The following is a 57370-nucleotide window of genomic DNA, read 5'->3' as shown; positions in this document are numbered from 1 at the left end:
AACAAGGGTGACACATAGAGTTGCTAGTGTCTACAACTCGAGCGAACGAATGGTCTAGAGTAAGGAAATCCAAACGCACTTGGCAAATAAAGATAAATTATAAAATTATCCCTACATTTTGAATGTTTATTCATCATTGAAAGTGTAAATTAAAAGTGATATTGTTACTCAATTTTTAAAAAATATCTATGGTATCTAATTAATTATAGATGCTCTAAATGTTACAGATAAATTCAACTATAAACCTACTTAATTCACCTCAATAACTCAATTAATATTGGCATAATATCTATTTATATCGTTCTAAATCGAGTCATCATTCAAGCTTAATTGCAATAAATTTAGAATTAACAATATTGCAGAAATCCTTAACCTAAATTTGTACCAAGCTTAACTCAACCTTTGCTTACGCTGTATGCCTTAGTAAGAAGATTGTGTAGTAACTATGGTAAACTACTGTATTTACATAGGGTTTTAGAGGTATTAATACCATTAACTCAGAGCTACAAGTCAAATTGGAAGTTCTTACAAGTTGCTGTTGACTGTATTAAGGAGCGGAGATTCATGAAACTGCAACTGATTTAATTACATATACTCTGAGCCAAATTAACTGGAGGGTAGACTCATGAGACACACAGGTGCTACTTGCATAGTCCAAAACAGGTGTCTACGCCTACAGCATGACATTTGCATATTTTCTGTGGAGTTTTTTTATTAAACTTGAGGAGTACAAATGCTTGAGGCTATCGCTGTTGCTTGGTTGTTACTGTTTGTTGGCGATTTTCTATCTACATTTTTTTACCACGTACCCGAGCACGTTTTTGGTAGCCTTCATTTAAAAACGCACCACTCCTGGAAGAAAGACTTCCGCCACTACGCTATTTTGACTTTTAATCCCCAAGTTCTTTTAGATGGTATCTTGGGAGCTTTGCCTTATGTACTTATAGCAGTAGTCCTGTGGTCTTTTTCTCCTATTGGCGTGATTTCTGGATTACTGCTTGGTCAATTACATGTATGGTGGAGACATATAAGTGTACTGGGTTGGCAAACTTCAAAGCCTGTAAATATTTTATGCCAAATTCTATTTATTACTACTCCTGAAAGACACTGGTTACATCATCACAAAACTAATTTGGGTTTCGGTGATATTTTTACTTTCTTTGAACAACCTGCACAAATGTGGTTACGCTGGCTACGGCTACTCAGACTTCGTTTTCGCTACTCTCGGATCTAACTAAAACTAGCACCTACCTAAATACTTTTTAAAACCACCAAAAGAAGCTGCGATCGCAGCTTCTTTTGATGCACTAAAGGCGATTATTTTACTCTCATAAATACGCTAACTTTTATACTCAAAAAAGCTGATTCCCAATTTATCAGGAGTAGTAACAACAGACATGAATTTAACATAGACTTTAATCTATGGTTTTATATAATTAATAAATTTTTACTTATAGTTTTTTTAGAACCTATCAAACATTAAGCGAGTTATAAGAACAGAAAAATGCCTCTGGTAAAGAGTTTAAAGATATTTGCTACCGTTCGACTTCGCTGTTATATCGCTAAGGTTTTTGGGAAAACTAGCCTTAATTAGTAAACTGTTATATCCCTAGATTTTTATGAAAATTCCTCTCTTATCGGGAGATGGTAGCTCTAGCTTGCTTATGCAAAGGAGTATGGATAGCGACATTGAAGGTGGCAGGAGTTTGCAATACACTGTATTTTTCTCGATGAGAAACTACGCCAACGAACCAACACTGATTGTGAGAAATTTGCAACCTGCTCTAGATGAGGTGTTTCATGCCCGCACTTAGCCTCAGAAAGATGCTCAACAAAAAAGAGTTGCCATCTCTTATTCATAACTTAGTTTACCAGTTCAACATCGCGATTGATATTGAACTGGTAGACGGCACGAAACTAATTAGCATTGGAGAGCAAACTGTAGAAAACCGTTATCCAATCGAGGTCTCAGGAGAAATCATCGGTTGGGTTGTTGGAGAAGAACAGGCAACTATACTTGCAAATTTGCTTTCATTTTTGGCAAAGGAGGAAGCTGAAAAAAAAGTACTCGCCAAAGAATTGTTAGAGCGATATCAGGAAATTGATTTGTTTGACGATATCTCGACTCAACTGACAACAAGTTTAGATACGCGACAGATTGCCCAACTTGTGCTTCAAGAATTGAGTCAATTAATTGAATCATCTGCGGGAATGATTCTGCTCCTGAATCGAGATGCAACTGCGTTTGAAATCATTGCCGAATTTGGAGTGTTTTTTGACCACAGTCAGCCAGAACCCGGTAAGGGAATTATCGGCAGCATTGTGCAATCCAACCGGGCCGAACTCGTTAATGATGTGCAAGCCGATCCGCGATTAGAGGGACAAAAACACGTTAGTGCAATGATTTGTGTACCGTTACGAGCCAAAGAGCGGGTACTGGGAGCGATCGCTATTGGAACGTCCAAAACTGACTCATACAAGGCTGAACACTTGAAACTGGTGAGTATTTTTGCCTCTCAAACAGCGATCGCTATTGACAAAGCTGTGCTTTACGAGCAAAGTACTCAAGCAGCTCTCCAGGCAAAAGCCCAAACACAGAAGCTTCAGCAAGCTCTCCATGAGTTGCAATTGGCCCAAACTAAGTTGATCCAAAGCGAAAAAATGTCCAGTTTAGGGCAACTCATTGCCGGAGTTGCCCACGAAATCAACAACCCGGTTAACTTTATTTACGGCAATTTAAAGTATGTTGCCGAATACACCCAAGACTTGTTACACCTGTTGGAAAAGTATCAGAAATTTCTACCTGTTGCTCCTCCAGAATTGGAATCAGAGTTAGACAATATAGACCTGGAATTTATCATGCAGGATTTTCCCAAACTGCTAGATTCGATGAAATTAGGCACAGGGTCGTATCGTCGAAATTGTCCAATCCTTGAAAAACTTCTCCCGCCATGATGAAGCTGAAATGAAAGCCGTGAACATCCACGATGGCATCGATGGAACGCTAATGATTCTTCATCATCGTTTGAAAGCAGATGTTCATCGTCCGGCAATTGAAATTGTTAAAGACTATGCAACACTTCCTCTGATTGAATGCTATCCCGGACAATTGAATCAGGTGTTTATGAACATCCTGGCAAATGCCATTGATGCTTTAGAAGAAAGCATGGAAAATCGGAGAATCAAAAATAATTCTCAATCCCCAACCCCGAATCCCCAAATCACTATTCGTACCATAGCCATTGACCACCAGTGGGTTGTAATTCGCATTGCCGACAACGGCCCAGGCATGAAGGAGGAGGTAATTCGCCGCATTTACGATCCCTTCTTCACCACGAAAGATGTTGGGAAGGGAACGGGGTTAGGCATGGCAATCAGCTACCAAATTGTTGTAGACAAACATGGGGGAATGCTTAAGTGTCGTTCTCAACCGAGTGAAGGCACAGAATTCTGGATTCAGATTCCAATAAATTGTGCATTGGCAGACGCTATTGAAGAACAAAATAGCACATCTGGCTTGTCAACTCCCACAACGGAATCATCCCCTACTCCCGATACCGACGGTTTTATTCGATCAACAGCTCCAATCCTCAAGCCGACGGATCTGCTGATCCGCCATACTCAACTGATCCAGCGACTTTCACAGCACAGTCCAGATGTGGAAAGTGCATCACCCGATCAACTTTACCAAATGTTTCAACACCACCCAATTTCGTTAAAGCTTTACGCCACTTTGTTGTCTTGGTTCTGTTGTTCTAACCCTACCCAAATACGCCACTAAAGAAACCTCAATCATGTTTAACCAACTTGATGAATACAATAGTCAGCTATTTGAACAATGTCCTGTTGGGCTGGTACTTTGCCGAACAGATGGGACGTTAATTAGCATCAACCCCGCCTATGCTGCCATTTTGGGGCGAACTGTTTCAGAAACCCTGAATCTCACCTACTGGCAGATTACCCCAGAAAAATATGCTGCTACAGAGCAATCTTGCCTAGAAGACTTGGAACGAACTGGTCGCTATGGCCCTTATGAGAAGGAGTACATCCATAAAGACGGGCATCTGGTTCCGGTGAGGATTTCTGGACAGATGATTGAGAAAGATGGAGAGCAACTGATCTGGTGTAGTGTAGAGGACATCAGCTACCTTCGACGCGTCCAGCAGGAACGCCAAGATACCGAACAAATACTGAAACAGAGTGAAGCCCGATACCGTTCCTTGGTAACAGCTAATACACAAATTGTCTGGGTAAGCACACCACAAGGAATTTGTTTTGAACTGGCAAGCTGGATAGCCTATACAGGTCAAAGTCTAGCTGAAGCGGAAAATGGGGGCTGGATTGATGCCGTTCATCCTGACGATCGCGCCTATACCGGAGAAGTCTGGAGTGCTGCCGTGGCAAACCTGAGTATGTATCAAATTGAATACCGAATTCGTGGCAAGGATGGCAACTATCGCTACTTTTGGGTCTGGGGCGCGCCCGTTATAGAAGAAGATGGCAGCGTCCGGGAGTGGATTGGCACCTGCACCGATATTCACGATCGCAAACTAGCAGAAGCCGAGAAGCAATATCTCGAACAACGGTATCGCTCTTTAGTGACTACCACTTCACAAATGGTCTGGACGGCATCTCCGGAAGGAATGGTGAACTCTGAAATAGCTGGTTGGGAGGCATATACAGGTCAAAGTGCAGCCGAAATGATGGGCTGGGGCTGGTTGGATGTCATGCATCCCGATGACCGTGCCTACAGTGCTGAAGTTTGGAGTGCTGCTGTGGCAAACCAGACTATTTATCAACTGGAATATCGGATTCGTGCCAAAGACGGCACTTATCGCTACTTTTTTTGCAATGCAGCTCCTGTTTTGGAAGCAAATGGCAGCATCCGGGAGTGGATTGGCACCTGCACCGATATTCACGATCGCAAGCTAGCAGAACAAACTCTGCAACAGAGCGAACAACGGTTTCGCTCTTTGGTGACTGCCAGTTCGCAAATTGTCTGGGTGACTACCCCTGAAGGACTGGGGGTGAGCAGTGAAATGTCTACCTGGTTAGCGTACACAGGTCAGAGTGCAGATGAAATCCAGGGTTTGGGCTGGCTCGATCCGATTTACCCCGATGACCGTACCTGCACCGCCCTAGCCTGGAGTGCTGCTGTGGCAAATCAGAGTCTCTTTCAAACCGAATATCGGCTGCGTGGTAAGGATGGCACACACCGCTACTTCTTTGTCTGTGGCACCCCCATCCTAGAAGTTGATGGCAGCATCCGAGAATGGATTGGCACCTGCACCGATATCCACGATCGCAAACTGGCAGAAGCCGAAAATCAGCGTCTTAAAGAACGATATCGCTCCTTAGTAACTGCTACTTCACAGATTGTCTGGGGAGCTACCCCAGAAGGACTGGGAATCAGCAAGGAAATGCTCACCTGGATTGAGTATACGGGGCAGAGCCAAGCTGAAGTTGAAGGTTGGGGCTGGCTCGATCCGATTCACCCAGATGACCGTGCCAGCTCCACAGAAGCTTGGAATGCTGCTGTGGCAAACCGAGGTATCTATCAAACCGAATATCGGCTGCGTGGCAAAGATGGCACATACCGCTACTTCTCTGTCTGTGGTGCCCCCGTACTAGAAGAAGACGGCAGCATTCGGGAATGGATTGGCGCTTGCAGCGATATTCACGATCGCAAGCTGGCAGAAGCTGAAAATCAACGTTTATTGGATATGTTGAATCATTCCAGCGATGCCATCATTGTCCGCGACATGAGCGAGAAAATCTCTTACTGGAATCAGGGTGCCGAAAGACTCTACGGTTGGACGCGTGAGGAAGTGAAAGACCAATACATTCACACATTTCTAAAATCAACTTTTCCAAAACCTTTAGAAGAAATCCTATCAGAGTTTCTACGGGAGGGTACTTGGGAGGGAGAACTGGAACACATAACGCGCGATGGCAGACCGATCACCGTTCAGAGCCGTTGGACTTTGCAACGAGATTTATCTGGTCAACCCTGCGCTATGCTAGAAATCAATACCGATATTAGTGCCCGCAAACAAGCAGAAATCGCTCTGCGGCAACTAAATCAACAACTGGAAGCTAGAGTTGTAGAGCGGACAGCTGCTTTGCAAAATACCCTAGCAGAAGCGCAGGGATTAAATGCCATTTTGGATAACTTAGCAGATGGTTTGTTAGTGGTAGACACCGCAGGACAAATCACCCACTTCAATCCTGCTTTTTTAGCTATGCATGGATTAACAGCTACCGCCCTCAACGGTCACTACCGAGAATTGCCGATATCTGGTTTAGCAGACCTAATTGCACGAACTCAATCCCATCCTGGTGAGGTGTTCTCTGCCGAAGTTGCACTGACCAAAGAACGCATTGGTCAGGCAGTGGCAACCGCCATTTTCAAAAAGACGGCAAATTCGGAACCCGCTGCCTGCTTCGGTTCAGCACTGCTAATTCGAGATGTGACGGCAGAAAAGGAAATCGACCAGATGAAGACCGATTTCATCTCAACAGTTTCCCATGAGCTGCGAACGCCACTGACTTCTGTCCTCGGTTTTGCGTCGATCATTCAAGAAAAGCTGGAAACCGATGTGTTCCCAATGATTTCTACCGAAGACCGCAAGCTTCAGAAAACGATTAAGCGGGTGGCTGACAATCTCAACATTATTGTGTCGGAAGCAGAACGGCTCACGTCTTTGATTAACGATGTCCTGGACATCGCCAAGATGGAAGCGGGTAAAGTGGAATGGCAGATGCAGCCGATCGATCCCAGCGAATTACTGGATTGGGCAACCAATTCTACTGCCGGGTTATTTGAAACCAATGGCTTGCAGTTGGTCAGCGAGATTGAACCTGGACTGCCTCAGATAGTAGGCGATCGCAACCGTCTGCTGCAAGTTTTAATTAACTTGATTTCTAATGCCGTTAAGTTTACCGAATCTGGTTGTGTCATCTGCCGCGTTAAACAAGGAAACGACGGTGTTTGCATCAGCGTCATCGACACAGGCATTGGAATTGCACCTGAAGACCAACCGAAAGTATTCGAGAAATTCCGCCAAGTTGGCGACACTCTTACCGACAAACCCAAAGGCACTGGGTTAGGACTGCCCATCTGTAAACAAATTGTCGATCATCACGGTGGTAGGATCTGGGTTGACAGTGAACCAGGTAAAGGCAGTATATTCTCGTTCATCATTCCCACCTACGCCTGCGATCGACAAACCACTGCTAATCTGAATTTGGATACGCTTGTCAAACAACTCAAAGAACACGTCATCGCTAAAAACCCTGTGCTGAACCAAAACCGTAAAACCATTTTGGTTGTAGATGATGACGCTAACATTCGGGAACTGCTGCGTCAACAACTGGAAAACGAAGACTACAATGTTCGAGAAGCGAAAGACGGCATGGATGCAATTCATCAAATCAAAATAGCCCGTCCCGATCTGATTCTTTTGGATGTGATGATGCCCCAAATCAACGGCTTCGATGTGGCAGCCGTTCTCAAAAACGATCCTCAAACCGCAGACATTCCGATCATTATTTTGTCAATTATTGAAAACAAAGAACGAGGCTACCACATTGGCATCGATCGCTATCTCACCAAGCCCATTGATACAGAAAAACTCCTTAGCGAAATTGGCTCACTGCTTTACCAAGGCACTTCTAGTAAAAAGGTATTGGTTGTAGATAAAAATGCCTCAGCCTTAAAAACTTTATCTGATGTATTACAAGCTCAGGGATACAGCGTCATTGAAGCCTCCAATCCGCAAGAATGCATCAATAAAGCCCTGTCAGCCAAACCTGACATGATCATCATCGATTCTATCTTCTCTCAAGAAGCCGATTTGGTGAAAACCCTACGCTTTGAGAAGGAGTTAGAAAATGTATTTTTTATTATGCTGTCAGAACAGTAATTGCTAGGGAGTGAGGACTGGGGACTGTGCAAAAAGTAAGGGAGCAGGGAGATAGGGGGACAAGGGGGTAAACAAAACTCCTAACTCTTGTAGAGACGCGATTAATCGCGTCTCTACTGTTAACTCTTAACTCAGTACTCAACACGGGCTAAACGCCCCACTGACGCTAACAGCACTCAGCACTCCTAATGCCCAATTCCCAATTCCCAATTCCCAATTCCTAATCCCTATGAACCAGAAAATTCTAATTGTTGACGATGAACCCAATATCTTAATTTTGATGGAACAAGCCCTAGAAGCATTAGAAGACGAGGGTGTTGAACTTCTAACTGCTAGAAATGGCGAAGAAGCTCTCGAAACTATTAAAACTGAAAAACCAAATCTAGTTTTTCTTGATGTGATGATGCCTAAAATGAATGGTCTGCAAGTCTGCCATATTGTAAAACACGACCTGCAAATGACTGACATCTACATTATAATCTTGACAGCTAAGGGACAGGAATTTGATAAACAAAAAGGAATTGAGGTTGGTGCAGACTTATATCTAACTAAACCATTCCGCCCCAAAGAAGTACTTGAAAAATCAATGCAGGTATTGGGTTTGTAAGGAAAGTTATGAATAATTTTCATCTGCGATCGCTTCCAATTTAACGTCGGCGATCGCAGGATTCGGTGTGATAATTCATACTAAAGAGCGTAGCTTGCTTCTGCAACTAGGCTTTTTAATCACCAGCTTTTTTTAGATTGAATTAAATACTTTTTAAAATTACCAAAGTTAGCTGCGATCGCATCTGCTTTTGATCCGCTATTTTGAAGCTATCCGCACCTTTGATAAGTGAAAAAACTATTGAGACGAAGGTTAGCCAAGGGTCTTCAACAGAGAACACTTACTCTTCATTCACAAATTTGGCGACTACGAACAACACTACCATCTAGGCTAGTAGTAGTTGTATAAATAATAGCTCCGCTGATGTTGGCATTTTTAACACCAGTCAAATTGGCATCAGTGATGTTAGCACTGTTGAGAGAAGCTCCGCTCAAATCAGCGTCGGTCAGATTAGCACCAGTCAAATCGGCAACATTCAAACCCACATTACTGAGACAAGCTCCACTCAGGTTGGCTCCACTCAAAACGGCGGTGAACATTTCGGAACCACTAAAATTAGCCCCAACCAAGTTAGCTTCGTTGAAGATACACTCAGTCAAATCGGAACCACTCAAGTTGGCATAACTCAAGTCGGCACCTTCAAAGGTAGCGGAAATCATCATACTCTTACTGAAGTTAACTCCACTGAGATTAGCATCGGTGAAATCAGTGCCAGTAAAATCACCCTCACTCAAGTCGGCACCACTAAGATTAATACCAATCAACTCGCTATAGCTCAAATCAGTGTCCCTAAAGTCTCGCTCTCCAGCAGCATACCTTTCCAGCAATTCTTCAACTTCCATAACTTACCTCTTGCATCAACTAACACGTATAAAGATAACCCACTCAATCTGTGGCAAATCCTCTTTGACCCTACCAACCCTTCCATAGCAACGAAGCTCTTAGTTTTTAGTTTGGTATTTGTTGGTAATGACAAATCTTCAAGGTAGGCGTACAGGTTAACAGAGCCGACATAAGGAAAGAAAACCTTTCTCCTGCACCTGCTGATTCAGAAGGTAATTCTGGGAAAGCTTAATTTGTGAGAGCGGGAGGCTTTTGCCAGAAGGAACTAGAATTAGGAAACACCTAGCTGGGTTCTTCTGACTTTTGAAATTAGGAGTGCATGTGTGCCAAAATCCCCTAAATATTTGCTGATTGGATCGACCGAGAATTACAGCGGTAAATCTGCAACTGTTCTGGGTTTGTCTCATCAGCTACAGCAAAAAGGTCTGGATATTAGCTACGGTAAACCACTTGGTACGTCTTTCAATTCGTCCGGTGGAACCGTAATTGAGGAAGATGTCCAGTTCATCGCTCTTAGCCTCAATTTGCCGGAAAACCGCGTTGCACCTACAATGCTGGCTTTGGATGAACCGAATGTGCAAAAGCGCTTGCGGGGGGAAGACAAAACCGATTATCAGCAGTCCCTAATACAGCAGTATTTACATAAGTCTCAAGGAGATTTAGTGTTACTGGAGGGGCCTGGTAATTTGTCCGAAGGCAATTTGTTTGATTTGTCTTTGCTGCAAATGGCTGAAGTATTGGATGCTGGTGTGCTGTTAGTAAGCCGCTATAAATCCTTGCTTTCGGTTGAGGCGCTGTTGGCTGCAAAACAGCGTCTGGGCGATCGCTTGATTGGAGTTGCGATCAATGATATCCCTATCACCCAACTAGAAGCGGTTGAAACCCTCATCCTACCATTTTTGGAACAGCAGGGTATTCCAGTGCTAGCAATGCTGCCGAATAGCGATTTGCTTCGCAGTGTGAGTGTTGGCGAACTAGTCAAGCAGTTAAAGGCTGACGTTCTCTGTCGCAACGATCGCATGGATTTGTTGGTGGAAAGTTTAGCAATTGGAGCAATGAATGTCAATTCCGCTGTAAAATATTTCCGCAAACGCCGGAATATGGCAGTGGTGACAGGAGGCGATCGGGTGGAAATTCAGCAAGCGGCTTTAGAAACTTCTACCCAATGTTTAATTCTTACCGGGCAACTACCACCCCCACCGTTCATTCTCAGTCGCGCTGAAGAACTAGAAATCCCCATTTTGTCTGTTGACTTAGATACCCTAACTACTGTAGGAATTGTCGATCGCACTTTTGGTCAAGTCCGTGTCCACGAGCCGATTAAGGTTCAGTATATTCGCCAGTTGATGTCCCAGCATTTTGACATTGACCGCTTGTTATCCAAACTAGGTTTAACTCCCGCAGCGGCATTGTCTTAGATTTATGAGTGTATTGAAGGAGGCAAAAGGCAGGAGACAGAAGGAGTAAATCATCCGGGATTCGATCCCGGATTGATTTGAAGCTACTGAAGTAAGAATTCAGTGGGGTCTTATTAGTGATGGCTATAGAAGTCACTGGAACTAGGAGAAAATGGATTTAACGGCAATCGATCCCTTGAAATTACCCTCGCTTCCATTGGAGAAAAAAGCCGATCTCCCTGACTGTCCAGCCATCTATTTTGCGATTTCTGGTTCTGGGGAAATTCTCTACATAGGCAGAACTGCTGATCTTGCACGTCGTTGGATATCACATCATAGATTTCAAGAACTCATTGATTTGGGAAATGTCAAGTTAGCTTGGCTACAATGCGTAGATCCTTCCATTCTGAAAACTCTTGAGGCCAAGTTGATTTATGCACTCAAGCCAAAGCTAAACGAACAACTGCCATCAAGCAATACACTTTTTTCTTATCTTCACAAAGCCAACCAAAGTACAAGCCCGATAAAAATACAAGGTAGCAAATTAGCGCACGCAATATTAGCGGCTCTGGTTGACGCACCCTGTAGTGGGTATGATTTAGCAAAAAAATTTGATGGCTCTGTAGGTTTTTTCTGGTCAGCAAGCCACCAGCAGATTTATCGGGAATTGGCGAAGCTAGAAGATCGTGGATGGATTAGTTACGAATCGATTCTTCAAGCCGGACGGCCAGATAAAAGGCTCTACAGCGTTACAGACTTGGGAGAACAGCACCTCAAAGCGTGGATTGCTCAGTCTTGTGAACCCACACCGATTAAAGATGATTTGCTAGTTAAAATTTTTGCTGGTCATATTGTTCCTAAGCAAATTATCTTGGCAGAGCTAGAAAATCACCAAAAAGCCCATCAAAAAAAGTTGTCTACGTACAATGAATTAGAACAGCGTTACTTTCAAAATCCGCAAGAACTGCCAGAATCAGGCAAATTTCAGTATTTAACTCTTTTAAATGGTATTAGTTACGAAACACATTGGCTAGCTTGGTGTAAGCAAGTAATGGAGTTACTGAATCAAAGAATCGAAAATTAGTAGCAATGTTTAACTCAAGTTTTCCTCGTATCTACACGCTGTTTGGTAGAATATCTGGGTCGTTTAATCTGATTTTCTCCATCTTTGAGCCAATCAACAGACCTTATTAACCTCGATACATTAGCGCAAGAACTCGCGACAATCCAGCAAACGGGTTCTAAAAGAATTGCCTTGCTGGGTTCTCGTCACGTCCCGATTACGCATCAGAATCTTATTGAAATGATGACTTATGCCCTAGTTTTATCGGGTAATCGAATCATCACTTCTGGTGCTACAGGTACAAATTCAGCTGCTATCAAGGGAGCAACGCGGGCTGATGCAAATTTGTTGACGGTGATTCTACCCCAAAGCCTGGAACGCCAGCCTTTGGAATCGCGCCAGCAGCTAGAACAGGTAATGCATCTAGTCGAAAATCCCAGTAATGATAATCTGTCTCTAGCAGAAGCTAGTTACTTGTGTAACAAGGAGATTGTCTCCCGTTGCCAGCAACTAATCTGCTTTGCTTTTCACGACAGTGGCACCCTGTTGCAAACCTGTCAAGATGCAGAAGAACAAAGAAAAGTGGTGACGCTTTTCTACTTTGATTAGTCATTTGTCATTTGTCTTTCGTCTTCTCTTACAAAGTTCCGATGCCTACGGCGGGCTGCGCCAACAGAGGAAACCTCCGCTCAGACTTTGCGCTTTGTCCTTTGTATTAGACTAATGACCGATGACTGATGACTAATAAACAATAACTAATAAGTAATGATAATTTTTTTGTACTCGATCGCTGCTGCTGCATTTCTCATTTATGTGCCATTTTTGCTAGTAGCTTATGCCCGTGCGCGTATTGGGCCTGAAATGCTTTCTACTCCTCGCGCCCTGTTTGATAAATTGCCACCTTATGCCCAACGAGCTACTTGGGCACATCAAAACACCTTTGAAGCCTTTATGGTGTTTGCGGCAGCCGCATTGATGGCTTATGTAACTGGTGTAAATTCTTTTACAGCCCAAGTAGCGGCGATCGCCTTTGTGGTGGCTCGTTTCCTATACTCAATTTTTTATATTTTGAATATACCCCTTTTGCGATCGCTCATGTTTGCCATTGGCATCTCTAGCTCTGCCACTCTCATCTTTTTGAGCATCATCCAAGCTACTAGTTAATTGGGGCATGGAGACTGGGGACTGGGGAAGAGTTTTTCCAACCCAAAATCGTTCGACTAAGCGACTTGCCTTGAGTTTCGACTGCGCGGTAATCGAGCGACTTGTACTGAGCGTAGTCGAAGTAAGTCGAGATTCAACTACCGCGGAGCCGAAAGGAGCCGAAGTCCAAAATCTAAAATCCAAAATGTTTTATGGCTTCTACTTTTTCTTTTGACATTGTGAGCGACTTTGACCGACAAGAGTTGGTTAACGCTGTCGATCAAGTTATCCGAGACATCAAAGGTCGTTACGACCTCAAAGACACTGAAACTACTGTCGAGTTAGTTGAAGAAAGCATTAACGTTAGTACTGACAGCGAGTTTACCTTAGATTCTGTACACACCATTCTGCGAGAAAAAGCCGCCAAGCGTAACCTCTCCCAAAAAATCTTTGATTTTGGCAAGGTTGAATCAGCCAGTGGTAATCGTGTCCGTCAAGAAATCAAACTCAAAAAAGGCATAAGTCAGGAAATTGCCAAACAAATTTCCAAATTGATTCGGGACGAATTTAAAAAGGTACAAGCTTCAATTCAAGGTGATGCTGTGCGGGTTTCTGCCAAATCTAAAGATGACTTGCAAGCTGTCATGCAGCGGCTAAAACAAGAAGACTACCCAGTTGCTTTACAATTTACAAATTATCGTTAAAAAATTCGTAATTCGTAGTTAAAAATTCAATTACGAATTACGAATTACGTTAGCGCCGGCGGCAAGCGAAAGCGTTGCGGTAGGGAGTACTCGAGCGTCCGCAGGAGCGTCATTACGAATTATTTTCAGTCCGTCCGCCAATACTTCTTTGAAATGCCGGACGTTCAGATAACTGCTTCATATAGTTCAACACTGCTGGATAGGGGCTGAGGTCTAGTTTCAGGATCATGGGAATGTAATTCAAAATAGACCCCACTGCTACATCAGCAACAGTGAACTCATTGCCAAGTAAAAAAGGCTGCTTACTGAAAATTTCATTTAAGGGAGTCAACAAGCGGGGCATTTCCCGCTCCCGATTTGCTTCTACAAAAATCCCTGGGCTAAGGGTAGCATTGGCAAACAACACCCATTGGGAAAATAGAGCATTTTCCTCTGGTGAAAGTGGAGTTGTACTATACTTATCGGCAAGATACAACAAAATTGCCCCAGATTCCCAAAGCTGAAAATCTCCATCAACAATTGCTGGAACTTTACCAAATGGGTTAATTGCTAAATATGCAGGCTGGAGGTGTTCACCCGCCTGCATATCAAGCTTGACGAATTCGTAGGGAATTCCTAATTCCTCTAAATACCAGTGGACAATTGACGCTCGACTACGAACGCCACCGTAAAGTTTTAGCATAATTACTTAAAGCACTTTGTGAGTGTGAGAATGCTGTTTAATATTGTCTTCTTTGGTTACAATTCTGGCTGCGTTTAACACCCGTTTCCGCTCAATTGAATATTTAAATTCAGTGTAGTTTGTACCCAAGGGAATCAGAGATTTTGCAGATTCACGACGCTTATAGGTACGAGCTGCTGCAAATGCCCGTGGTACAAATTCTTCTCCAAACTGAGCCGACTCTGGAAAGCCATCTGGTAGCAGTGGTGAATCGCCATCCAGCACAGATCCCAAAGTTGTGGCATGAGCCAGCTTATAGGAGGTAGGAATGCCCTTTAAAAGCGCTTCCAAAGCCGCAGAGGGAATCGGTTCTATAACTTCGATTTGATAAACTTCTCCATCTTCTTTGACGAAGCAGGTTGCCAAGCCGACCACAATGTAATCATCGGTTGCTAAATCAGGGGCATTGGGATAGGAAATTGCAGTTGTCATCAGAAAATTTCTCAAAATTTAAAAATTGAATTTAGGGAATGGGGTATGGGGCATTAGGAGTGCTGAGTGCTGAGTGCTGAGTGAAGAGTTAGGAGTTAAGAGTTAGGAGTTAAGAGTTAGGAGTTTTGTTTACCCCCCTATCCCCCTGTCCCCCTATCCCCCTGTCCCCCTATCTTCCTCATCTCCCTGCTCCCCTGCTTCCTCATTCCCTCTTTAACGAACGGCTTGTTGGCATTCTACCAATTTGCTGCTCTCACTACTTGACTAGTCTTTAAGATTAACGTCTGCTATTTCTGGAATTCATCTTCGGGATCGAGTATCTATGAATAGGTTTGAGGAGCAATTGTTTATTTAAAGAGTAGATTTCTACTGGTGTGAGTAGTTTAAATCTCAGTCTTAAGATGGCTTTCAAGTAACCATAAGTACCTTGAAAATAAAAATAGTGGTAAAACCACCAGCCTTAAAAAACTCAATTTTTATTTAAAAAAGCAGGGATTTCAAGCAGGGAAAGATGAATATTCACTCATTTTTAGCTGACGATGACCATGTTTTAAATAGTACAAATAAACTTCAAGAGCGGAGGAAAAGCGATCGCAGCGAATATATTTTTGGGGATAGCGACTTGCGCTCTTGTGCTTTGAGGTTGGCTCAACAAGGAGATTATACCGAAGCGATCGCATTTTTAACCCAACTAATCTGCCGCCATCCTGATAATGCCGTTGATTACAACAACCGGGGGCTAATTTATTTCCAAAGTGGCGAAAGGGAAAAAGCGCTTTCCGACTACAATACCGCCCTGAAACTGAATCCTTATTTGGCTAGTGCTTATAATAACCGCGCAAATTACTACGCGGCTTGTGGAGAATTAGCATTAGCAATTGCCGACTACGATCGAGCGATTGATTTGAAACCTCACCATGTCCGGGCGTGGATTAACCGAGGCATTACCTGGCGTGATTTGGGGCAATATCAAGAGGCAATTGATAATTTTGAGGTAGCACTGCTTTTCGGTCAACTAGAAGGTCATATCTGGGCTGAACGCGGCAGGACTTACCATCTTTGGGGCGACTGGAATTGTGCGATCGCTGATTATCGTCGCGCTCTTACTCAACTAACCTCTCTCGACAATGATAAGGATATTACTGATTGTCGCTTGCGTTTACAACTCGAAAATTGGTTAAACGAGTTACTATCTCAATCAGCGTCCTAATTGGTAGATTAGTTCTTCTGGGGGATTTAAAATTCAAAATAATTGATTAATTTTGAACTATAGTTTAGTGACGCTGTATCGCTAATAACTAATAGATGATAACTACATAGCTATTCAAAAATTAGCTATTAACCATTATTTATTAGCAATAATATAAATTAACACCCGGTTTATACGTAGCCTAAATCACAATAAACCTAAATAATCCCAAATTCGCCATTTGTCTTAGGGTGACGAGTCTGTTTGCTCATCTTCTCGGCGATCTTGATTCATCAACACGATCTGACGCTGGCTGGGATCGAATCGGTATCCTTGTCGTTGTCTAATAATTTTAGCTTCTTGGGGATCAAAGTTACGGCTAAATTCCGCCTGTAAACCATTGACATGTCCTTCCATCAGCTTGACTTCAGTACTCATTTCTCGCAATTTTTCTTGCTGTAACCAATGATAAGGCAAGAGTTGTGTTAAGGCGGATGCTGCAACGGCTGTAATCACAAGATTGACCGCTATTTTGGCTGTGCTTTCTAGTGCCATCACTTTGTAAGAACGTTGCCGAAGATGCCGCTTTGGTCGAGAAATGACTCGGCGTTTTTGTATAGGTTGTAACGGTGGTTTGGAGGGTTGAATCGCGTTCATGATGCTAAAAGATAACCTCGCTTAGTGAAGGGAAACACTATCAAGAGTGCTGAGTTATGAGTTATGAGTGAGATTTCCAACTCAGCAACGCCAGTTGCTACAACGGAGGGAACCTCCGCAACGCACTGGCTCCTCAGCACTTAGCACTCAGATATCAGCACTCCTGAATGCTTGATTTAGCTGTCATATTACTTCATTTTTTTGAAATAGCTACAAGTGTCGCACTAGTTAAAAAATAACCTGGCTTACGTAAGTGCAAGGTTTCTAGGTACTTATGACATAAAGCCATAAAATCTGGAAATTGCACCCCGTACTGCCAGGATTATTAGCTTTTCAACTGTGTCACATCGGAGCCTTATTTGTAAAGTTCCGTGGCTAATCGCCAAGCTAGAACTCCTGGGATCAAGGCTACAACTAGAGCGATGTAGACTTGAGTATCTGAGATGGAAGACACTTGAGCAATGTACAGAGTATCTAAGATAGGCATGGCTGAAAACCTCCTAACCTGAATTGATTTTGAACAGTTCGTTTACTACTTTTCCTTGTTTTGCCAGAATTGTGGAATATCTTGTTACAAGATGCAACAAAAGCAGTTATTGGTCAGTAGTTCTTATTTATTCTCCATTAAAAAAATTTATAAAAATTATGAATTTATATCTGGGTCTCGACTTCGGCACATCTGGCGGACGCGGTGTGGTGATTGACGAGGAAGCCTGTTGTATTCAGGCAGAGGTGCGATATCCCTTCTACGACTCACCAAGTACCGTTACGCCAAAAATTTGGCAGGAGGCTTTGTTTGCGTTGGTGGAACAAATACCTGAGCAATTGCGGCGAGAAATTAAAGCGATCGCAATTAATGGTACTTCCTCTACCGTCTTGCTGGTCGATGCTGCTGGCAACCCTGTAGATGCACCATTGCTATATAACGATGCGCGGGGATCGTTGGTGCTAGAGCATTTGAGGAGTATTGCACCTCCCAATCATACTGTATTGAGTGCCACCTCTAGCCTCGCTAAACTTTTGTGGATGAGGCAACAACCCTCTTTTAGTGAAGCTAGATATTTCCTGCATCAAGCAGATTGGCTAGCGTTTCTGCTGCATGGACAGTTAGGTATTAGCGATTACCATAATGCTTTAAAGCTGGGTTATGACGTAGAAGAGTTGAAATACCCAGAATGGCAAGAATTGCTAGAAATACCGATTCAGCTACCCAAAGTTTTAACTCCTGGGACTCCGATTGCCGAATTGCGTTCTGAAATTGCAGACAAGTTTAGTTTAAGTCGTAATTGTCTGGTGTGTGCTGGTACAACCGATAGTATTGCCGCTTTTCTTGCCAGTGGGGCAAAATTACCTGGTGAAGCCGTGACTTCCCTTGGTTCAACGTTGGTACTAAAGTTGTTAAGTTCTAACCGGCAAGAAGATGCCAGATATGGAATTTACAGCCATCGGCTGGGTAATTTGTGGCTGACTGGGGGTGCTTCTAATACTGGGGGTGCAGTACTAAAGAAATTTTTCACAAACCTTGAGTTAGAAAGCCTTAGTCGGGAGATTGATGCTTCAATTGCCAGCGAGTTAGATTATTATCCGTTGTTGAAGGTAGGCGATCGCTTTCCGATTAACGATCCCAATCTACCCCCACGCTTGTCACCACGCCCAGATAATCCAGTAGAATTTTTGCATGGGTTGTTAGAAAGCATTGCCCGCATAGAAAGCCGAGGGTATGAATTATTACAGCAAATGGGAGCAGACAAATTGAGCCGTGTTTATACTGCTGGTGGTGGTGCGGCGAATGATACTTGGACTGCAATTAGGGCACGTCATTTGCAGGTTCCTGTAATAGCGTCAGTATACACAGAAGCTGCTTACGGGACAGCACTGTTGGCGATGGGGAATGGAAGAAGCGTTGAAAAAGAGTAATTGTGTACCTATATTTTTGTAGATATCTTCTAAATCAGTATCTATCCCAGTGACAATCGACATATCTCGGCCGATACTGGGATGATTAGATACCGGACTATAGATTCCAGGTTCATTATCTGGGCAGCTATTCGGGGATGGGTGCTTCGCAGCAAGCGAAATGTCATCGATCCCCTTTACTCATTACTGGTATAAATTTTGAGGGAGTCAGGAGAAAATCTAAAGGTTCTTGAAGAAGGTTTGATCGGCGCGATCGAGATTATCATCTAGAGAAAAGGTAAGGCTGCGGACTTGAGACCCTCTTGGCAAAAGTGCTTTTTGCACTCTTGGGGAAAAGGTTTTGGTTAAAGGGGAAAGGGACTTTTGCAGAACCTTTTCCCCTTACCCTTTCCCCTTTTCCCGACAAATGCCAAGAAGTCTTCGGATTCGATCGCTTTTAATATTTACTTTGCCCCATACCCCTCGCTCACTAAGCGTAGTCGTACCCCTACTCTTAAAGCTTGCTAGCAAGAGCGTCTCCAAGAGTTGTGCTGCTTTTGTGCCTCTTGTCCCCAATGCCTAAACTATTTTTCTCTACGTACCAGCATTTGATAAGTTAGTACATAATCTGAAACAATAACAGTAAAAGCAGAGAGGGGATTAAGTTGAGTCACAATCCAGATGCCATAGCCCCCCACGGTGGACAGTTGGTTAACCGTATCGCTACACCAGAACAAAGAGCAGAGTTTCTCTCAAAAGCTGACTTTTTGCCACGAGTGCAACTTGACGATCGCGCCGTTTCCGATTTAGAAATGATTGCGATCGGTGCTTTTAGTCCGCTGACGGGTTTTATGAACCAAGAAGACTACGATCGCACTGTCACAGAAATGCGATTAGCTAACGGTCTTGTGTGGTCAATCCCGATTACACTATCGGTAAGCGAAGAAGTAGCTTCCCCGTTGCCAGAAGGCGGCTTAATCCGTCTGGATAACTCCAGTGGCGAATTTATCGGAGTTTTGCAACTTACGCAAAAATATCACTACGACAAAATCCGCGAAGCCATAAAAGTCTACCGTACTAATGATGTCAATCATCCCGGCGTACAGGTACTCTATAACCAAGGTAGTGTACATCTGGCGGGTGATATTTGGTTGTTGCAACGCGAACCTCATCCCCAGTTTCCCACTTATCAAATCGATCCAGCAGCCTCACGGCAACTATTTCAAGACAAGGGTTGGAAAACCATTGTCGGCTTTCAAACTCGCAACCCCATCCACCGCGCCCATGAATACATCCAAAAGTGCGCCTTAGAAACTGTTGATGGTCTATTTTTGCACCCATTAGTCGGGGCGACAAAAGAAGATGATATCGCCGCTGATGTCCGGATGCGCTGCTATGAAATTTTGCTGGAACACTACTACCCCTTAGACAGGGTAACTTTGGCAATTAATCCCGCCGCAATGCGCTACGCTGGGCCTCGTGAGGCGATTTTCCATGCTTTAGTCCGCAAAAACTACGGCTGTACTCACTTTATCGTCGGACGGGATCATGCTGGTGTTGGTGACTATTATGGCACTTACGACGCTCAGTATATCTTTGATGAATTTGCGCCAAGTGAATTAGGCATTGTGCCCATGAAATTTGAACACGCTTTTTACTGCACGCGCACTAAGCAGATGGCAACATCTAAAACCAGTCCCAGCAGGCCAGAAGAACGCATTCACCTATCAGGGACAAAAGTTAGGGAAATGCTGCGGCGCGGTGAGTCACCTCCACCAGAATTTTCTCGTCCAGAGGTAGCAGCAGAGTTAGCGCGGGCAATGCGGATAGAAGTAACGGCTTAGGGCATTGGGCATGAAGAAGAGACAAGGTAGACAAGGAAGAGGGGGGAGACTTGGGAGAGGTTTGTTCAAGAATTCCCCCTTGTCCCCTTGTCCCCTTGTCCCCCAAGTCTCCTGCACTCCCCACATTTTTGTAACTTTACAATACAGAGTTCAGCCCTGTAAGCTGCTAACTGAATAGCTGAGGGCTGATAGCTAATTATGAAACGTCGCGCGTTTTTAGAGAGAATTGGCTCAATACTCGCGGTATTGGGGATAACTGAAGCTGAGTGGTTGTCTTTAGGAAATCGCTATTATCAAGCTTTGGCACAACCCAGTCCGCGCAAGTTGGCATTGTTAATAGGTATTAACCAATACCCAAAAATTCCAGCCCTCAGTGGTTGTCTGACAGATGTGGAACTACAAAGAGAAGTTTTGATTCATCGCTTTGGTTTCCAAGGGTCAGATATCCTAACCTTAACTGAGGAAGAAGCTAGTAGGGAATTCATTGAGGCAGCTTTTTTAGATCGCTTGGGCAATCAAGCTAAACCCGATGATGCGGTCTTCTTCCACTTTAGCGGTTATGGCAGCCGTGTCAAATTGGAAACATCTCCTGAGACAATCCAAAATGCTCTGGTGACAGCTAATACCAGTTTTGAACCACAAGAAGAAAAAATAGTCAACTATATATTAGAAGAAACTTTATTGCTATTATTGCGATCGCTCCCTACAGATCGAGTCACAGCAGTATTAGATACTAGCTATCATGCGCCAACCCCAGTATTAGGATTAAAAAGTCGTGCCCTTCCAGAATCAGTAGAGGCAAAGCTAGCAGCAAAAGAACTCGACTTTCTTCAACAACTTAAAACTCAGAAGTTACCCAGCACGCCGATTGTCTTAGCAGCTACCTTAAATCCCAAGCAGTCGGCGAGGGAAGAACTCTTTTCTGGTTTTAGTGCTGGGTTATTTACCTACGCATTGACACAGTATTTGTGGGAATTCACCCCAAATACCAAAATTCAAGTCGCCCTCTCGTATATGGAAAATTCTCTATCCAAATTGGGTAGTAAACAACAACCAGGGTTATTAAGTAGTCAAAAAAATCAACATTTAACGTCTCTACCGCTAGACACTATTATTGGTGCAGAAGGCGCAGTGACAGCCATTGAAGAAGACGGTAAAACAGTCCAGCTGTGGTTAGCAGGATTACCGCCACAAGTGCTGCTATACTACGGAGTTAATTCTCGATTTACTTTAGGAACAACAAGAGAAGAATTAGTATTGCGATCGCGGACTGGGTTAACAGCAAAAGCGCAAATTTCCCAAATAGAAGGTGCAAATCCCCTACAAATCGGGCAACTTGTCCAAGAAGCAGTCCGAGTTTTACCCCGAAATATTCATTTAATAATTGCTCTGGATACTGGATTAGAAAGAATTGAGCGGGTAGACGCTACAAGTGCCTTTGCTGCATTTCCCCATGTCTCCACCGTAGTCGCAGGGGAAAAACCGGCTGATTATCTATTTGCCAAACTACAGCAAACACCTAGCCGTTATGGTTTATTTTCTCTTAGTGGCGAACTAATTTCTAATGCCACGGGGGAAGCAGGAGAAGCAGTAAAATCAACAGTGCAAAAGTTAGCACCAAAATTATCAACCTTGTTAGCAGCCAAGTTATGGCGGCTGACTGAAAATCAAGGTTCTTGCCGCTTGGCTCTCAAGACAACCTTAGAAATAATTAACAACATATCGCCTCGCGTTATCATGCAGCGCGAAACAGTACGAACTTCTAAAACAGAAACTTCGATTCAAAAATCACTCCCTACTCCGATTGTCCCCCCCTATCGGTAGTCGAATGCAATATCGGGTAGAAAACCAGAGCGATCGCCCAGTATATTTAATCTTGCTGGGATTAAACAATAATCATACAGCGATCGCCTTGTATTCTTGGGAAACACCCCAAGAACCAAACACCTCGGACACCAAGCCCCTCCTGAAAGAAGTCGTTATCTCTCCAGGTGAAACCCTCATCCTACCCCAAACGAATACTGCTTCCGAATGGATGATTTCAGGGCCAGCTTCGGAGTGCGAACACCAACTGATTTTTAGTACTGCCCCCTTTAACGCAACTCTGGCCGCTTTGAACGCTGCCAAGTATTCCACAGCCGAACAAGAACCAATTGGCCCATTGTTGAATTCCTTAGAAGTTGTACAAGCCTTGCTACAAGACTTACATAACGCTAGTGCCTTCAAAACAGAGATGAACGTTACAGCAGCCGATTCACATAGCTTGGATGTGAATAATTGGGCCAGTCTTAGCTTTAGTTTTCAAGTGCTGTAAGTTAATGTGATTGAAGAAGAATGCAGAATTCAGAATCAAGACATTAGATTTATTGGCATTTGTTGGGGTAAAGGGGCGGGGGAAAAGGGTAAAGAAACTCAAAATCCTTTTCCTTAAGAGTGCAAAAACATATTTTTGCAAGAGGTCTAATTTCTACGAGACGCTGCGCTATTCGCTTTTTCAATCAGAATGAATTCTGACTCCTGCCTTATCCCAAAGACAAATATTTACGCCCACCTACTTATACCAATTCACAAAAAATATGATACTAGATGCAAACCATAAAACCTATGCTAATTCTCACTTTCTTAATTTTGAATGCGTGAATTTTGAATTTTGAATTGCTATTAGTGCCTCTACTAAAGCCTGATTTTGCTCATCTGTCCCAACAGTGATGCGTAATTTATCATCTAGTCCAGGCTGCTTGAAATAGCGGATTAAAATTCCCCGTTCCTTCAATTTTTGATAGAGATATTCTGCGTTTCCTTCTCTTGGTTGTGCCAGTAAAAAGTTAGCTTGGGAATCCCAGATATGAAAACCTAATTGTTTTAAGTCTGTTGCTAACTTAGTCCGTGATGCTTTAATCTTGGCTACACAAGCATTTTTATAAGCTTGGTCAGTGATGGCAGCCGTGCCAATTGCACAAGCGATCGCATCAATGTTATAGCTATCTTTAACCTTAAACAATCCCTGCAACAGTTTGGGATTTGCCACTCCAAAGCCCAATCGCAATCCTGCCAACGAATATCCTTTAGATAGTGTCCGTATCACGATAACGTTTTCGTACTCCTTAACCAAAGCCAATGCATTCTCTTCGGTAAAATCTATGTATGCTTCATCAATTACTAAAACTCCAGATAACTGGCTGGCTAATTTTCGCAAATCATTTGTTGCCACCACATGTCCCGATGGACTATTAGGCGACGCAATAAAGGTAACAGCCCCATTGGCAGCAACTAATTCGTCCTTTGGTAAACTGTAGTCTTTGCTGTAGGGAATCTCAATAATTTCCGCCGCTTGCATTTCTGTCAATGTGCGATATAGCACGTAAGTAGGCATTGGATAAACTACCTTTTTCTCAGGTTCAGCACAGGCTCGAATTACCACACTTAACAATTCATCACTGCCATTGCCGACAATTATCCAATCACTAGGAACTCCTAAAACTTTACTCGCAGCTTGCCGAAATTCTCCCCCAAAAGGTTCTGGATACCGCCGCAACCACTCACCATCAATATTCCGTAGCACAGCTAATGCCGCAGGCGAAGGAGGATAGGGATTCTCATTGCTGTTAAGTTTAATAATCTGTGTACCACGTTGAGGCTGCTCGCCAGGAACATAGCTAGCCATTGCATCAACATTAGAGCGAAAGTAGTTGGTCATAGGGCATGGTAAATTGGGTGGGATGTCTAAATACGGCTTTATAAATTACGAATTACGAACTTGTACTGAGCGTAGCTGAAGTATTACGAATTACGAATTATAAAAATATGTCAGATAAATGGAATCCAGAACTATACGAACGATTTCAAGCTGAAAGAAGTCGTCCATTCTACGACTTGGTAGATATGATACATTGGCAAAAAAACTTACGAGTTCTCGATTTAGGATGTGGAACCGGAAAGTTAACGAAATATCTGCATGAAACCTTAGCAGCACAGGAGACTTTAGGGATAGATGCTTCTGAGAAAATGCTGGAAAAGGCGCGTCAATTTGAAGGCAATGGACTACGGTTTGAGCAAAGACGGATTGAGGAAAACCCAGGAAATGAGGAGTTTGATGTGGTATTTTCTAATGCGGCATTGCAGTGGTTGACGGGACATGAGGTTTTATTTGAGAAATTGCGGGCAAAACTGCGACCCCTAGTGGGCAGCTTGCCGTACAAATACCAATGATGGATAGTGAGCCAGTGCATCAGATAGCAGTTGAGACTGCACAAGAATTCAGTCAAGAATTAAGAGGATATGTGCGGCGTTTAGAGGTACTTCCTCCTGAAACATACGCCCGAATGCTTTATAAATTGGGATTTGTTAAGCAGGAAGTCAAGCTTCAAATTTATGGGCATGTGTTGCCCTCACGAGAAGCCGTAGTGGAGTGGTATCGCGGGACATTGCTAACGGCTTATGAATCCCTACTGGATGCCCAAACCTATGAGAGATTTGTGGAACGCTATCAGCAGAAGCTATTCGAGTTGTTAGAGGATGAGCGCCCGTTCTTTTTTCCCTACAAGCGCATCTTAATGTGGGGGCGTATTTAAGAAACAGTCCACTAGTTGTGATTTCAAGCATAATCTTGCTTAATTTTGAAGGAGAAGTTAGACAAGTTGTGCAACTTCTCCTTCAGGTGACACAAAACAAACAGGTTTTGAGTACCTATGTTTTAATAGTGGAGCTAAGCGGATTCGAACCGCTGACCCCCTCAATGCCATTGAGGTGCGCTACCAACTGCGCTATAACCCCAAAACTACTAGTAGATAAGCTTAAAAAGCTTACTAATTAGTTTTATAAATTGTATTAGCTTTATTATTATGCAAGTTTATGCAATTTAAGTCAAGACACCTGTATTAAGTTATGTGGATGCGATCGCCATCGGTTACGCTTGTTATCAAAATGCCCTGTCTGTGAAAAACCCTTTCCTATTCTGGCTTTATGGATAAACGGACAATGCCAGCAATTGCTTTATATCCTTTGCAGAAATTGCAGAATATCAAAAGCATTACTAACTAAGAGAACTTGTCTTAACAAAACAGCGCAGATGTTTCACCCTTACGTCTAAGTTTCACTGGCACATTACGAGTTGTTTGTCGTGCTTCCCAAAATTCCAACGTTTACAACCACAAGAACTTCCCTTTTTTTGAGTTGGTTAACTGTGGAGATTCTCGATCGAGTTTTACCTGAAAGGGTTCATAGAAACAACCCTAGAGCGATCCATTCTTCTGGAGTTTGGGCTTTTACTGGTACAGACGGAACTAAAAGACACAAACAAATTAATAAGGATATAAGTCGCTCAAGTTTGTTAGATACCATACTTTAACAAAATAACTACTTAAAAATCGTAATTAACTTGAATAAACAATCTCTAAAGCTCAAACCATTTTGCTAAGAGCCTCTAATGAGCAATAACTTCACTGCGTAGCAAACTTATATCTAGCTTAAGAAACGATCCAACACCGTCTTTAATGCTTCAATCTCAGTTTTAATATCTCCTTGTTGAGTAGTTCGAGCAACAGATTCCTTGAGATATTCATCTAAAATAATTCGACCAACTTGCTGAACTGCTCCTCGAACAGCAGCTATTTGAATCAATACATCCGGACAAGGACGACTACTCTCAATCATATTCTTAACACCCCGAATATGTCCTTCAATACGAGACAATCGCTTCATCAAATCATTTAGAGATGCTTCACTGTAACTATGCTTTATATTGGATATGTTTTCTTGATGAGAATCCATATAGCTATTTTTGGTAGATTTTGATCGGTTTAAAATTGATAAGTAACAATTTACTAGTAGCTTAAAATCTAAATTACTGCTAAAAAATCTTGATAATAGCAAGTACCTGTTTGAATAACAATTGAATGTGATTGAATCAAACAAATTCACCATACCGAGATGGACTAACAGGTGCGTGTTCCAGCTGACAATAAGGGCGGCTATAGCATAATGGTGACTCTAAAGCGTGCCTAGCCAAGAACTCTGGATTGCTCATTACCTGCTCAGTTGCACCATCGTATACAACTTGACCTTGACTGAGAACAACTGTGCGATCGCACAAATCCAAAGCTAAATCTAAATCGTGAGTTGCAATCAGTTGTGTTAGAGGTAAACTGTGCAGCAGTTCGATTAATTGACGGCGAGAACGAGGATCTAACTGAGCTGAGGGTTCATCAAATACTAATATTTGTGGATTCATGGCTAAGACACCAGCGATCGCAATCCGTTTTTTTTCACCTCCAGATAAATTACCTGTGTAGCGTTGTCCATACCATTGGGGATCGATATCAACTGCTGCCATTGCATGAAGAACTCGCTGTTGTAATTCCTCACCTTGTACGCCCATATTCATTGGGCCAAAAGCAACATCTTCCCAGACTGTTGTCATGAATAACTGATGATCGGGATTCTGGAACACCAACCCGACAAAATTCCGAATGTTTCGCAAATTCTCAACATTTAAAGGCCATTCTCCAATCGTTACCTGTCCCGATTGAGGCATGAGAATGCCATTCAGATGTAACAGCAACGTAGATTTTCCTGAACCATTGGCTCCAATTAATGCTACTCGCTCAGTTGCTTTGATGGACAGATTAATATCTCTCAAAGCCTGAGTTCCATCAGGATAGGTATAGCTAAGATTTTGAATTGATATTGGATTATGATGCATTAAAACAATCTAAACAAATATTATTTCCGCCAGTAAATAGCCTGACCCAATAATGCTAAAACTATAGTCAAACTCAAAGCCACAATGTCATTTCGTCCTCCTGACGAGACTTTTTCTATCATCGGTGGGACTCCTTGATAACCTCGTGATAGCATCGCCTGATAAACTAAATTTCCCCGGTCATAAGTGCGGATAAACAACGCTCCGATCGTGTTGCCAACAATTAAACGTATCGAGCGATTGCTGTTCATCAGGTTTCGGGACTCGGCTGCTCGACGCATCGCGTTAAACTCACCTATTAATACGCTGATATAGCGATACATAGATGCCAGAATTGCTACTAGTAGCGGTGGGGTTTTCAGTTCCAGCAGGGCATGAAGTAGTGCTGTTACTGAAGTTGTTAACGTGAGTAAATTTAGTATCAATAGCGATAGCAATGCCTTAAGCGTTACACTACCCAAAACAGTTAGCCCCACTGTCGTAATCTGTAATGGCCCCCAAGACCATAAAACTTCGCCACCACCTCGAAATAAAGTCCCCAGGAGAACTACACCAATAAATGTGAACTCTACTGCCAACCGTTTCAGTAGTACTGCTAAGGTGACTCGACTCAGTAATAGCAGGCAGACTAAAGCTAATCCATAAATAGTCCAAGTCCACCAGTGGCCATCTGGTGTTAAGACAGTGGCGAACACGAACAACAATGTACATAATATCCGGGTACGGGGAGCAAGTTTGTGCCAAACAGTAGCCTGCTTGCTATCGATATCCAGCACAAATGCTCCAATGTGCAACAGCATGATGTTAAGTTCCTATTTGTATTTAATCTGCTGCATCTGAGTCGGAATAGCCATCATGTGTGGAAGGTGAAGTTGAACCACGCACGACTAGTTTGCCAATACCCCAAGCCAAGCCAAAAGTTACTAGTGTTCCAACTAAACCAGCTAAGGGAGTGGCGATCGCCTCTGGTACACCTCTGAGAGCATACTCATCAAATATGCCGTAAAAGGGTAACTTACGAGCTGGCGTATCTTCATGTGCCTTGCTATCAAACTTCAGGTCTTGTGAAACTCTATCTAACCCATCTGGGTTTTTGCTAGCTAGCGGCGAAAGGAAAATTGCAATCAGCAGGGCAATACCTAAGCCAGCGATGACAAAAGCACGGTTACGCGATCGCGAGATGTTGCTACTCATAAGCATTCACTCCTGATTCATTCGATTTAACTATCGATAACGGGTCTAAATCCCTTTACAAAAAATAATTACGAATTACGAATTACTTTAATACCGAGACAGAGGACGAGAGGTTGATACTTTCGTCTTGCGGGGCGGGTCGTAAAGTAATTCAGGTCGAGTCCGCCAAATGAAACTGAGTGCTACTACAGTAATCACTGCCTCGCCAATACCAATTAGAACGTGCCAAGAAGCCATTGCTGTGAAAGCTACCGCTAGAGGAACTGTCCCAGAAATTGCAAGTTCCAAGGCACATATAATTGAGGCTACGACTACGCTTGTCCAGGCGGCGATCGCCGCGCCAATAACTAATCCAGATAAGCGATCGCGTCCAATAGCAAATCTCACTGTGCGATAGAGATAGTAACCGCCAAACGTACCAATTAATCCCATGTTAAAGATGTTGGCTCCTAACACGGTCAGTCCACCATCTTGAAACAGAACACCCTGCACAATGAACACTGCAACCATCACTAGCGAACCTGCCCAGGGCCCTAGTAAAGCTCCTGCCAGCGTTCCACCCAAAAGGTGTCCAGACGTACCTCCAGGAATCGGGAAATTAATCATTTGGGCTGCAAAAATAAAAGCTGCACAAACTCCCATTAAAGGTACGGCTCGTTCTTGGTATTCTGCCTGTGCTTGCCTTATAGCTAGTGCAATCAAACCGATAGCAATTATCCAGGTGACAAGGATAACAGGTAGATTCAAAAAGCCATCGGGAATGTGCATCGCTAAATGCGGCTGTATTATCCAGTACAGCCAGCCGAAGGACGAAATACCCGCGAACGCTACTATGTTCATAATTTAAGAAGTGTTCTTTGCAGCCAGATTATTTAAGGGTCTAGTTTTTTAGTAGACCATGTATTTTGTATAAACTTCAATCCGGTAGGGGGGCATAAAATTTGTAGTGCGATCGCCTACGGCGGACGCTTGCGCCATCAAAGTAATGGCAGCAACACGAAAAAATGATGCTTGCACACAAGCAATAATTGCTTTCTTTTCACAGATACGGTATCTACGATCTGATTTAGTACGGTTTACCGCACTTATTTGCATTGTCAAGTATTTGCAAAAAATATTCACATATAGTTATATTTAGTTACATAAACCAGCAAAGGAAAAAAACATGACTAGCAAAGGCTTCACCATCAACGAACTCGGTTAACTCAACAACTTTGCAGTTGAACCAAAAGTTTATGTAGACCAAACTCCAAGAGTTGGCTTTACCGAGTATGCTGAAAAACTCAATGGTCGTCTGGCAATGATTGGCTTCGTCTCACTTATCGCTGTGGAAGTAATCACCGGACACGGCCTGATTGGATGGCTGACAAGCTTGTAAATAATTTCGACTATTCAAAAATTACATTCAATCAACCCATAGAAAATTAAAGGAGAGTTATGAGAACTGATTTTGATTTCCCTAAACAAGATTTGATTGGCCCCGTTGTTTTCCGACCTGATTTCACCAACTTTGAGAAAATCAATCTTAACCAAGCTTGGTCATTGTTTTTCACCGCAGGTCAAGATGACAAAGCACTTGGACAAGAAATTGAATTAGGCAAGTTTTTTACTAACCTTTTAATTGCTGTAGGAGTAACAGGAATCCTTTGGGGAACTTTCTTCAGCAATTTGGGATAAGCAATTGTATAAGCGTGTTCAATCGAATAAATTCGCTTGAAGTCTTGGTAAACAAAACCAAGACTTCTTTTAAATATATAGTGATGTCTGAGTTTGAGGCTTGTTTCTGCTTCAAAAAGATTTAAGTCCTGATAGAAGCATTGTCTTTCATTATTGAAATTTTCTAACTGTAAAATTATTAAAAATTGCGAAATAATTCTACTATTCGTTGTTGCACTCGTTCTCTAACTACTCCTGACTCAGCAGATAACCCATTAAATAACATCTCATATATCAATGGTATGCCCAACTCTAACTCTTCTAAAAGTGTACGCTGGCTAAATATATCTTGGGGTTTGCCTTCTAAAATCAGTCGCCCTTTATCCATAACAAAAATCCAATCCGCCCACCGATAGACTAAATCTAAATCATGAGTTGCCATTATTAAAGTAGTGCCATCTTGATGAATTTTTTTCAGAGTTGCTATCAAATTACGAGTATGTTTGACATCTAAATAGGCAGTAGGCTCATCCAGCACTAATAGTTCTGGTTGTAGTACCATCACATCTGCAATAGAAACTCGCTTTTTTTGTCCCAAACTCAGATGATGTACTGGTCTTTGGGCTAAAATAGTTAGTCCAAATTCAACTAATGTTTGCTCTACTCGCTGTTGAATTTCCGATACTGGTAAACCCAAATTACACAAACCGTAAGATATATCTTCTTCAACAGTAGAAGCTACTAATTGTTGTTCTGGATCTTGAAATACTAACCCGACATTTTGCCTTAATTTAGCCAGATAATTCCGATTATAACTTAACGGTTCACCACGCCACCGAACAATTCCAGAATCAGGTTTATATAGACCATTAGCTAGTAAAAATAATGTTGTTTTACCACAACCATTCTGACCAATTAACGCACATCTTTTACCTAATGGAATGTTCAATGTTACACCATTCAAAGCTGATTGTTGTGCGCCAGGATAAGTATAATATACCTGCTCAAATTGAAGTAAATATTCCTGCATTCCGCCAAAAGTCCAATCCTATTAATACTACACAGCCGAAAATCGCTTCGATAATATACCGTAATTGAGGACGATAGCGACTCTGATGCCAAACTCGAAATTCACCAACAAAACCTCGTGCTTCCAGTCCCAGAGAGAACTGACTATATCGTTCTAAGGTTCGCTGTAATAGTTGTCCGATTAGTAGTGCTAAACTTTTCATTCCACTACGCCAAGTTCGGTAGCCACCACGGGAATTTTGTGCTGTCCATAATTCATTGGCTGTGTTCAGCAGGATGAAAATAAACCGATACATTAGCAATAATAAATCGGTTAACAGCACTGGGAATCGTAAGTAACGCAGAGTTTGTAATATCTCTATGAAAGGGACGGTCAACATGAGAAAATATAAGCAAGAAACAGAGGCTAATGCTCTGGTTAAAAGTCCCAATGCTTGGATACTGCCACTATGGCTGATATAAATATAGAAGTGTCCGAGAGTCAATCCATACCACGAATCTAATTTGACGCTTTGTAAATCAGGAATGGCAACTCCATTTACCATCAGGGCTGGTAAACTCGTCAAACAAAAAACTATGGTGAACGTTAACAACCGAAAATAAACTCCAGCCGGAATTCTTGCATAAATTACTGTCCAAATACTCATCCAAACTATGATTAAAATTTGTACTAGCGGATGGCTGGCAAGGGAAATAGCAAGAGTAGTAAATGCAAAAATTAGTTTATGTTCTGGTGGCAATCTCCGGAGTCTATTGGTATAAGCTAAAGTGTCTATTTGCAGGCTCATTCTTCACGTTTTTGTTGTTGGGAACGTCCTTTATACAACCCAATTGCATAACCGACTACTCCAGCACCTAAAGCTGCTTGTGAAGCAAATAATAAACTTTCTATTTCCCCACTAGCTGGTTCAAAAAATGATTTAAACCAGGGTTTATATCCAGGTTGGATTTCAGTAATTGCTTTTTCGGCTTTGTCATCGGAACCTGTAAATTCGCCACCACGGACAAATATTAACGGTACAACTGCTAAAGCTAATACAGCTACTACCAACAGCCAGTTACTCAACCCTTTTTTAGACTGATTCATTTCTTTGGGGTTCCCGTTTGATTAATTTCAGCAATTCCAACTCTTGAGGATTATAAGATTGCAGCCAGTTCCACACCAATACAGTTAGCAACCCTTCACTAATTGCTAAAGGGACTTGAGTTATGGCAAAAATCCCGGCGAACTTGGTAAATGAAGCGAGAAACCCACCAATAGGTGCAGGAAAAGCTAAGGCGAGTTGGATAGAAGTGATAACGTAAGTGAGTAAATCTGCGATCGCAGCCGCTAGAAATATGGCAATTTTTTGTTTACCACCCAACTTGATTGTCAGATTATATATCCAGTAAGCGGCAAATGGCCCGGCGATCGCCATCGAAAAAGCATTTGCACCTAGCGTAGTCAAGCCGCCATGCGCTAGTAACAAAGCTTGAAACAACAATACTAAACTACCCAAAACCGTCATAGTGAGGGGGCCAAACAGCACCGCACCTAACCCCGTCCCTGTAGGATGAGAACAGCTACCCGTGACGGAAGGGATTTTTAATGCTGACAGCACGAAAGTGAAAGCACCGGCCAGGCCTAGTAGCAGTTTTAGCTGTGGGTTAGCTTGGGTAATGCGAGTCAGACTACGCAATCCTAATAAAAAAAATGGTAATGCCACAATCCACCAAAAAATCGCCCACTGCACTGGTAAAAAACCTTCCATAATGTGCATGGCGTAGGCGGGCTTGGGTAAACCAACTACTAGATAAAAACTAATAACTCCCATCAGGCTTAGACTGACTAACGCCTGTTTTCTTTTCATAACCTGTACCTCGCAGATTTATGTAAACGAATTGATTCTAACCGGCGGGCATCCTGACTCACCTATTTTAGGTTCACAGTTGCGGGACAGTGCTGGATTTTCACCAGACTTTCCCCCTTGCGTCCGATGGCTGCTCCCCATCAGAACCGATTGGAGTAACTATATCACTATTACCAATTTTGAACAGCGATTTTTTCTTAATACAGCTGCCGCAATACGGTTCAGTTAAGGCTCAAACAGTTGTAAATTAGGTATTGTTTCCAAAAATGGAAATCAAGTACGGTGTATCTGAAAGTATTCTCATTAATGTATTACAAGATACAAAATACTGAGATATTCAAAGCAATAGAGATGGCTATTCCAGCAACTTCATCGAAGAAGCGATGCCTTCGGCAAGCCGCTAAGAGCGTCTACGCTAAAACTAAGGTCGAAGAGGAACGTCATCGCTCGTTACCAGCACAACTGGTAGTTTGCCTGATAATAGCAATAAGCCTGTGGTCGAGAGATTCAATGCGGGATGTACCTATTTTCAGGAGTGTCAGCTAAATGTAAAGATAAATATTTCTGAATAGTATTAATAATCAAACTATAGTAAATCTTAATCTTATATCATGTCTGGCTAATCACTTATGATTACCGGATCTGTGCAAAAATACCAAAAGTTTCTTTCCCCCTGCTCCCAGCAAGAACTGCCCTCTAAATGATAAGTCTTCAACCGGATATGATATTAAACGACCTTTCAGGGCTTCAATTCCAACTTTCATGACTATCACGCTGTTGAATGAGCATAGTCATTTGATAGTCAAAAGAGGCTTATAGAGCAATTCAGCTCCTTAGTACTACAAATGCCTAGAAGCTGAAACGCTTATATTATTTTACTTTTAAAATGGCTCAGGTCGGAGTTGAACCAACGACCCCAGGCTTATGAGTCCCTATGGAAAGCCAACTATATAAGGAGCTTCAGCTCCAGATATCTTATTTCATAGTCAGGTAATAGACACCCCCCATAGTTAATAATCGAATGGCACTAAGAAAAGCGGAAACGCTTATCAATTAAGCAGTTTGCAATTGTTTGCGTAATTCATGCCGGGGTTTGGTCATTAAGGGGTAGGCTTTGGGGCGACGTTTACGGACTCGTGGTTGATTTCTAGCTGGGCGGTCAGGAACAGCCTTGTGAGCAATAACTTTGAGTAAAGTGCGATAAATTTGGTGCCGTTTTTGAGAAGTTGCTGCTATAAGAGAGGGAATAAAGTTAATTAAATGGTGGCGAGTACCTTGCAGTGATAGGCGATTTGGAGAGGTAGTATAAGTAGTTCCAGCCGACCACATTAAGCTACGAAGTAGATTGTAAGCCAGCAAATAAACGTAAATTTCTTTGCGGATCATCGAAGGTGTTTTACATCGCAGAATATCCATACCCAAGGTAGTTTTGAGATGTCTTAAATTTAGTTCAACATCCCAGCGTTGTCCGTAAAGCCCAACAATTGCCAGAGTAGAATAAGAAGATCCATCTAAAAGAGTGGTAATTAAGCTAACTTGTTGAGTCCGAAAACCAGGAATAACAATATAATAGTAAATCTCTCGCACAGTTATGGAAGGAGGTAAAGCATTAAATTCATCTTTATCCAATCCTTTTGGGCAAGTTTTCGGCTTATACCAAGTAACTAATTTGTCGCAATCTCCAACAATTTTACCTTTTCGCATAGTTGTTGTGCGAGATTGATGTTTACGAAACACGGCATCACAATTAAACTTTTTGATACTAAACATATCGGCGTAAGCACAAAAAGCTCTATCCCCTACAAGCACATCATTAGGTTTGAGAAAACTGTACAGAATTCTTGCTAATTTAATATCATGAGTGTTCAGAACATCTATGCACAAGGCAACGGCAGCTCCCGTTAATAAACTGAATATCACACCAATTTTGGCAATTGGGAATCCACATTCCGGCTTTTGACTACTGGGTTGTGGGTATTCTTTTTGGTTTTCTACAGTGTCAGGCATAGAGACCGTCGAGCCGTCTATCACCAAAATATTTCGACCACACCATAGATGTTCTTGGGTTACTTTCTCTTCCAGTTTTTGTGCTGAATAATTGAAAACTTTTTCTAACAATTTTTCTGGTAATCTTGCCCGTGCTTGGCAGTAAGCACTCGTATCTGTTGAGGGAACTTCTACTTCTGACTCAGCCAAATGTGCAATTATTTTACTCACAGCATTATTACAAGTTTTGTCTGTATCTAATACTTGAGATAAAAATGCCCATAAAGTTACGAATGGGTCAAACAACCGTTTTTTGTATTTAATTTTTAGCTCCGAGATTGCAAGTCTTATCACAGACTCTGGCAATAGTTCTTTAAACGGTAGTCCCAAACTTTGGCTAAATTTATCCTTGAGGATTTGTACTCGTAGTGTCACAGTAGTATTTATGATGTTTGCTTGCTCGTCTCAAGGAAAGTATTTCATGAACGAGTAAGCTTTTCCTACCTAAAATTTTTTTGGACAACCCGTACATTTTTGCACTGTCTGGAGTCAACCATAGCGTAGTTTACCGCCGCAGGCATCCCAACAAGGCGGGCGGTTACGCCGGGAGCAAACTTCATTAGCGATCGCAACACTTCATCAAGAACAATCGCCTGCCCCGTCGCCACACTGCTTAATAGCTTTGAAATCTGTAGCGCCTATCCTGTATAGCTTAGAGCTTTTCTTAGTGCCATTCAGCTAAGAACTGTTGTCTTAATGTTTCTGATTTTAATATACCTTCTAAATCTGATGGGATAGTACTCATTAGTCATCATCCCCCAACTCATATTCAACTTCTACATCAGCAGGTTTGAGAGCTAATAGGTCATCTAACTTAGCATCAGGGTTAGCAGATAAATAACCTCTGACCATATCTTGAATTAACATCTTAGGATCAACACTTATCTGTTCATATAAAGATTGAAGAATAGCTTCATTCTCATTTCTGTCACGTAGGTCTTTTCTAGTTGTTAAAGTAGAATTAATCTGAGCCTGATGAACTTGAATAACTTTAGATATATCAGTAATAGCTTTACTTAAACCATTAATATTATTAGTTAAAACTTATAGTTCCCGTGGTTCTCTTTTTTCAGAACCAGATAATAATTGAACAGCAGCGTCATATCTTTCTATTATATTTGTTTGATGCTCAATTAACCTGCCAAGCATAGCATCACTAAGCATTAAGCTATTATCTAATAAAGTTTCTTTATTATAATCAGTAGCTAATAGTTCTTTTTTCTCTTTGTTTGATAGTGATTTAATAGCTCTCATATCTTGATATTTAATTAATTTAGAATTTAAACCATGAGTAATCTTAGCTTTAGCTGCTTTACCTCCATGAGATGCACAACATTTGTAACCTAGCATTATTTTATTTTTACATTGTGTACCATCTTTTTTAATAACAGAACATCTAACTGGTTCCTCTCTTTTACCTGATAGATATCTATGTTTATAAACAGCACTTTCTTTATATAATGACAAAAAATATCCTCCAATTACTTATATAATTTAAGGATATCATATAGAAAATATAGATAAATAGGATAATTACACCTTTGGTTTATTAGCTATAATTATTTTAATCTCTTTAACATCTAACTCAATTGATTCTAATTTGTTAACTATTTTAGTATGTGCTTCGGTAGCATCACTTTCTATTACTATTAAGTTTTTTTTAATATCTTCTGAATTAGAATTAATAGCTTTAATAAAACTTTCTTGTGTAGATAAATAAGATTTTAAATCAGGAACTACATGCCTAGCTATAAATTCAGTTAATTTTTTACCTAGAAAGAATATCCCTACCCCTACAATTGATAGCGTAACTAGTACTGTCAAAGCATTAGTTGTTACTGAATTTATACCTATTTCATATATATCTTGTTGGATATCTTTTTTATTAATCTTTTGAGTTTCAATTATTTTATTTAACTTTTCTACCTCTGGACGTACAGTAGTTAAGAACATTTAGTAAACCTCAGCAGCATATACTAAGTCAACTAAAGCTTGTTTAGCAGGATCATCTTGAGGCCAATTATCAGTAATATATTGGTCTTGTTCTGCTGCGTATACATAAGAAGAGGGGTTTAAATCAGGATATAAATCATAATAAACATTTATATCTTCAAGTTCTAAAGCATCACAATCAGCTTGATCTCTAACTAAACGTAAGTAATTAAAATAATAATTTAATGCTGTCATTATCCACATATCCCCAGGTAAACTAGGAATAGTATCTGTATAAGGATATTGTGTTTCAATATCAATAAGTATTTCTTCGTTAGAGAATTCGTCAACAGCATAAAGTTGACCATTTCTTTCTATATAATTCCAACTCATATATTTAAAATACTTGAAAAAATAATGTGGGAGCACCAGCAGTAAAAGAAGTTAATGTATCTACTACTGCATCAGTAGGAAAAGAGGAACCTGCAACCCATGTTAAAGGATTTCTATATCCATAAGTAAAAGTAGAAATAGTTTGAGTATCACTACCTATAAAATAGTTATAAGCAGGATAAGCTGTTTCTCCAGTAAAAGCTAAGGAAGCACTACTAGATATTGCTAACCAATACCAACCTGGATACATGTAAAGGGGACTAGCCCATGTACTAGGTTTTAATCCTGTAGTACCACCTGATAAATCACTGGGACTAGTTGCAATACCATCTACTAAAGTTTTAGGTAAAAAAGTAGTATTATCATTAGTATATATTCCTATTCTAAAAAGACTACTAGTTACTGCTGTAGTAACGTTTACAGAAGCATTAGACATTCTAAAATATCTAGGAATTCTGAAAGGAAAATAAGTAACAGTATTAACTATACTTGCTGCACTTACAGCAGAAAAACCATCTGTTAATGGTGTATTAATATAATACTTACCAGATAAATAACCTGGGTGTTCTACCTCTTCAGTAATTATTTGGTTACTATTTACTTTAATAATATTAGATCCACTTCTATTTAAACTAGGTCCACCTTTACCTATTTTAAATGAATCAATTGTTGTACCTTTTAAATCAAAATAAGAAGCCATATATTTTATTATCTTTATTTATAAAAAAGTCATTAGGATAACTTTAAATTACCCTAATGTTAATGTCACATAATAGTTAAATTATTAAGCAGGATTACTGTAATAAACTAGGACTCTTGCAGCCCCAGCAGTAGCACTACTAGCAGCATAAGTAATGATTAAAGATTCCGAAGAACCATTAGCAGCTAAACTAGGAGCAGTAACATAAGAGTCACCAGCAGCACCATACAAATCAACAGAATTACTTCCCAAATACTTAGAAGTAGTACCTGAAATTCCTACTGTCATTGTAGCACTCCCAGTAGCCCAAGGAGTATCAATAACTACTTCGACTCTACTAACAACAGCATTAGCTGGCAGAGTAAACATTGAAACACTAGAAGCACTATTAAATGCTAAAGAAGTTGTATCAACTAATTGACCATTTGAACTACCACCACCTGAGGGAGTTGTCCAGCTAGCATTACCACTACCATCAGTTGTAAGTACTTGAGAAGGTGATCCCGCACTAGTAGGTAAAGTCAAAGTGTAGTTAGCCGTCATACCTGACGAAGGTCTAGCTAGTGTAATTTTCCAATCTGCACCACTACCAGCCGCATCTGAATTAATTACTAAGCCAATATCATTAGTTGATTCAAATTGAGAAGCAGTTACTTTAGTAAAAGCAGAATCAGCAGAGTTTTTAACTTGTAAATCACCAGTAGCATTCTTAAGTCTTACACCTGCTTTTTCAATTTGAAGTGAGGAAATAGAAGTTCCTTTTAAATCTAAAATCTGAGCCATATTATTTATTAATTAATTTTATTATTATTTACTTTCAATTATAATGTAACCACTACCTTGAGTAGCTCCAGCACCAGGAGTTATTAATAAATTAATAGGAGTAGCTGAAGTATATTTGTAAGTAGGATTAATAGAATATTCTCCTACTTCACTAAGGTAAATCTGGGTATTGTTAGCCAACCTGTCTGTTACTATTGAATCTCCTATTGAAATAGAAGCTCCTGTCCCATTAAAGGGAACTAGTATTACTACAGTTACAGTTAAAATTATTTCATTAATTCCTGTAGTGTAAATTAATCTTGAAGTTACATCTGCATAAGTAAAGTATATATCTTTTTCAGTTGTATCAACTATGTCATTAGAACCTAAAGCTATCACATCCCAATCAACACTTTCTGAGGAAGGTGTTTGAGTTGTAGTTTTATTTGCTCTAAAAGAAGAACCTAAATAACTAACAGCTTGATTTTTTCTATATGTCTTAGTATTTAACCAATCTCCTGCCCAAATTACTGATAAACCATTTACATAAATGGAATCATTAGTAACTTTATCTGGGGTAATTTCTATTGCCATTAGAGGCTGACCTCCATAATTATTATATTTGATACAGTGTTATTACTTTGAAACCTGATACTGCCTCCAGTTACGTTTGCTCTTACAGCAAAATTCATAGTAGTTGCAGTAATAGAACCTTGAGCTTGAAAACTAATAGGAGGTATATAACCAGTAGTAAATCTTCCAGCAAAACAATTAGCAGTATAAGTAGCAGAAGCACTAGTAGTATTATAAAGTTGGGTACCAATAATATAATTTGTATCAGCAGTACCTGAAGTTTTCTCTATACCTTGTATTTCTACAAAGAAGTAAAGGATATTAGAAGTAACTGTAGGTGTAATAGATGCAGTTAAACCAATACTTGTATAGGCTCCCGCAGCTACTGTAGTTATAGTATTACTTGAAGCATAAACAACTTGAACTACTTTACCCCCACTAGCCCCAGCAAATGTAGTAGGTTCCCATTTAGTACTTGTGCTGTTATAAGTTAATATCTGTCCATTAGTGGGAGTGGTTGATATTACATCTACACCCTGTAATTTATTAGCATTCCATTGAGCAGTGCTATTACCAACTTGAGCAGCAGTGACAGAGTGAGGGTTACTTGTATTACTAGTGTGAGAAGTTAAAGCAGTGGTATCAGCTTTTAAAGCTACACTTGCAGTAGTGGCACCTCCAAGAGCAGTAAGGGCAGCAGAAGCTGAAGTAGACCCAGTTCCACCTTTTGCGATCGCAAGTGTACCTGACAGGTTTCCTAGAGTTAAATTAGCTTCATTTACATCTATATCTACTTCAGAGTTACTGGGGTCATTTGTAATGCTTATTTTATTAGAAGCAGCATTAATGTTTTTAAATTCTAAATTAACTCCAGTTTTCTGTTTAAATAAACCTACACCACCTAAACCAACATTTGAAGCAGTATTAGTTTCCCCAGTACCACCACCTCCAAGAGAAACAGTTTGATTAACCCACTTACCACTGCTAACATCATCAAAATATAATAATTGACCCTGAACAGGTGATGTTATTTGTACATCTGATAATTGACTTAAAGAACTTGGTTTAAGATTTAATAAATTATCAGTTTCAATTTTAGTATAAGTATTACTTTGATTAGCTTTATTTTCTAATAGTGTATCAACTTCTTCTATTGTGTAATAATTATCTAAATCAATATCAGAAGCATCTGCACCTTGAGCAAGTAAATCCCAATCTAAAGCATCAATAGATGGTTCTTCTGTAGTAGTTTTATTGGCTCTATAGGATGAACCAAGATAAAATACTGCTTGATTTTTATAGTAAGTTTTAGTGGAACTATAATCCCCACCCCATATTACAGATATTCCATTGTTCATATTATTAACTATGTAATTGTCCAACTATTAATAGTTCAGTATTAGGCTCTAAAGCAGTAATTTTTATTTTGATAATAGAAGTATTAATTAAAGAGTAACTCTTTGTTATTGCATTATCTGTTACTTCTGGGCTTATATCTTCCCAATCATCTACTAATTCTTGCAAAGTAAAGTTTATGCTAGCTGAAGCTACTATTTTAATATCTAATCTCTTATATTTATTAACAGCAATAGAAGTTTGATAACTACCTACTTGTAATAAACTTGGTATACCATAATCTTCATTGGTAAATTCTGTAATCATTAAAGGTACAGTGTCTACTAAATCTGTAACATAGTAATCTAAATAACTAATAGTGAACTGACCTGAAGAAGTCCAAGCACCATTGTCTGCTTTCTTTTCAATAAGAGCAGCTTTGTTTTCTAGTTCATAAGCTCTATCAACTTGTTTTAGTTCAATAGAGTTTAATCTCTTTTGATCACCTACAGCTAATTCTTTATCTTCTTCTCTAGCAATTTCAGCTAACTTAGCATTCTTTTCAGCTTCAATAATTTGAAGTCTTTCAGCTAAAGTTAATTGTCCCCCACTACTTCCTCCACTTGATTCACTAGAAGAAACCTGTAGTTGCTCTTTCCAAAAGGCAGAGGCAGTAATTTCATTAAGAATGTGTATTCTTAAATAAGCAAGAATTAAAAGGTCATAGTTAGCTTTACAAGCGCTAGTTAAGGCTTCATTCTTTTGAATATCTAAACCAGCAGCAGTTTGTAATTTAACTACAGGATCAGATACTAAAAAGTATTTGACACCAGCAGCGATTGTATTAAAAGCATCTGCGTGGTTAGCATTAATAATAGATAAATCAGTTATTTCTAATTCAGAATCACTAGCTTCACTATTTATTACTACTTCTAATACTGGGTTTCCAGTACCTACATTTCTTTCAGCTAAACTATAAAACTCTTGCTCTTCTCCTGAAGTAATACCAACTAATCTAACTCTAGTAGAATCATCATAGGCTGTTAAATCACTATTAAAAGTAGCATTAGCATTTATTAAACTAGTTAAATTTGCAGTTACATTAGCAACAGTATTAGCAGTAGCTACAAAAGAAACAGTTACATTATTATAAGTAACAGAAAATGTATTACCAATAGTAATTTGACTAGGATTTAAATAAGTTATTTGAGGAGTAGCAGGTATTAAAGTAGTAGTAGGTAAAGGCCCTACGTCTATTAGAGCTGATTCGTAAAGAAAATCTGAAGGATACTCAAGTCGTTACTAGGTCTGAGTTTCAGCGAATAAGTATTTTTTTGACTCAAATTCCTGAAATCCTTGCAAGACAAGTACTTTACTTGAGTTTACAAATTAGCTCTTAATCCTTTGCTAACTAAATCAGTTATAGAAGCAAAGGTAGTTTTCTTTAAAGTGTCTTCATCATATTGAGCGCCATAAACGTCAGATATCTGGGGGTCTAAGGGACTTCCAAAAAATAAAACATCCCATTTAAGATAATGATAATCATTTTAGGGGGGGGAGAAAGCGGCAGCCGATGGCTGCCGCTTTCTCCCCTCCTTTTTGTAGTAAATTCAGTAATGATGAATTTTTGGGTGCAGCAGAGGTGTCTATAGTATTAACTTCTTCACTGAAACAACTATTAAAACAAACAGCATCTCAATTAAAAGGTGCTGCAAAACGTAAGTTTATAGCGTCAACAGTCCAAGGTTTGGGTGTAGGTGGACAGAGACTTGCAGAATCGGAATTAGGATGGAATCGAGGTACTATCCGTAAAGGGATGAAAGAATTAACTAGTGGTGTTACCTGTATTGACAATATGAGCGCAAAAGGTCGCTATAAAGCAGAATTACATTTACCAAATCTCCTAGAAGATATCAAAAATTTAGTAGATTCCCAAAGCCAGACAGACCCAACTTTTAAAAGTCAAAGACTATATACTCGTCTCTGTGCTACCGAAGTGAGAAAGCAATTAATAGAAAAGTATGATTATAGGAATGAAGATTTACCTACGTCAGAAACGATTCGTCTGAAACTGAACCTCTTAGGCTATAACTTGAGACGAGTAGCTAAAGTTCAACCTCAAAAAAAATTCCCCAAACCGACGCAATCTTTGAGCAACTAGATATAGTAAATCAAAATGCATCTTCTGACGGAAGTGTCTTGCGTCTGTCGCTGGATGGAAAAGCTCGCGTCAAAATTGGCTCATTTGACCGAGGAGGTAAAAGCCGGGCTAAGGTCGAAGCTGATGACCATGATTATCATCCTAAAACAACCGTAACTCCTTATGGGATATTCCTTCCAGAGCTTGATGAACTTTTTTTATATTTTACGGAATCGAAAGTTACAAGCGATTTTATAGTTGATATTTTAGAGGATTTTTGGATGAGTGAGAAACATCGTTTTTCTCACGTTGAAACATTACTGCTCAATCAAGATAATGGGCCAGAGAATAGTTCTCGACGCACCCAGTTTATGAAACGTATAGTAGAGTTTGCCCAGAAATACTCATTGAATATACGTTTAGCTTACTATCCGCCTTACCATAGCAAATATAATCCCATAGAAAGAACATGGGCAGTATTAGAAAATCATTGGAACGGCAGCATCTTAGATGAAATAGAAACGGCTTTAAACTTGGCTGCTAGTATGACATGGAAGGGTAAACATCCAATTGTTAAGTTAGTTACTCAAACTTACGCCACCGGAGTGAAACTCACAAAAAAAGCTATGTCGGAAATTGAGAAACAAATTGAGCGTTTGACTCATTCTCAAAACGAATTTTTTCCCAATCTGGGTAATTGGTTTATTGATATTAATTTTGCCAAAACGTAAGTTATAAATAGTAATTTACAGCTTTATAGTCTTAAATAAACATAACTTCACTTTGCGGCTTGCTCGTGCGAGTGTAGATTTTTTCATGCTTACAAAGGGGGGAAGAGAGCGGCAGCCGACGGCTGCCGCTCTCTTCCCCTTAATAATGATTATCATTATTGAGTAACTGCCAAAAGATTAATTTTTGGGACAATTTATTCTTTGGAAGTCCCTAAGATAAGTACTTTCAAATAATTCCCAACTAATTGATGTGGCCATAATTATTAATATTTATATATAACTATATACTATCTTGAAAGTTAGCCATTAATTTGTAGCCAACCTTTTCTACATTCATATACAATCCACCTTTAAAAGTTTTAGATAAGAAATCAGGTTGAAGTAATAACTTTAAATCTGATTTAAAATAGTATCCATTTCTTTTAAGTAATTCTCTATTCTTTTCTTTATTGCTAATTAATTTAAAACTAATCTTTTCACTAACAGTACCCGCTTCTTCATCTACTATTAAGTCAGAGTAGGCTATAGCTGCATCAATACCACCAAGACTAGTAGGGTCTAGATATCCAACTAAGCTAGTTTTATAAATAAGACTTCCTGTTCTAGTACCTTTGCTAGTATCACTAACCTGTTTAGTTGCAAATAAAGTACTACCTGTAAGACTATCTACCGCATTGATATCATAAACTCTAAAATCTTGTCCAGGTAAAATTTTAGTAGTAATAGCAGTAATTAAATCACCGTCTTCTGTTGTGGTATAGCCTTTAATAATTTTAGGGGTAAATATTCTTTTTTCATTTCTAATAGCTACTGCTAACTTTGACCAAAACTCAGGATCACTTTTTAATTGCTTTAATAGATTATCAATATAATTAATAACCTTTGTTGTTTTATCTGCAACAACAGCTATTCCAAATAAACCTATACTATTATTATATAAAAGATAATTAGCTTTATAATTTCTTAGTAAGGCATAATTGCCATATACTGAAGCATCTTTCTTGTCAACATCTCCATATATTATTTTGTAAAGGTTATCTATAATAGCTGGGCTTAAATTAATCTGAAGTAAACCTGAGTCTGTGTTAGCCATAGTTATGTAAAATTAAAATCAAATGTCCCATTAAGAGAAGAGATAGTAGTAGCAGAAGCAGGTTGAGCAGAAAGCTGTATAACTATTACTCCCTCTTCTAAAATACTATTTTGTCCTACTTTAAATAATTGTCTATTATTCTTTAAATCTAAAAAAGGTATATCAAATCTCAACTCATAAGAATTAAGTTTATTTCCATTAGGAACTTGAGGATACCAATAATAAGGTATTGTAGTAACTAATAGAACGTCAGCAGGGGTAGTAGAAACTGAACCTGTAGGTAATGTTGGTAATTCTATTCCTGGGCTAATCTGAGGGCGTTTAATACCCTCTAATAGATAACCAGGTAAAGCCCAAGCTCTCTGAGTTTTCTGAATTACTTTAGGTCCATTAGAAGAGTTCTCTACTTCTTTAAACCTAACAGCACCATCATCAATAAAATAATTTATTCCAGAGGTAATATTACCTTTGTAATCAACAGCAAGTATTCCACTAAACTGGGATATTAAGTGAGATAGTGAATTTCTTTTTGCCATTAACTCATAATGTTCAATGGATGTAATTAAACTCATACTGTTATACCTGCTATATCTAAAAGTTGTTGAAGCACTGCAATGTCTATATCTATTCTGCTTGAATCTCCACCTGAAAGAAACCACATCCTACCAGCAGGAAGATTACTTTCTATGTCAAAGTTACCACTAGTAATAATCTCATAAGTCTTAATACCAGAAGCTATAACATTTTCTATAGGTAGAGTAGAGTTATCAAACTGTAGGGCATCAACTGTATAATCTTCAAAGTTACTAACTGATCTGATATTTCCAGAGTACTGCCAGAACTTTAAGCAGGTAGATTTACAATAATCAATTAACTCTTTAAGAGCTGATTCGTAAAGAAAATCTAAAGAGAACCAAATCTACCGTGACTAAGGTTATAGGCTAAATCGAGTGTAGTTATTTTCTTGTTGATGAGCCATCTACCTGCGATTGAAAATCCGCGCCGCAAACCCTACCCAAGTGATTTAAGCGATGCTGAATGGTTAATTCTCAAGCCTCTTCTACCTACACCCAAGGGATTTGGACATCCTGTAGAAGTAGATTTACGAGAAATTCTCAACGCGATTTTCTACGTGCAACGTACTGGGTGTCAGTGGGAAATGTTGCCTCATGACCTTCCTCCTTACACAACGGTGTATGGCTACTTTCAAAAATGGCAGCGCAAAGGCATTTGGCAGAAAATTCACGGGCCTTGTACGCCATCAACTACGACAAGATTTAGGACGAGATGAACTGTCTACCGTTGCGATCGCAGATTCTCAGTCGGTGAAGACGACGGAAAAAAAGGGGAGATCTACGGTTTCGATGGTGGTAAAAAGGTTAAAGGGCGTAAGCGCCATATAGTGGTGGATTCTCAGGGGTTGTTGATTGGTGTTTTAGTGACCGAAGCCAATGCTTCGGAGCGTTTAGGAGCCGTCGTTGTGCTACATGAGGCTGTTGACGAATTGTCCAAATTAGAAGTTGTTTGGGTAGATCAGGGCTATTCAGGCGAAAACTTTGCTCAAGCAGTTAGGCAAGTTTGCGGTGAACAGGTTCGTGTTGAGGTGATCCAAAGGAACTCAAAAACATTTGAGCGTTTACCGAAACGATGGATTGTAGAACGTACATTCGGGTGGCTCAATCGATTTCGGCGTTTGAGTAAGGATTATGAGTTGTATACAGAGTTAAGTGAAGCAATGATTTATGGCTCGTTGATTCGTCTGATGGTAAAGCGCATGGCTTCTTAAGCTTTTGTTTACAAATCAGCTCTTAGAGTTGATTCCTGTACTTGACCGCTTTTAAACTGAGTGTACTTTTCCCATAACTCAAGTAGGCTGTATACCTTTTGTTTCTTAGGGGTAGGGGTGTGATCAGTTTTGTATTTGGCAAGGGTAGGGTCAAAATAACCAGCTAGGATATCTAACTCTATTCGTCGTGCCTGAATCTCAGCAGCCACTCTATTCTCAACAGTGTCAGCTAAATTTAAGGATAAGTATTTCTGATTGCCATTAAATAAAGCTCTAGGAAATCTTAATCTAAGATAACCTTTAGATACTTCAATACCAACTTTCATGGTAGTCCTTTGACTATTTTGGATAGTCACTGGATAGTCAAAGGAGAGTTAAAACAAAGATTCAGCTTCCATGACCACCAATGTACAGAAGCTGAAACACTTATATTATCTTACTTTTAAAATGGCTCAGGTCGGAGTTGAACCAACGACCCCAGGCTTATGAGTCCCGTGCTCTAACCAACTGAGCTACTGAGCCATGTTTTTCAAAATCATTAACTACTATAGCATATAAATTTGCTCAAGACTAGTCTGTTTTGCAATTTTGTTAGAACTTTCATTCTTATTGAGGTAATAAAAGTAGAAGAGGGAGGTAAACTCCCTCAACTAATAAAGCAATGATTTAGTTAAAGAGAACTAAGAATTACAGGCGTTGTGGTAGAAAGGCTATTGGGTTAACAGCACCCTTGCCTGATGGATGAATTTCAAAGTGGCTGTGTGGGCCAGTGCTGTGACCAGTAGTACCCATTAAAGCAATTGTTTCTCCTTGATGTACCTGTTGACCCGGTTGCACCAGAATCTTGCTGTTATGAGCATAGCGAGTGCTGCTGCCATCAGGATGATGGATTTCGACGAGGTTGCCGTAGCCACCATTGTTCCAGCCGGCTTTTTCTATCGTACCGTCAGCTGAGGCAACAACTGGCGTGCCAGTGGAGTTAGCAATATCAATTCCCTTGTGGGGTCTTCCCCAACGCATACCAAAGCCAGAAGTGAGAGTACCCTTCGTTGGCCAGATATAAGCCAAAGTTGAACTAGATGGAGGAGGCGTAAGTTCGTCAATGGGTCTGGGAAGATATTGATCCACTGCTGCCAAAGGCGGTAATACCTGTGGAGAAACTGTGGTTCCTCGCATCTTTCCTAAAGAGTCAGAGGCATTTACTTTTCCAGGAGGCGTTGCCACCCTTGTCGCAGATTGAGTCCGAGAGGGAGTCCACTGGCTAGCAGAACCTAGATTAGGCAAGAATTCTGGGTTTACTGCTTCGGTAGGGCGTACAGTAGTACGCAATTGGGGCTTAGGCTGAACGCTATAGTTAGCCCGAATCGGTGTCGGAACTGGAATTGGTATTGCTACACTATTTGGTCTAGATGCAGAGTTAGGTACACTGAAATTATTGGGCGTAGAAATAGGAGTGAGTATAGCAGCATTATTTGCTTTGATCGCTGCTGCTGGCACAACTAAATTACCAGACTGTTGAGCGCGATATTTCTGCTGTAATCTCTGGATTTCCGCTTGTAAGCCCCGCAAACGGTCATTATTGTTATTGTTTACCCTTGCTACCCTATTTACTGGTGTCTTCGGCTGTTGCATTTCGGCAAAAGCTTGTGGCACTGGAATATCACCACCGACGCCATTAGACTTAGCTGTCGGGGGGGCCGTTTCTAAGTCGGTTGCACTATTTGCCTGAATCTGTACAGTTACCGGTGCAGGGACGGCAACGCTACTGTTGTCGGCAATAGTTGGTGATGGTGAACTAGGTAGATATGAGTTAGCACTACCAATATTCAAAGGGGAGGTAGCAACATTAGGAGTTTTGCTAGACTCTACAAAAGTCGGCTGATTCGCTACAGTTGCCTCAACTTTAACGGTAGGAATTTGAACCGCAGGAATTTGAACCGCAGGAATAACTAGTTTTTGACTAATTCGCAGTTCATTGGGATTATTGAGGTTATTTGCTTTAACTAGTTCTGATACTGAAGTGTTGTATCTGCTGGCGATCGCTGCTAGTGTATCTCCAGGTTTAACTTCATAAGCTGTATGCGTCGAGGAGGCAATCACTATTGGCGCCGATGGTACAGATGCAGTGTCTCTTGGCTTCTGTTTTAACTTCGATACCAGGTTCGCTTGGCTTGCATCGCTAGAAGTATCTGACTGGACTGCTAATGCAGTCTTCTCAACCACAGTTGTCGGCTGCGCCAATTCTATATCAGCTTGTGATAAATTTTTGGTCTCTCCAGACTGCAACTGCGCCAGACTCTTTCTTAAGCGGTTCGATTTTTCTTGTAAGCGATTTAGTGCGAACTCTTGTTGCGCCTTAAGTTGTGCATTTATTTCACTGTTAACTGCGGTTGACGTTGCCACTGTTTGTGGCTGGGCAGTTAGTGATGTATTTGTACTATCAACACCATCAGCACTATAGTCAGACAGCTTATTGACTGTTGGAAAACTAGTTTCGGCTAAGGTATTGTTCAATCCCTGTGCCATTTTGGGCTTCAGGTAAGTAGAATTTTTATCACCTGCTGTTGTTTGAGAAAACGTGTTTGATGCAGGAACTTGCAAAGATATTCCACTTGCCGCGACTTGCCATTTAGCTTCAAGCCCAGGCACTTGTGATACTGCCGTTGGTTCCACGATTACAGGATTTTCCGGCACGCTCGCTGATGAGACTGCTTGGGGACTCCAGCTTTGTGGAGGCAAATTTCACTTTGGTGTCAGGAACAGCAGGAATCGCTGAAGTTGCCTTTTGGCTACCTACTGGCACCGCTGCTTGGGCTTGATCGCTTTGTCGAGTCACCAAAAGGCTGGTTGCTCCCATAGAGATTGCCAAGCCAATCATCGCCGCTTTTGTCCGCACCCGGCTGTTCACTTTTGGATTCATCACATTTAGCAGTTCTACCGGGGCATCATCGCTGCTAGGGGTATTGTTCAACACAGCTTTTACTCTCTTTTTCAATGCTCGTTTCAAAGACGACCTCCTTACGATCACTAGCGCTTAACTAACCTCGATTTTTCAGTTGGATACTAGTCAATGATTTAGATCGCAACAAATGATAGATCGAGATCACATTCACCAGAGATGCTTACGCAAGATTAACCTGCTTCTCTGATTTAGACAAGTTCACATCTGTTTGCAAAACTTAAATTTTGCTGTGTTTACTTGTCCGAACCACTCCTAACACCACTTAGGACGAGATTTTATTCTTTACCATTATCCGCGCTTGTCTTGCGTCAATCACGGGGACTGGACAAATTATTTGCCAAGTCCAAGTCGCTGCTAAAAATTAAATTGCGGCGACTTCTGGAAAAGTTATGCCCCCTGCTGTAGATATCTTCAAGATATTTCTACCCCATCCGTCTTCTCAACACGAGACTTTACGTTGATTATTCCCTAAAAAACAACCGTATTAACTATCGGCTACTTTTGGGCTAATTTCTGTCCTCGATCGAGCAAAAATAGCTCAAATGTAATACATGACTGGATTTTAGCAATTTCGTTCCTAGTTTAGGATGTTTTAAATTCATCAAAATCTATCATTCAAATTTGGCAATATCCCAAGTTTTATATACAAATTTCTTATAATAACCTTACTATACTTGTAAGTATCTTCCACTACATTTCGCGAATAAACCCATTTTTTGGTATATTGTTTTACATATTCTTGCCATCATCAAGAAAATTTTTACAGTCACAAATAAATCGTCTAATAGGTTTATGGAAAGCTTATAAGTAAATACACTTATAAGCAGTCATGTAAACAACTATTCTAAATAGCCTAACTGGCGACGGGTTTCAAATAAGCCTATTGCTACACTCACTGACAGATTCAAGCTACGAACCCCTGGTTGGCTCATGGGAATATAGACGGTAGCATCGCAATCTGACAGAATTGCTGGTGGTAAACCCGTGGTTTCACTACCGAACAGTAGCCAATCATCAGGTTGAAACTGAAAGCTTACATAATTACAATTTCCATTAACCGTATAACCCAACCATCTGCCGCCACGCCTCTGATGTACGGTTTTAAAGGCTTCTAGTGATTCGTGATAGTGTAGTTTGACATAAGGCCAGTAATCTAAACCGGCTCTTTTGAGGTAGCGATCGCTAATTTCAAACCCTAAAGGCCCCACCAAATGCAACTCTGTACCTGTAGCTGCACAAGTACGGGCAATATTACCTGTATTAGGAGGTATCTGCGGGTTAACTAAAACTACCTGAGGCATTATCCGTACAATTTAGGTATTGTATAAAAAAATTTATTGTCAATGTTAAATCTACCAAAAGGTAGAGGCTATTCATAGGTTTTGTTAATAATAATCAAGCATCCTCTATCGATTAGATTTTTAAAAGGAAGTACAAATTAGCCCAGATCAATGCCTGAGAGGATATTTGGCTACAATCAGGAAATATTAAGTTTTGTGTAGACAAAGTAAGTGCTTGTGTCTTTTAGGGCTGGTAGTGCCTGCAATAAAATCTACCATTTGTATGAAGACGGGAATGGGGAATGGGGAGTAGAGGTGAGGGGATGAGGGGACAAGAACATAAACAAAGTGTTTTCTCAATGCCTAATCCCCAATGTCTTTTGAGTTAACCCAGCAGCGACGAACATAATTTGTCTTCGAGTTCGATTTCGCGCTCTTGGGTGGCAATAATAGCCTGAGTGATGACGCGCTGGGTGTCAAAACCAACTGCGTGTAATTGCAACCACTGTTGAGCTTCATTGCCTTCGCGGAGGATTTTGTGCAAAGGGGAAAGGAAACAGCTAAAACCTTGTTGCTTGGCGATCGCCCAAACATCTTGGTAAATTTCGGCAATCCAATCTCTGGCTACAATACTTCTGCCATCTTGCCAATGCCTCAACTGAGCATCAAGACTACCAGCAGCAGCAGCAGCTTCGTTGTCAGCAGTCAGGGTGACAAGTTCTTCAGCAGAGAAAGTGCTTTGGGTTAACGGATCGATGCTGGGATTTTCGATTATTTGCAACAAACGCGCTTCTAATAAGGCAGTAATAGCTAATAAGGCAATGGGATCTGTGACTAAATCGCAAATTCGTAGTTCTAGGCGATTCAAGTCATAAGGACGGCGATCGCCATTTGGTCGCACCGATGCCCACAAATGCCTTACATTCTGCATGGTTCCGGCAACGAGTTGATCTTCCACCCACTGGATATGATCGGCGTGGCTGGCAAATAAGGGCACATGGCTGGGCGTTTGTGGGAAAACGCCCCAACGTGTGGAATGATAGCCGGTAGCTTTGCCATCCAAGAACGGAGATGAGGCGCTGAGAGCGAGAAATAGGGGTGCTTCCATACGGATTACCCGACACGCCCGCATCAATACTTCTGGGTCGCTGATGCCTATATTGATGTGTACGCTAGCGGTGACTACTTTCGTGCCGTAGGTGTTCTCAATGTAGTCATGATAGGGGTTTGCTGGATCGGAACGCACAAAGCGATCGCCCCCACCCAAAGATAAAGTACTCCCTGGTATTAAGGTGTAATCGCCCAAACGATTGAGGTAGTTTCGCAACTCCCGCCGGGGACGCAGCAAGGCACACAACAAATTTTCGTAATTATGGGATGGTTGAGTTATGTACTCGACGTTGCGGCTATCTGGTTCGCGCATAAATCCATCCAAAGCCGCAACAATTTTGTCGGAGAGACCGACGATTTCACCTTGAGGCGTGCCCGTGTACATCTCAATCTCAAAGCCTTTTAATAAGACCACCTTGTTCTCCTCGGCTCTCTCTACCCATAAATTGTATCGAACAAGACGAATCTCTGGATCTATCTTTAAGTCAATCAAAGGTTAAGAATCATTTAATTGACAATCCCCGCCAAATCAAGACGGTATATTTCAGACGGCATATTTCTCGATTGTCTTTGATAAATTATTACTATTGAAGTATGAAAAATATCCCAGTGCGGGTTAAGTGCGGTACAAAATAAAATGATTGCGTGAATCACTCTCTTGAACAATATTGAGACGTATAAACTGCGCCCATACTTCATCATTAAGTAAGTTTAAAGCAGTTTCAGGATTATTAATTGCGATCGCGCCGATAACTTTCCGCCATCCCTGTTGCAATTGCTCAATAAAAGCTTCTTCAACAGAAACTTGACTGAGTAACGAAAGTGCAGTTTGAAAACTTGTTGAATCACCTGATAGGTTTTTCGATTTTAATCCCTGTAGTGCTACATTTAACCATACAGGCAAAAGTTCAAACCAATTATTTTTTTGTATCTCTTTGAGTACAATATCTTCCATACCTAGCGCACTCCAGATACATAAAGACTCTACAGCCAATTGATAATCACGGTTTTCGAGAGCATTTTGCCATAATTTTTGAGCGTGATTTTGGAAGCGATTAGCGAGAAATTCATAAGCTTCCTGGACTTGAAGGGGAATTGTAACTTTATAAACTGACTCGTCTAGTGGTAGGTAATTACCGCGATCAGATAGCCACTTATGAGAGCCGCAAAGATAGATTTCTCGATCGACTATTACTTCTTTGACATGGGAATCTCCCAAACAAAAAACCTGTACGGATGGTAACCCATCGGGTGTTTTTATCGCTCGAAGTTTTTTTTCCACTTCTGGTGGAATTGGTTTATCTTCATTTTCTAGTTGCTGCGTAATTCCATATCCAATTAAAATCCATACTCCGCGATTAGCTAATTTCTGTAATAGAGTCAGAAATTTTTCATTAACAACTGCTTGATTCATCCAAGGAGAATAAATCAGAACTTGGCTTTTCGCCGAATTTAAAACTTCTAAAAAAGCTTGGCTAATTTGTCCATTCCGTAGCTGAATTGCTTGACCTACTACTGATTTTTTAGAAGTTTCTAGAGCCTTTGTGCAAATATTTTTGAGTCTAGCTTCTATTTCAGTATTTTTCAGCTTGAGAATGGTTTCACGTTCATAATTGATGGTTGCAATTGAAAATTTACATAATTTTTGCAAAGAGATTTTTCCTTCACTATGTAGCATTTCTAACCAATTGGATGCTGACTCTAAGATTTGTTTTCCATTTCTTATTTGAATACTCAATTTATCTTCAAGGGCATCAAATATAATGAAAATCGATATCTTTCTCCAAATTTTTTGAGTTGAAGCTAGCACCTTACAGGAAGTGACAATTTTTCCCTCTTCTGAAACATGAAGTCCTAAACCTGAAGCTTGAATACTTTTTTGGATTTCCTCAAGAGGTAAGGAAGCAATATCAGCAATTGTATTATCAATATTTATAAAGTCTGCCAAATCAGGCAAATTTATTACTGTCTCATTTAAGGATTCAAATTGAAAGGTTATCTTATCGCTTAAAGGGTCTGTAATAGCATAAATTTGTATAGGATATGGCGGCTGTGGCACTGACCCTTTTTCATAAAACGATCGACCTTCAGGAGTAACTGTTAGTGGCGATGTTGGTGATAGAGTTTGTAAAGAACGAAGTGTTGCAGTAGTAGTTTTAATAAATACAGAATCCAGCCCAAGTATAGAGGCTAATTCATCTTCTGTTGGCGGAGGTTGAAATTCAATAGCAGCACGGATGATAAATTCTTCGAGTACGTTAAACTGGCGGGGTTCTTTGATGCTCACTTCTACCGAAGTTTGAAGCAAACTATAACGGAATTGACGCGCTGCTAAAACTGATAAACTAAAACTTTGCGCTTCAATTTCGTCTACTAAATTTTTGAGATTGTCATCAATGGGTTTAGCAGAAGAGGCTAGAAACATCAACGTAACAAGATTGAATAATTCAATTTCTACAAATACTTGTAACCTATGAGGCAAACTAATTTTATGCTTTCAAAAAATATTGGTGACGACTAGTCCACCAAGTAAATCCAGCACCAGTCAGACAATTTTGGATTTGAAATACTTCGACTTACCTCGGCTCCGCTACCTCGACTTCGCTCGGCACAAGTCGGTACGAGTCGCTCGGTACAAGTTTTGGATTTTGGATTGACCCCATAGATAAATCTAGGGGCTTGGGAATTTGATATACTTCGACTTACCTCGGCTCCGCTACCTCGACTTCGCTCGGCACAAGTCGGTACGAGTCGCTCAGTACAAGTTTGAGATTTGAGATTAACTCCATAAATGAATTTAGGAGCTTGTACCATCAAGGAATGTCGGTCACAAACATTAGCAGACCATAAATTGCCCCAATAAATAATGGTCATTGTAGGACTGTTCAGTAGTGTAGGTGTAGAAGCGATCGCGATCGCCAGTGTCCCATTTTGAATTCCTACTTCTACTGTAATTGCTGTAAAACGTTTTTCTCCTAATCCGGTTAAAGTAGCGATCGCAAAACCTAAAGTTATTGCAACTATATTCAAAACTAGAGTTGCCCAGCCTACATCTATGACATAAGAAACAATAGCGTCACTGAAAGAGCAATATCACCCCCAGCCAAAAACGTAATCATATTACTTCCATCCTTAACCCGCGTTGATAACAATAAAAGTACCTCTGGATTTTACCGTATTCCCGTTAAAATTCTCGTTATTGCTTGTGACAATCAATATAATTAACCACAGATCGATATAGATTCTCATAGAGGCGCACAGATGTACGCCCCTAAGCAAGCCTATATTTTCTTCAAATGAGAATCGCTACAGCAGGCAGATTTCATCGAAGAGGAGTGGTTTATACCTCTTCTAAGGGTGGTAGAGATTTAGAAGAACTAGCGCTACTTTCTGGTGTTGAAAGTTCATCATTTACAACTCCATCCCATGAATAATTGCAGATTTTAGTGCGAAGTAATGTACCAAATGTCAGGTTAATTACTACAGCAAAGGAATCGATAAAAATTAGATTCAAAAAGCGATCGATCATTAGACCCCCTTGAGCTAACTTGAGCATCAAGTGATATTTGCTTTCTTACTACACATGCCACAATGTCTTTTCCAGAAATGCATCGTGTATTAATACTTGTCGGTTGGGTCGCATAGCTAACTGTGTGCCCATAATATAAATATAATTTGGGATAAATTACAGCACTTTCGAGGTAAATGAGGTACACATAATATTGGTGTATCAAGACTTAAAATGAAAGCATACTCAATCGATTTACGAGAAAAAATAGTAAATACTTACGAAAAGGGTGGTACTTCAATAAGAAAGGTTGCTGTGCAATTTGGTGTAGCAAAAAGCTATGTGCAAAAGCTAATCCAACTTCATAGAGTGCAAGGACATCTAGAACCTAAAAAGCAAGGTGGAGCCATGAAGGGTAGGTTAGATGATTTCGTGAGCGAATTAGCCGAAATGGTTCAAATTTACCCAGACGCAACTTTATTGGAATATTGCGAATATTTTGGAGAAAAATACAACGTTTGGGTGTGTGCAAGTGTGATGTGTTGTGCATTACAAAAACAAAAATTAACGCGAAAAAAAAGTGAAAGTGCAGCCAAGGAAAAACAGAAAGAGTCCAAAAACTGAGAATAGAGTATTGGGAGAAAGTAAAGCAAGTAGACCCAGAAGACCTTGTATTTATAGATGAAATGGGTGTTTTACTTGGCTTAACTAGAACTCATCAAAGAAGCGAGCGCGGTACTAGAACGTATAATTTTAAACCATATTATCGGGGAGCAAAAATAAGTGTAATCGGAGGAATTAGCTTAAAGAAGGTTTTAGCCGTGATGACTTTAAACGGCTCAATGGATGGAGATGCATATAAAGTTTTTGTAGAACATTTTTTACTTCCGCAATTATGGGTTGGTGCAGTCGTTGTAATGGATAATCTACCTGCTCATAAAGTCGAAGAGATTAAGCTTTTGATTGAAGGAGTGGGAGCAAGTGTTCTTTATCTATCTCCTTATTCTCCTGAATTCAATCCAATTGAACATTGGTGGTCACAATTAAAAGCTTTTCTGAAACAATTTTCTCCCAAGAGTGCATCTGTCGTTGATGGTTTAATTAAAATTGCGCTGAAACTAGTTGATCCAAAGCATCTAAAAAATTGGTTTACTAATTGCTGCTACTGTACCTCATGAACCTCAAATTTGCTGTATTTTTTGGAAGTCTCTAAATAATAGACTAGACAAGCGATCGCTGAGAAATGCAGCACTCAAGCTGGAAGATGGATTATAGCGAATATCTGTATTCACATCCTACTTATTACCCGTCAATGCTGAAACTGCTACCTGCAAAGGTAACTTTCCCGGACGCCAAAATAATTCTGCTAAGGCTCTAGCCGATTCGTCATACACTCCACCTAAACCTACTGTCAGATTTTCCGATGAACCCCAACGCCCAGCAATTCCGCCCCGAAAGTCAGAAAAGTTACCCAACAAACTTTGATTTTCCACAAAATCCCGTCGTAAGCCACCAGAAACGATTAATCCTGAAGCACCTGCTAGTAATTGTCCTAGTACTGTCGAAAAAGTAGCCTCTTGAATTTCTGGTTGGGCGGTGAGTCGTCCTTGGGGATAGAGCAAGATGCGATAATTGTTGCCCAAAAATTGATTTTGGCTTTTAATATTTTCAAAACGGTAAATGCCAGAAGAATCAACTAAAATTTCGGCAATCACGCGAGCGCCAAAACCTTGCACCAATCGCACTAATGTACCTGGTTCAGCCTTACCAGAAATTGTCCGTCCAATAGAATCTGCTTGTAACCGTTGGCGAGGATCGGAAGAACCACCACTGAAGGGTTGAGGTGGTACTAACCCCCGTCGTTGAATGGATATAAAACCCCAATAGTCTCCTATTCCTTGAGCCTGCCAAAACGTTGGCTGGGAACCTACAAAATAATCAGTTGAATTAGTTTGTCGAAGAAACTACGCTTCGGCAATATTCCAAGTTTGCGGATTTTCTAAATTTGGTTGATCGGTGCGGATGAACCACGAACCACCAAAAGCACTACCAACACCAAGAAAATCACCTCTATAGTTTGTTGCTCTGCTAGCACTACCGCTAACATTTACCTTCTGTTCAATTGCGGCGATACTAAACTTTTGAGGTGCAACGTGTGGTAATCTTTCT

General features: G+C 40.6%; 57 protein-coding genes, 2 tRNA genes, 5 pseudogenes and 1 riboswitch (1 of these 65 only partly in view). Of the genes and pseudogenes, 23 read left to right on the top strand and 41 right to left on the bottom strand.

Going from position 1 to position 57370, the window contains the following annotated elements; genetic code table 11:
* Positions 1 to 733: 733 nt before the first annotated feature.
* From NSTCB13_RS03395 to NSTCB13_RS03375, 5 genes and pseudogenes are all read left to right on the top strand, one after another.
* Positions 734 to 1234: a fatty acid hydroxylase gene (locus tag NSTCB13_RS03395; RefSeq protein WP_322674359.1), complete on the top strand. Its 501-nt coding sequence runs from the start codon at positions 734 to 736 to the stop codon at positions 1232 to 1234.
* Between the two features lie 385 nt (positions 1235 to 1619).
* Positions 1620 to 1814: a hypothetical protein gene (locus tag NSTCB13_RS03390; protein WP_448271337.1), complete on the top strand. Its 195-nt coding sequence runs from the start codon at positions 1620 to 1622 to the stop codon at positions 1812 to 1814.
* Positions 1801 to 3781, top strand: a pseudogene (locus NSTCB13_RS03385) (ATP-binding protein). The gene NSTCB13_RS03390 and the pseudogene NSTCB13_RS03385 overlap by 14 nt, the downstream one beginning before the upstream one ends.
* A 13-nt stretch (positions 3782 to 3794) precedes the next feature.
* Entirely contained in the window at positions 3795 to 7925 is a 4131-nt protein-coding gene (locus NSTCB13_RS03380) for a PAS domain S-box protein (protein ID WP_448271336.1), read from the top strand.
* A gap of 229 nt (positions 7926 to 8154) precedes the next feature.
* Positions 8155 to 8532: a response regulator transcription factor gene (locus NSTCB13_RS03375; protein WP_322712093.1), complete on the top strand. Its 378-nt coding sequence runs from the start codon at positions 8155 to 8157 to the stop codon at positions 8530 to 8532.
* A 287-nt stretch (positions 8533 to 8819) separates the two neighbouring features.
* Here the strand turns inward: NSTCB13_RS03375 and NSTCB13_RS03370 are convergent, their stop codons facing one another.
* Positions 8820 to 9374: a pentapeptide repeat-containing protein gene (locus tag NSTCB13_RS03370; protein ID WP_448271335.1), complete on the bottom strand. Its 555-nt coding sequence runs from the start codon at positions 9372 to 9374 to the stop codon at positions 8820 to 8822.
* Positions 9375 to 9698: 324 nt separating this feature from the next.
* On the opposite strand from NSTCB13_RS03370, the gene NSTCB13_RS03365 reads away from it, so the two are divergent.
* The 5 genes from NSTCB13_RS03365 to NSTCB13_RS03345 all read left to right on the top strand — a co-directional run bounded on the left by NSTCB13_RS03365 (position 9699) and on the right by NSTCB13_RS03345 (position 13682).
* A complete protein-coding gene (locus NSTCB13_RS03365; RefSeq protein WP_445628352.1) occupies positions 9699 to 10793 on the top strand; it encodes a phosphotransacetylase family protein in 1095 nt (364 codons plus the stop codon).
* 151 nt (positions 10794 to 10944) lie between these two features.
* The gene (locus NSTCB13_RS03360; protein ID WP_448271334.1) at positions 10945 to 11856 is read left to right on the top strand and encodes a helix-turn-helix transcriptional regulator; all 912 of its coding nucleotides are present in this window, start codon (positions 10945 to 10947) and stop codon (positions 11854 to 11856) included.
* 84 nt (positions 11857 to 11940) lie between these two features.
* Positions 11941 to 12444, top strand: a complete 504-nt coding sequence (locus NSTCB13_RS03355; protein WP_292860451.1) for a DNA recombination-mediator protein A — start codon at positions 11941 to 11943, stop codon at positions 12442 to 12444.
* 156 nt (positions 12445 to 12600) lie between these two features.
* Positions 12601 to 12999 carry an MAPEG family protein gene (locus NSTCB13_RS03350; protein ID WP_448271333.1) on the top strand — a complete coding sequence of 133 codons (399 nt, stop codon included), beginning with the start codon at positions 12601 to 12603 and terminating at the stop codon, positions 12997 to 12999.
* 191 nt (positions 13000 to 13190) lie between these two features.
* Positions 13191 to 13682 (top strand): YajQ family cyclic di-GMP-binding protein, encoded by a 492-nt coding sequence (locus NSTCB13_RS03345; RefSeq protein WP_445628348.1) that lies wholly within the window; start codon positions 13191 to 13193, stop codon positions 13680 to 13682.
* A 112-nt stretch (positions 13683 to 13794) separates the two neighbouring features.
* Here NSTCB13_RS03345 and NSTCB13_RS03340 read toward each other — a convergent pair whose 3' ends face one another.
* Positions 13795 to 14364, bottom strand: a complete 570-nt coding sequence (locus tag NSTCB13_RS03340) for a glutathione S-transferase family protein (RefSeq protein WP_445628347.1) — start codon at positions 14362 to 14364, stop codon at positions 13795 to 13797.
* Positions 14365 to 14370: 6 nt separating this feature from the next.
* The gene (locus NSTCB13_RS03335) at positions 14371 to 14835 is read right to left on the bottom strand and encodes a hypothetical protein (protein ID WP_445628346.1); all 465 of its coding nucleotides are present in this window, start codon (positions 14833 to 14835) and stop codon (positions 14371 to 14373) included.
* Positions 14836 to 15346: 511 nt separating this feature from the next.
* On the opposite strand from NSTCB13_RS03335, the gene NSTCB13_RS03330 reads away from it, so the two are divergent.
* Positions 15347 to 16045: a tetratricopeptide repeat protein gene (locus NSTCB13_RS03330; RefSeq protein ID WP_445628345.1), complete on the top strand. Its 699-nt coding sequence runs from the start codon at positions 15347 to 15349 to the stop codon at positions 16043 to 16045.
* 225 nt (positions 16046 to 16270) lie between these two features.
* On the opposite strand, the gene NSTCB13_RS03325 is transcribed toward NSTCB13_RS03330, so the two are convergent.
* Together NSTCB13_RS03325 and psaM are read right to left on the bottom strand one after the other, a co-directional pair.
* Positions 16271 to 16681: a slr1601 family putative cell division protein gene (locus tag NSTCB13_RS03325; protein WP_322715129.1), complete on the bottom strand. Its 411-nt coding sequence runs from the start codon at positions 16679 to 16681 to the stop codon at positions 16271 to 16273.
* Between the two features lie 355 nt (positions 16682 to 17036).
* Positions 17037 to 17168 (bottom strand): photosystem I reaction center subunit XII, encoded by a 132-nt coding sequence (gene psaM / locus NSTCB13_RS03320; RefSeq protein ID WP_190912801.1) that lies wholly within the window; start codon positions 17166 to 17168, stop codon positions 17037 to 17039.
* A 158-nt stretch (positions 17169 to 17326) separates the two neighbouring features.
* On the opposite strand from psaM, the gene NSTCB13_RS03315 reads away from it, so the two are divergent.
* From NSTCB13_RS03315 to NSTCB13_RS03305, 3 genes and pseudogenes are all read left to right on the top strand, one after another.
* Complete coding sequence (locus NSTCB13_RS03315; RefSeq protein WP_448271332.1) at positions 17327 to 18598, top strand: FGGY-family carbohydrate kinase; 1272 nt, start codon at positions 17327 to 17329, stop codon at positions 18596 to 18598.
* 644 nt (positions 18599 to 19242) lie between these two features.
* A complete protein-coding gene (gene sat / locus NSTCB13_RS03310; RefSeq protein ID WP_448271331.1) occupies positions 19243 to 20421 on the top strand; it encodes a sulfate adenylyltransferase in 1179 nt (392 codons plus the stop codon).
* Between the two features lie 198 nt (positions 20422 to 20619).
* Positions 20620 to 22735: pseudogene (locus tag NSTCB13_RS03305) on the top strand (caspase family protein).
* A 300-nt stretch (positions 22736 to 23035) separates the two neighbouring features.
* On the opposite strand, the gene hisC reads toward NSTCB13_RS03305, so the two are convergent.
* Positions 23036 to 24118: a histidinol-phosphate transaminase gene (gene hisC / locus NSTCB13_RS03300; RefSeq protein ID WP_448271330.1), complete on the bottom strand. Its 1083-nt coding sequence runs from the start codon at positions 24116 to 24118 to the stop codon at positions 23036 to 23038.
* Between the two features lie 107 nt (positions 24119 to 24225).
* On the opposite strand from hisC, the gene NSTCB13_RS03295 reads away from it, so the two are divergent.
* Positions 24226 to 24630: a class I SAM-dependent methyltransferase gene (locus NSTCB13_RS03295; protein WP_448271329.1), complete on the top strand. Its 405-nt coding sequence runs from the start codon at positions 24226 to 24228 to the stop codon at positions 24628 to 24630.
* On the top strand, positions 24627 to 24992 hold the full coding sequence (locus tag NSTCB13_RS03290) for a hypothetical protein (protein WP_448271328.1): 366 nt from the start codon (positions 24627 to 24629) through the stop codon (positions 24990 to 24992). The genes NSTCB13_RS03295 and NSTCB13_RS03290 overlap by 4 nt, the downstream gene beginning before the upstream one ends.
* Before the next feature lie 129 nt (positions 24993 to 25121).
* On the opposite strand, the gene NSTCB13_RS03285 is transcribed toward NSTCB13_RS03290, so the two are convergent.
* From NSTCB13_RS03285 to NSTCB13_RS03255, 7 genes are all read right to left on the bottom strand, one after another.
* Positions 25122 to 25194: transfer RNA gene (locus NSTCB13_RS03285), tRNA-Ala, on the bottom strand.
* Positions 25195 to 25881: 687 nt separating this feature from the next.
* The gene (locus NSTCB13_RS03280; RefSeq protein ID WP_445628339.1) at positions 25882 to 26190 is read right to left on the bottom strand and encodes a metal-sensing transcriptional repressor; all 309 of its coding nucleotides are present in this window, start codon (positions 26188 to 26190) and stop codon (positions 25882 to 25884) included.
* Positions 26191 to 26326: 136 nt separating this feature from the next.
* Positions 26327 to 27121: an energy-coupling factor ABC transporter ATP-binding protein gene (locus tag NSTCB13_RS03275; protein ID WP_448271327.1), complete on the bottom strand. Its 795-nt coding sequence runs from the start codon at positions 27119 to 27121 to the stop codon at positions 26327 to 26329.
* 20 nt (positions 27122 to 27141) lie between these two features.
* Positions 27142 to 27921 carry a cobalt ECF transporter T component CbiQ gene (gene cbiQ / locus NSTCB13_RS03270; RefSeq protein ID WP_445628337.1) on the bottom strand — a complete coding sequence of 260 codons (780 nt, stop codon included), beginning with the start codon at positions 27919 to 27921 and terminating at the stop codon, positions 27142 to 27144.
* Between the two features lie 22 nt (positions 27922 to 27943).
* Positions 27944 to 28315: a PDGLE domain-containing protein gene (locus tag NSTCB13_RS03265; protein ID WP_445628336.1), complete on the bottom strand. Its 372-nt coding sequence runs from the start codon at positions 28313 to 28315 to the stop codon at positions 27944 to 27946.
* A gap of 87 nt (positions 28316 to 28402) precedes the next feature.
* A complete protein-coding gene (gene cbiM, locus NSTCB13_RS03260) occupies positions 28403 to 29155 on the bottom strand; it encodes a cobalt transporter CbiM (protein ID WP_445628335.1) in 753 nt (250 codons plus the stop codon).
* 48 nt (positions 29156 to 29203) lie between these two features.
* The gene (locus NSTCB13_RS03255) at positions 29204 to 29410 is read right to left on the bottom strand and encodes a hypothetical protein (RefSeq protein WP_448271326.1); all 207 of its coding nucleotides are present in this window, start codon (positions 29408 to 29410) and stop codon (positions 29204 to 29206) included.
* Positions 29411 to 29480: 70 nt separating this feature from the next.
* Between NSTCB13_RS03255 and NSTCB13_RS03250 the strand changes: the two are divergent.
* Positions 29481 to 29693: pseudogene (locus NSTCB13_RS03250) on the top strand (chlorophyll a/b-binding protein).
* A gap of 59 nt (positions 29694 to 29752) precedes the next feature.
* Entirely contained in the window at positions 29753 to 29992 is a 240-nt protein-coding gene (locus NSTCB13_RS03245) for a hypothetical protein (RefSeq protein WP_445628333.1), read from the top strand.
* A 178-nt stretch (positions 29993 to 30170) separates the two neighbouring features.
* On the opposite strand, the gene NSTCB13_RS03240 is transcribed toward NSTCB13_RS03245, so the two are convergent.
* From NSTCB13_RS03240 to NSTCB13_RS03225, 4 genes are read right to left on the bottom strand one after another with little or no spacing between them, the layout of a single operon-like run.
* On the bottom strand, positions 30171 to 31001 hold the full coding sequence (locus NSTCB13_RS03240) for an energy-coupling factor ABC transporter ATP-binding protein (RefSeq protein WP_448271325.1): 831 nt from the start codon (positions 30999 to 31001) through the stop codon (positions 30171 to 30173).
* On the bottom strand, positions 30976 to 31788 hold the full coding sequence (gene cbiQ, locus NSTCB13_RS03235) for a cobalt ECF transporter T component CbiQ (protein ID WP_445628331.1): 813 nt from the start codon (positions 31786 to 31788) through the stop codon (positions 30976 to 30978). The genes NSTCB13_RS03240 and cbiQ (NSTCB13_RS03235) overlap by 26 nt, the downstream gene beginning before the upstream one ends.
* Positions 31785 to 32087, bottom strand: a complete 303-nt coding sequence (locus NSTCB13_RS03230; protein ID WP_448271324.1) for an energy-coupling factor ABC transporter substrate-binding protein — start codon at positions 32085 to 32087, stop codon at positions 31785 to 31787. The genes cbiQ (NSTCB13_RS03235) and NSTCB13_RS03230 overlap by 4 nt, the downstream gene beginning before the upstream one ends.
* A complete protein-coding gene (locus NSTCB13_RS03225) occupies positions 32074 to 32850 on the bottom strand; it encodes an energy-coupling factor ABC transporter permease (protein ID WP_445628329.1) in 777 nt (258 codons plus the stop codon). The genes NSTCB13_RS03230 and NSTCB13_RS03225 overlap by 14 nt, the downstream gene beginning before the upstream one ends.
* A gap of 26 nt (positions 32851 to 32876) precedes the next feature.
* Positions 32877 to 33016: riboswitch (cobalamin riboswitch) on the bottom strand.
* Between the two features lie 140 nt (positions 33017 to 33156).
* On the opposite strand from NSTCB13_RS03225, the pseudogene NSTCB13_RS03220 reads away from it, so the two are divergent.
* Positions 33157 to 33372 (top strand): annotated as a pseudogene (locus NSTCB13_RS03220) (transposase domain-containing protein); the annotation flags it as partial.
* Between the two features lie 531 nt (positions 33373 to 33903).
* On the opposite strand, the gene NSTCB13_RS03215 reads toward NSTCB13_RS03220, so the two are convergent.
* The 11 genes from NSTCB13_RS03215 to NSTCB13_RS03165 all read right to left on the bottom strand — a co-directional run bounded on the left by NSTCB13_RS03215 (position 33904) and on the right by NSTCB13_RS03165 (position 40918).
* Complete coding sequence (locus NSTCB13_RS03215; protein WP_448271323.1) at positions 33904 to 35271, bottom strand: IS4 family transposase; 1368 nt, start codon at positions 35269 to 35271, stop codon at positions 33904 to 33906.
* Positions 35272 to 35336: 65 nt separating this feature from the next.
* Positions 35337 to 35504 (bottom strand): hypothetical protein, encoded by a 168-nt coding sequence (locus NSTCB13_RS03210; RefSeq protein ID WP_292705164.1) that lies wholly within the window; start codon positions 35502 to 35504, stop codon positions 35337 to 35339.
* 136 nt (positions 35505 to 35640) lie between these two features.
* Positions 35641 to 35763, bottom strand: a complete 123-nt coding sequence (locus tag NSTCB13_RS03205) for a hypothetical protein (protein WP_448271322.1) — start codon at positions 35761 to 35763, stop codon at positions 35641 to 35643.
* Between the two features lie 177 nt (positions 35764 to 35940).
* On the bottom strand, positions 35941 to 36363 hold the full coding sequence (locus tag NSTCB13_RS03200; RefSeq protein WP_448271321.1) for a hypothetical protein: 423 nt from the start codon (positions 36361 to 36363) through the stop codon (positions 35941 to 35943).
* Positions 36364 to 36429: 66 nt separating this feature from the next.
* Complete coding sequence (locus tag NSTCB13_RS03195; RefSeq protein WP_448271320.1) at positions 36430 to 36849, bottom strand: hypothetical protein; 420 nt, start codon at positions 36847 to 36849, stop codon at positions 36430 to 36432.
* The gene (locus tag NSTCB13_RS03190) at positions 36850 to 37221 is read right to left on the bottom strand and encodes a hypothetical protein (protein ID WP_448271319.1); all 372 of its coding nucleotides are present in this window, start codon (positions 37219 to 37221) and stop codon (positions 36850 to 36852) included.
* Positions 37222 to 37225: 4 nt separating this feature from the next.
* Entirely contained in the window at positions 37226 to 37921 is a 696-nt protein-coding gene (locus NSTCB13_RS03185; protein ID WP_448271318.1) for a hypothetical protein, read from the bottom strand.
* Between the two features lie 84 nt (positions 37922 to 38005).
* A complete protein-coding gene (locus NSTCB13_RS03180; RefSeq protein WP_448271317.1) occupies positions 38006 to 38704 on the bottom strand; it encodes a hypothetical protein in 699 nt (232 codons plus the stop codon).
* 24 nt (positions 38705 to 38728) lie between these two features.
* Complete coding sequence (locus NSTCB13_RS03175) at positions 38729 to 39277, bottom strand: hypothetical protein (protein WP_448271316.1); 549 nt, start codon at positions 39275 to 39277, stop codon at positions 38729 to 38731.
* Complete coding sequence (locus NSTCB13_RS03170; protein ID WP_448271315.1) at positions 39277 to 40614, bottom strand: hypothetical protein; 1338 nt, start codon at positions 40612 to 40614, stop codon at positions 39277 to 39279. The genes NSTCB13_RS03175 and NSTCB13_RS03170 overlap by 1 nt, the downstream gene beginning before the upstream one ends.
* Before the next feature lie 4 nt (positions 40615 to 40618).
* Positions 40619 to 40918: a hypothetical protein gene (locus NSTCB13_RS03165; protein ID WP_448271314.1), complete on the bottom strand. Its 300-nt coding sequence runs from the start codon at positions 40916 to 40918 to the stop codon at positions 40619 to 40621.
* Positions 40919 to 42239: 1321 nt separating this feature from the next.
* On the opposite strand from NSTCB13_RS03165, the gene NSTCB13_RS03160 reads away from it, so the two are divergent.
* A protein-coding gene (locus tag NSTCB13_RS03160; protein ID WP_448270155.1) for an ISAzo13 family transposase occupies positions 42240 to 43462 on the top strand; the annotation gives its coding sequence in 2 pieces (ribosomal slippage) (positions 42240 to 42720 and positions 42720 to 43462; 1224 coding nt in all).
* 280 nt (positions 43463 to 43742) lie between these two features.
* Here the strand turns inward: NSTCB13_RS03160 and NSTCB13_RS03155 are convergent.
* A complete protein-coding gene (locus NSTCB13_RS03155) occupies positions 43743 to 44555 on the bottom strand; it encodes a hypothetical protein (RefSeq protein ID WP_448271313.1) in 813 nt (270 codons plus the stop codon).
* A gap of 2 nt (positions 44556 to 44557) precedes the next feature.
* On the bottom strand, positions 44558 to 45127 hold the full coding sequence (locus NSTCB13_RS03150) for a hypothetical protein (RefSeq protein ID WP_448271312.1): 570 nt from the start codon (positions 45125 to 45127) through the stop codon (positions 44558 to 44560).
* Positions 45128 to 45525: 398 nt separating this feature from the next.
* Here NSTCB13_RS03150 and NSTCB13_RS03145 point away from each other — a divergent pair.
* A pseudogene (locus NSTCB13_RS03145) lies at positions 45526 to 46341 on the top strand (IS5 family transposase).
* A gap of 8 nt (positions 46342 to 46349) precedes the next feature.
* Here the strand turns inward: NSTCB13_RS03145 and NSTCB13_RS03140 are convergent.
* From NSTCB13_RS03140 to NSTCB13_RS03100, 9 genes are all read right to left on the bottom strand, one after another.
* On the bottom strand, positions 46350 to 46667 hold the full coding sequence (locus NSTCB13_RS03140) for an Arm DNA-binding domain-containing protein (RefSeq protein ID WP_448271311.1): 318 nt from the start codon (positions 46665 to 46667) through the stop codon (positions 46350 to 46352).
* A gap of 122 nt (positions 46668 to 46789) precedes the next feature.
* Positions 46790 to 46863: transfer RNA gene (locus NSTCB13_RS03135), tRNA-Met, on the bottom strand.
* Positions 46864 to 47028: 165 nt separating this feature from the next.
* Entirely contained in the window at positions 47029 to 49014 is a 1986-nt protein-coding gene (locus NSTCB13_RS03130) for a peptidoglycan DD-metalloendopeptidase family protein (RefSeq protein ID WP_448271310.1), read from the bottom strand.
* The gene (locus tag NSTCB13_RS03125) at positions 48977 to 49315 is read right to left on the bottom strand and encodes a hypothetical protein (protein ID WP_448271309.1); all 339 of its coding nucleotides are present in this window, start codon (positions 49313 to 49315) and stop codon (positions 48977 to 48979) included. The genes NSTCB13_RS03130 and NSTCB13_RS03125 overlap by 38 nt, the downstream gene beginning before the upstream one ends.
* Positions 49316 to 50142: 827 nt before the next feature.
* The gene (locus tag NSTCB13_RS03120) at positions 50143 to 50604 is read right to left on the bottom strand and encodes a tRNA (cytidine(34)-2'-O)-methyltransferase (RefSeq protein ID WP_322674339.1); all 462 of its coding nucleotides are present in this window, start codon (positions 50602 to 50604) and stop codon (positions 50143 to 50145) included.
* Positions 50605 to 50968: 364 nt separating this feature from the next.
* Positions 50969 to 52108 (bottom strand): glutamate--cysteine ligase, encoded by a 1140-nt coding sequence (gshA, locus tag NSTCB13_RS03115; RefSeq protein ID WP_448273110.1) that lies wholly within the window; start codon positions 52106 to 52108, stop codon positions 50969 to 50971.
* 201 nt (positions 52109 to 52309) lie between these two features.
* On the bottom strand, positions 52310 to 54118 hold the full coding sequence (locus NSTCB13_RS03110) for a hypothetical protein (protein WP_448271308.1): 1809 nt from the start codon (positions 54116 to 54118) through the stop codon (positions 52310 to 52312).
* Positions 54119 to 54210: 92 nt separating this feature from the next.
* The gene (locus NSTCB13_RS03105; protein ID WP_448268612.1) at positions 54211 to 54723 is read right to left on the bottom strand and encodes a hypothetical protein; all 513 of its coding nucleotides are present in this window, start codon (positions 54721 to 54723) and stop codon (positions 54211 to 54213) included.
* Between the two features lie 310 nt (positions 54724 to 55033).
* Positions 55034 to 55249 (bottom strand): hypothetical protein, encoded by a 216-nt coding sequence (locus NSTCB13_RS03100; RefSeq protein ID WP_445628324.1) that lies wholly within the window; start codon positions 55247 to 55249, stop codon positions 55034 to 55036.
* A 186-nt stretch (positions 55250 to 55435) separates the two neighbouring features.
* Here NSTCB13_RS03100 and NSTCB13_RS03095 point away from each other — a divergent pair, with 186 nt between their 5' ends.
* A complete protein-coding gene (locus NSTCB13_RS03095) occupies positions 55436 to 55825 on the top strand; it encodes a helix-turn-helix domain-containing protein (RefSeq protein WP_445628212.1) in 390 nt (129 codons plus the stop codon).
* Entirely contained in the window at positions 55822 to 56379 is a 558-nt protein-coding gene (locus NSTCB13_RS03090; protein WP_445632213.1) for a transposase, read from the top strand. The genes NSTCB13_RS03095 and NSTCB13_RS03090 overlap by 4 nt, the downstream gene beginning before the upstream one ends.
* Positions 56380 to 56496: 117 nt before the next feature.
* Here the strand turns inward: NSTCB13_RS03090 and NSTCB13_RS03085 are convergent, their stop codons facing one another.
* Together NSTCB13_RS03085 and NSTCB13_RS03080 are read right to left on the bottom strand one after the other, a co-directional pair.
* On the bottom strand, positions 56497 to 56946 hold the full coding sequence (locus tag NSTCB13_RS03085; RefSeq protein ID WP_448271307.1) for a hypothetical protein: 450 nt from the start codon (positions 56944 to 56946) through the stop codon (positions 56497 to 56499).
* 219 nt (positions 56947 to 57165) lie between these two features.
* Positions 57166 to 57370, bottom strand: the final stretch of a protein-coding gene (locus tag NSTCB13_RS03080; protein WP_448271306.1) for a hypothetical protein. Its footprint extends 542 nt past the window's final position; 205 of the gene's 747 nt are visible here — the last part of the coding sequence; the start codon falls outside the window, past its right edge — the gene reads right to left on this strand; it ends in the stop codon at positions 57166 to 57168.

The sequence above is a fragment of the Nostoc sp. DSM 114160 genome, assembly GCF_053470305.1.
Note: the sequence above shows the minus strand (reverse complement) of the source record. Positions and strands in the feature narration are given on the sequence as shown.

Bases quoted from the DNA above. Each gene is read 5' to 3' on its own strand.
- NSTCB13_RS03395 (WP_322674359.1), top strand. From the start codon at position 734: ATGCTTGAGGCTATCGCTGTTGCTTGGTTGTTACTGTTTGTTGGCGAT.
- NSTCB13_RS03390 (WP_448271337.1), top strand. From the start codon at position 1,620: ATGAAAATTCCTCTCTTATCGGGAGATGGTAGCTCTAGCTTGCTTATG.
- NSTCB13_RS03380 (WP_448271336.1), top strand. From the start codon at position 3,795: ATGTTTAACCAACTTGATGAATACAATAGTCAGCTATTTGAACAATGT.
- NSTCB13_RS03375 (WP_322712093.1), top strand. From the start codon at position 8,155: ATGAACCAGAAAATTCTAATTGTTGACGATGAACCCAATATCTTAATT.
- NSTCB13_RS03370 (WP_448271335.1), bottom strand. From the start codon at position 9,374: ATGGAAGTTGAAGAATTGCTGGAAAGGTATGCTGCTGGAGAGCGAGAC.
- NSTCB13_RS03360 (WP_448271334.1), top strand. From the start codon at position 10,945: ATGGATTTAACGGCAATCGATCCCTTGAAATTACCCTCGCTTCCATTG.
- NSTCB13_RS03350 (WP_448271333.1), top strand. From the start codon at position 12,601: ATGATAATTTTTTTGTACTCGATCGCTGCTGCTGCATTTCTCATTTAT.
- NSTCB13_RS03345 (WP_445628348.1), top strand. From the start codon at position 13,191: ATGGCTTCTACTTTTTCTTTTGACATTGTGAGCGACTTTGACCGACAA.
- NSTCB13_RS03340 (WP_445628347.1), bottom strand. From the start codon at position 14,364: ATGCTAAAACTTTACGGTGGCGTTCGTAGTCGAGCGTCAATTGTCCAC.
- NSTCB13_RS03335 (WP_445628346.1), bottom strand. From the start codon at position 14,835: ATGACAACTGCAATTTCCTATCCCAATGCCCCTGATTTAGCAACCGAT.
- NSTCB13_RS03330 (WP_445628345.1), top strand. From the start codon at position 15,347: ATGAATATTCACTCATTTTTAGCTGACGATGACCATGTTTTAAATAGT.
- NSTCB13_RS03325 (WP_322715129.1), bottom strand. From the start codon at position 16,681: ATGAACGCGATTCAACCCTCCAAACCACCGTTACAACCTATACAAAAA.
- psaM (WP_190912801.1), bottom strand. From the start codon at position 17,168: ATGCCTATCTTAGATACTCTGTACATTGCTCAAGTGTCTTCCATCTCA.
- NSTCB13_RS03315 (WP_448271332.1), top strand. From the start codon at position 17,327: ATGAATTTATATCTGGGTCTCGACTTCGGCACATCTGGCGGACGCGGT.
- hisC (WP_448271330.1), bottom strand. From the start codon at position 24,118: ATGACCAACTACTTTCGCTCTAATGTTGATGCAATGGCTAGCTATGTT.
- NSTCB13_RS03295 (WP_448271329.1), top strand. From the start codon at position 24,226: ATGTCAGATAAATGGAATCCAGAACTATACGAACGATTTCAAGCTGAA.
- NSTCB13_RS03290 (WP_448271328.1), top strand. From the start codon at position 24,627: ATGATGGATAGTGAGCCAGTGCATCAGATAGCAGTTGAGACTGCACAA.
- NSTCB13_RS03280 (WP_445628339.1), bottom strand. From the start codon at position 26,190: ATGGATTCTCATCAAGAAAACATATCCAATATAAAGCATAGTTACAGT.
- NSTCB13_RS03275 (WP_448271327.1), bottom strand. From the start codon at position 27,121: ATGCATCATAATCCAATATCAATTCAAAATCTTAGCTATACCTATCCT.
- cbiQ (WP_445628337.1), bottom strand. From the start codon at position 27,921: ATGCTGTTGCACATTGGAGCATTTGTGCTGGATATCGATAGCAAGCAG.
- NSTCB13_RS03265 (WP_445628336.1), bottom strand. From the start codon at position 28,315: ATGAGTAGCAACATCTCGCGATCGCGTAACCGTGCTTTTGTCATCGCT.
- cbiM (WP_445628335.1), bottom strand. From the start codon at position 29,155: ATGAACATAGTAGCGTTCGCGGGTATTTCGTCCTTCGGCTGGCTGTAC.
- NSTCB13_RS03255 (WP_448271326.1), bottom strand. From the start codon at position 29,410: ATGCAAATAAGTGCGGTAAACCGTACTAAATCAGATCGTAGATACCGT.
- NSTCB13_RS03245 (WP_445628333.1), top strand. From the start codon at position 29,753: ATGAGAACTGATTTTGATTTCCCTAAACAAGATTTGATTGGCCCCGTT.
- NSTCB13_RS03240 (WP_448271325.1), bottom strand. From the start codon at position 31,001: ATGCAGGAATATTTACTTCAATTTGAGCAGGTATATTATACTTATCCT.
- cbiQ (WP_445628331.1), bottom strand. From the start codon at position 31,788: ATGAGCCTGCAAATAGACACTTTAGCTTATACCAATAGACTCCGGAGA.
- NSTCB13_RS03230 (WP_448271324.1), bottom strand. From the start codon at position 32,087: ATGAATCAGTCTAAAAAAGGGTTGAGTAACTGGCTGTTGGTAGTAGCT.
- NSTCB13_RS03225 (WP_445628329.1), bottom strand. From the start codon at position 32,850: ATGAAAAGAAAACAGGCGTTAGTCAGTCTAAGCCTGATGGGAGTTATT.
- NSTCB13_RS03205 (WP_448271322.1), bottom strand. From the start codon at position 35,763: ATGTTAATTCAAGATATGGTCAGAGGTTATTTATCTGCTAACCCTGAT.
- NSTCB13_RS03195 (WP_448271320.1), bottom strand. From the start codon at position 36,849: ATGTTCTTAACTACTGTACGTCCAGAGGTAGAAAAGTTAAATAAAATA.
- NSTCB13_RS03190 (WP_448271319.1), bottom strand. From the start codon at position 37,221: ATGAGTTGGAATTATATAGAAAGAAATGGTCAACTTTATGCTGTTGAC.
- NSTCB13_RS03185 (WP_448271318.1), bottom strand. From the start codon at position 37,921: ATGGCTTCTTATTTTGATTTAAAAGGTACAACAATTGATTCATTTAAA.
- NSTCB13_RS03180 (WP_448271317.1), bottom strand. From the start codon at position 38,704: ATGGCTCAGATTTTAGATTTAAAAGGAACTTCTATTTCCTCACTTCAA.
- NSTCB13_RS03175 (WP_448271316.1), bottom strand. From the start codon at position 39,277: ATGGCAATAGAAATTACCCCAGATAAAGTTACTAATGATTCCATTTAT.
- NSTCB13_RS03170 (WP_448271315.1), bottom strand. From the start codon at position 40,614: ATGAACAATGGAATATCTGTAATATGGGGTGGGGATTATAGTTCCACT.
- NSTCB13_RS03165 (WP_448271314.1), bottom strand. From the start codon at position 40,918: ATGATTACAGAATTTACCAATGAAGATTATGGTATACCAAGTTTATTA.
- NSTCB13_RS03155 (WP_448271313.1), bottom strand. From the start codon at position 44,555: ATGGCTAACACAGACTCAGGTTTACTTCAGATTAATTTAAGCCCAGCT.
- NSTCB13_RS03150 (WP_448271312.1), bottom strand. From the start codon at position 45,127: ATGAGTTTAATTACATCCATTGAACATTATGAGTTAATGGCAAAAAGA.
- NSTCB13_RS03140 (WP_448271311.1), bottom strand. From the start codon at position 46,667: ATGAAAGTTGGTATTGAAGTATCTAAAGGTTATCTTAGATTAAGATTT.
- NSTCB13_RS03120 (WP_322674339.1), bottom strand. From the start codon at position 50,604: ATGCCTCAGGTAGTTTTAGTTAACCCGCAGATACCTCCTAATACAGGT.
- NSTCB13_RS03110 (WP_448271308.1), bottom strand. From the start codon at position 54,118: ATGTTTCTAGCCTCTTCTGCTAAACCCATTGATGACAATCTCAAAAAT.
- NSTCB13_RS03100 (WP_445628324.1), bottom strand. From the start codon at position 55,249: ATGCTCAAGTTAGCTCAAGGGGGTCTAATGATCGATCGCTTTTTGAAT.
- NSTCB13_RS03095 (WP_445628212.1), top strand. From the start codon at position 55,436: ATGAAAGCATACTCAATCGATTTACGAGAAAAAATAGTAAATACTTAC.